A 57,671-nucleotide genomic window follows, 5' to 3' on the forward strand; every position below is an offset into this window, starting at 1 on the left:
ATTCCATCACCGATGCCTATAGATTCAGCCACTTTTGAGACTGGCTCGCCAGCAAAGGTCCTTGAAATTAATTCAAGCTTTTGATCAGCTGACCATTCCTTCTGATGACCACTGGCTCTGAGCATCTCTGGTCCATGTAAATCCTCAAGTCTATGCCATTTACGTATCTTGCTTCTAAAACTTTCAGTAGAAACTCCTTCTGGCGTGTCAGCCCATATACCTTGCCTGTGAAGTTCTACGCATTCTTTTTTAAATTCATAACTATAGCGCATGAAAATACCCCCTTACTGGATTGTCCAGTAAAGGGGGTACATATCAGCCAAGGAAACGGTCGTTTTTAACGATTAAATAAACTGGCCAACCTTCTATCAGGTAGCACTCTTTTTGTATCTTTATAATATCACATTCTAGGTTATTATCAAGCATCATATTGATACACTGAAACCTCCAGAAGATGTGGGTGCGGTGATTCCTCCGCCCATAGCAGCGCCGGGCATTGATATTACTGGAGTAATCTGGCTTGAAGTGTTGCCACCAAATATAGTAGCGGGACTAGGAGATGAACTTCCTGTTGAAATGGCACTTGAGTTTGCTGCCTTGGATTTCTCATGTTCCATAAGACCTTTGAGATATTCCTTGTCTGCTTCGGCGATTTCTTTCATTTCTTTTGCGCGGTGCTTTATCTTTAGCATCTTAAGGTCATCCTCAGACATATTAGGGTCTGGTGCATATAGGGTCTCTGACAACTCTGTAAGATCAAGATCCTCCATCATTTCAGACATGGCTTGATTCATTTGATCCATCATTTCAGTCATGCTCTGTGAGGATGCGTCTGCAACCTGCTCAGTATTTTCTGCTATCGATGCCATCATTTCTTCTAGCTCGTATTGGTTTTCTGCTAATAATTCTTCAAGAGACTGCTGGAGTTCATATTGAAGATCCATCTCTGGAATGTATTGGGAATCAACATCAAGGTCACCTTCATTAGCAGCATCTGCTAATTCTTCGCTGTCCTCAAGTTCTTCTAATTCCTCAGGATTTTCGTTTTCGTCTTCGGCCTTTTTATCTTCTATTTCTTCAAGTGCAGCACCAAAGCCCTTTTGGTGACGCTCTACCATTTCTTCCTGCTCCAGGTGAACGGCTTTTTTCCTTGCTACCTGTTCCATTGATTTGGCGTGATCTATAGCAAGCTGAAGCTCTTCATCATCGTATTCACCAGTGTTTCGAAGCCTTTTAAGGCGCATAACCTCACGCTTTGCAGCCTGAACGGCGCTTCTTGCACTGACCGAGTTTTTACTGCGGATTATTTGTGAAGATATTTTCTTGAAACTATATTGGAGTTTCTTTTTCTCATTAGATATTTCTTTAGATTTATTTCTGGAGGCTTTAAGCTGGTCAGCGTAGCTTACGCTTTGCTCAACGACGCTGGATTTCTTTTCCTGTTTCCAACGGTTGTACTCCAGCTTTCTCAGCATATCAGAGCCAGAACCTTCGGTATTCTCGATATTTGGACCTGAGGAGGATTTTGACGCAGATTCGCCCCATGAAGATTTACCTGTGTACATATTTGAGTATGAAGTTACATTACTCAGAATACCTACCGACATTTGCATCCTCCATGACGCATCTGGCACAAAAATCCATTTTGGCACATTAACCCTTATCACCATTTATATCGGCAGTTTGATTGATATAGTTTATATGATAACTTCATAAATGTACAAAAAGATTTATTTGGTATGCATATCAGTATTTTTATCACAAATCATTTCTTGACATTAATTTGAAATGTGAATAAAATCATCTTTAAATATATTTATAGACGTTGAAGAGGAATAGTAACTGCGTAAGCGTTTCAGAGAGAGGGCTATTGGTGGAAGGCCCTTACGATAAAACAGTGAACCTGCCTTGGAGTTCTGTGTGAGATTACTGATCACAAGCCATATTTAGAAACGTATTCGGAGAGTGACAGGTTATGTAAGCACAGCGTATCCCGCGTTAAGGGTTAATGAAGAGAAATCTGGGATATTTGCCATAGACCAGATTTAAATAGGGTGGTACCGCCGATTACCTTCGGTCCCTGTTGTAGGGATCAGAAGGTTTTTTTATGCCTTTAATCCCGCATTTTGTAAAGCGCTGGTTTAGACCTGCGCAACACAGAAACAATGAAAAGGAGAAGAAAAATGGCAGACAAAAAACTCGTAGCAGAAATCACATCCATGGATGAAGATTTCACACAATGGTACACAGATGTGTGCATCAAGGCTGACCTTGTAAGCTATTCTAACATCAAGGGATGCATGGTTATCAAACCAGCAGGATATGCAATCTGGGAGCTCATCCAGAAGCATCTTGATGCAAGATTTAAGTCAACAGGCGTTCAGAACGCTTACCTTCCAATGTTTATTCCTGAATCACTTCTTCAGAAGGAGAAGGATCATGTAGAAGGCTTTGCTCCAGAGGTTGCATGGGTAACACACGGAGGACTTGAGCCACTTACAGAGAGATACTGCGTACGTCCTACATCAGAGACTCTTTTCTGCGATTACTACAAGAATGAGATTCATTCCTACAAGGATCTTCCACAGGTTCTCAACCAGTGGTGCAGCGTAGTTCGTTGGGAGAAGGAGACAAGACCTTTCCTTAGAAGCCGTGAGTTCCTCTGGCAGGAAGGACACACAGCACACGCTACTTTTGAAGAGGCAGAAGAGCGTACACAGCAGATGCTCAATGTATATGCTGATTTCCTTGAGAACGATATGGCTATTCCAGTTATCAAGGGCCAGAAGACAGATAAAGAAAAATTCGCAGGAGCTGAGGCTACATATACTGTAGAAGCTCTTATGCATGATGGACGTGCTCTTCAGAGCGCAACCAGCCATAACTTTGGCGATGGATTTGCCAAGGCATTTGGAATCCAGTATGCAGGCAAGGATAACCAGCTTCACTATGTAAATCAGACTTCATGGGGACTTACAACACGTACAATCGGAGCTATGATCATGGTACATGGTGATAACTCAGGTCTTGTAGTACCTCCTAAGATCGCTCCAATCCAGGTTGTAGTTATTCCTATCCAGCAGAAGAAGGAAGGAGTACTTGAGGCAGCAAATAAGATTGCTGAGAGTCTTTCAGATTTCAGAGTTAAGGTTGATGATACAGACAGAACACCAGGCTTTAAGTTCGCTGAGCAGGAGATGAGAGGAATTCCGGTTCGTGTAGAGATCGGACCTAAGGATCTCGAGGCTGGCAAGTGCGTACTGTGCCGTCGTGATACAAGAGAAAAGATTGAATGTGCAATTGATGAAGTTCCATCCAAGATGGCAGAGCTTCTTGATCAGATTCAGAACGATATGTTCAATAGAGCTAAGGCACACCTTCAGGCGCACACATTTGCAGCTCACAATAAGGAAGAGTTTGCAGAGGCCTTCAAGGAGACAAAGGGCTTTGTAAAGGCTATGTGGTGCGGATGCCGTGAGTGTGAGGACAAGATCAAGGAAGAATACAATGTAACAAGCCGTTGCATTCCATTCGAGCAGGAGAATCTTTCAGACAAGTGTATCGTATGCGGACAGCCAGCCAAGAAGATGGTTTACTGGGGAAGAGCATACTAATTCTATTAGTGTTATAGGACAAAAGAAAAGCAGGAGCGCCAAGTTTGGTTCTCCTGCTTATTTTTTTCCTAATAATACTTAATCTCTTTTCATCATGTGACTATAGAACTTGCGCTTATATTCATACATTCTTTTATCAGCAAGCATGACTACTGAATGAGTATCTCTATCCTTGGTTTCTGACCTAAAAGCATATCCGTAAGATACGCTGTGGTTAGCTTCCGGATCTGTTTCATCAAGAGCAAGGAGTTTGGAATCAAGAGTCATCAGCATGGAATCCAGCAGCTCTTTTTCTATATTAGTAAAAAGAACTAAAAACTCATCGCCCCCAATTCGGAAATACTCGCCGGTTCCTTCAAATACATCCTTAAGGCATGTGGCAAAGGATTTAAGAAGTTTGTCTCCTGCGGGGTGACCTGAGTTATCATTAACTTCTTTTAGCCCGTTCAGGTCAAGGCTCAGAATACAGAAGTCATCTTCTGATTGATTAAGTTCCAAAAGCCTTTTATCACAGCTTACTCTGTTAGGAATATCCGTTAGATTGTCAACGTAGGCTATCTGAGTCAGTGAGGCATATTCCTGTCTCTGGGCAAAGGTTCTTGTCATAAAGATGAAATGATGTAATAGCTGCGTTATAACAAAGAACAGGCTTCCAGCTGGAACAAGGAAGTTTAGTACATAGCTTTGTCTATAGTCTACTATGACGCTTAACAATCCTGCGATGCCATACACTGTAAACGAAAGAGCCAGAATCGTTAGTCCCAGCATCAGGATTCTGGTGGAGGGATTCTTGGATTTAGCCTTTATATCTCTTATGTCATAAACTATCAAAAGAACTAGTCCCAGAAGGCACATAACATAAAATGGCATTCTGAAGTGATGGATGTGAACCCTGTTAAAAAGATGAAGGGCGATAAAGAGTCCGGCAAATATCAAACTTGAGAATCCCAGAAAGATTGTAACGGAATTGGACTGTCTCTTGTGAAGGATATAAACAAGAAGATACATCAGGGGCAGAATAAGATACATTGCGGAGTATTCCAAAAATGTGGCAAAGGGAGTACTAACATAAAAATCAATCACATCATAGGCATTTATCATCCACAGCCCGGTAACTGAGCTTAGTATAGAGCATACAACCTGAGAGGATACCCCAGTTGTCCTTACATAGAACAAAAGAGATATTATAAGGAATACTAATCCAAACAGGATTAGAAAAATGGATGTAAAGCCAGGGAAAAGAACAGAATTTAAAAGAATCCTGTAAATGTCATCATAATTGCCAAGGAGAGGACTTAAGATATCAGCTCTTGAGTCGTTTTCTGTAATATATAGGATGATCGATAGCTTTTTTCCTGCATAATCCGCTGGAAGCCCTACACTATGGAAACCGATGCCGATAAAGGTTGAACCAGAGGTGTCTTCCGTGTATTCTTTTTTGATAAGAACATCATCAAGATATACCTCATATGCACAGAACTGAGTTTTAAACATTAGATAAGGGAAGGGCGCTTTTACGTCAAGAAGGGGTTTTGGCATGGTAAGTGTGAGGATATCACCCTTTGAAAAGGTAGTATCTATCTGGGACCCAAGGTGTTCTAAGTTTGTGTTTAGATAGTGTTCATTGCGATAAGAAATGGTCCAACCCTTGTCGAGGGTAATAACAGGATATTTGGGGGTAAAAGAGAACATAAGACTAAGGCCGGCAATTATTGCCAGCATGAGAATAATAGCAATGATCAGGAAAGATCTCTTTTTATACATTAGTAGTCACCTCCTGATCTTCTTTTCCGTGATGCTCACGTTTCATCTCATACATCCTGTTGTCTGCAAGCATATAGACCTCATTGGCTGAACTGTTTGGAACCTCAAAGCTGTAGGAATATCCATAGGAAACGCTATACTGAAAAGCCTGTTCCTTATGATTCCAGTCACTTATGATGGAGTAAAGCTCATGAATACGCTTTGTTAGATTAAGAGTTCTATCTTCCATCAGAATAACGATGAATTCGTCACCGCCCATGCGTCCTACCAGATTGGCATCCCAGAAGCAGTCAGATAGAATTGTAGCAAAACCTGTAAGGAGACGGTCTCCCTCGTGGTGTCCAAGGGTGTCATTTACCTGTTTTAGCCTGTTGAGGTCAAGGCTTATGATGGCATAGGTGCTGTGCTCAGAAGAAATCATCTGCATTACCTGCTCACACCGTGCTCTGTTTGAAAGACCTGTAAGTGCATCAGTATAAGCTAAATCCGCGATTTTACTTTGCATAGATGCAATATTTGAGCTAAACAAACTGTAATATAGGTAGCTGATCATGAGGCAAACCACAAATATCAGGGCGCCAAGGGTAAAACCTGTGAGCGAAGCATTGGTTTCACCACCTCCATGACCATATTTCAATAGGTTATATCTGACGATATCTATTACGGAAAACAACATGAAAGCTACAAGGCCAAATACAAATATGTTGTCTGCAGCAAAAACATTTTTTACACTATCGTTTCTATGGGCAGCATAGTCCCGGAATATCAGGACCACAGAAATAACAAATTCTATTCCGGATACAATGTGCAGAACGTGAGTAAAGTCAGAAAATCTGGCAATGTGAGCAAAATGAACAACTATTGATGTGAGGAAAAGGCCGATGTCAATTAAAAAGAGACTGGCAAATATCTTTTTGGCTTTTCCGTTATATACACTCATCAGATAGCCGACTATTACAGTTGGAATGTTATAAAGTGAAGCATATTCAAGAATTGTATTGTTGATACTGTTATCCAAAAGCAGGTCGAAAACCCTGTAATAGGACATGACATATATGCCCAGCATAATGGATATTAACCCGCTAAAGAGAATTCGAAGGTCATTACTGTGATAAATAAAAAGATATGGTGACAGGATTATAAGGATGATTCCCAAGGTGAACAAAAAGGCACCAACAGCGATAGGTATAAAGGATTTATGAAAGTCGAGAATCTGGATGTCATCTCTTTCGCCCATATATACGCTTGACAGCCCGGAAAAAGAGGCATTTCTTCCACCAATTAGCTGAATGGTGAGAGTTTTTCCTGCGTAATCATTGCCGAGACTGATATAGTGGTTCTTTTTAGGAACAGTATTTCTATCCAGATAATAGTCCATTCCAAAGTCATAGATCAGTTTTTCGTCCAGATAGACGTAGACAAGAGCATGAATAGAATAGAAAGAAAGACATGGATCATCAAAGCCCACATTATCAAGAGTTCTCGAAATAATAACTTTTTCGAACTCATTTATTACTCCAATGTCGGCTTCAGAAATATCATCGCAGTGGAAAAGCTGTCCTTTACAACTTACTGTCCAATCATCGTCTAAAGAGATGACCGAATCAGGAGGAGTTACTATCAAATCCATCATCTTAACCGAAAATATAGCGATAAGTAGCAGGATGATAACAGCAAAGGACAACAAGAAAATCTTAATCGCCTTTTGATATTTCATAATAAAATCCTCTTAATTACATATATTTAGTATACTTCCATTAGGAGAAATTGCCTAGCATATTATTCACAAGTAAAGGTGTTTAAGCTATTATTGAGATATGAAGATTAATTTACCAGATAATGCAAAAATAATATTAGATACGATCCACCAAGCTGGATATGAGGCTTATGTAGTTGGAGGATGCGTTCGCGATGCAGTCCTTGGCAGAATACCAGGAGATTGGGATATCACCACAAATGCACTGCCTCAAGATATCAAAAAGCTTTTTAGAAGAACCATTGATACAGGAATAGAACATGGAACAGTTACCGTCATGATGGGAAAAGAGGGATATGAGGTAACTACCTATAGAATTGATGGCAAGTACGAGGATAACAGACATCCAAGCGAGGTTACATTTACCAAAAATCTTACAGAAGATATGAAGAGGCGTGACTTTACTATCAACGCCATGGCCTATAGCGAAGAAGAGGGCCTGATAGACAGATTTGGAGGGATTGAAGATATCAAAAAGGGTCTGATCAGGTGCGTAGGAGAGCCAAGGGAGAGGTTTTCTGAGGATGCACTCAGGATCATGAGAGCGATAAGATTTTCAGCCCAGCTTGATTACTCAATAGAAGAAAAGACTAAAGAGGCAATAAAAGAGCTATCTCCAACTCTTGAGAAGATAAGCGCTGAGAGAATACAGGTAGAACTTGTGAAACTTCTTTTGTCAGATCATCCAGAAAAAATGAGAGATGCATATGAACTTGGCATAACAAAGGTCATATTGCCTGAGTTCGACGCATGTATGGAGACAGATCAGAACAATATCCATCATGCTTACTCCGTTGGTGAGCACATTATAAAAGCCATGGAGGAAATAAGGCCAGACAGAGTATTAAGACTCACTATGCTAATGCATGATATGGCAAAACCTGCTACAATTACAGTAGATGAAGAAGGAATAAGCCACTTCCACGGACATGATGTGGAAGGTGTGAAAATGGCCAAGGATATTTTCAGAAGGCTGAAATTTGACAGAGATACTATGGATAAGGTTTGCAATCTTATCCTGCACCACGATGAAAGATTTGAAGCTACCCCCAGAAACGTCAGAAGAGCCATGAACCGCGTAGGCGTAGATGCTTTTAATGACTGGCTGGAGGTCAGACACGCAGACACTCTTGCCCAGAGCGAGTTTGCAAGAGAAGATAAGCTAAGAGACATTGAAGATATAAGAGCTCTATATGAGGAAATTCTCAGGGAAAAAGAGTGTGTCACCCTAAAGGACCTTGCTGTAAATGGCAAAGACCTTATAGAACTTGGAGTAACGCCTGGAAAGACAATTGGAAATATACTAAGTAATATGCTTTTGGATGTTTTGGACAATCCAGAGCATAACACCAGGGAGTATTTGCTAGAGCCGGAGCGCCTAAGAGATTTTATGAGGGATCATTGAGGGGATAAAAGTGAAAAAGATATTGGCTCTTTTGTTAATTGGAGTAATGATCATGGCCTCGAATTCCGCAGTAGTATCAGAGGCTACAAGCGGTGGGAAGGTTAACGTTTCTCTTATTGGCAGGTATGATTCAGCTGATACTGCAGCCATTAGGTCAATTGATGTGGATAAAAAGGAAATACGACTTAGAAATCACTCCACAGGCAAGACCTACACTCTTAGCTATGACAACACCAGTATGATGTATGACATCTATGGAAGGGCACTTTCGCCTAGGCTTTTGGAAGTTGGACAGATTGTAGATGTTACCTTTTTAAAGAGTACCAAGCATATCACAACGCTGGATGTTTCCAGGAAGGCTTGGACTATTGCAACTACAAGAGATCATGACTTTGTCAGATATGATGGCACAGCAAGAGTAGATGGCAGCATTTATAAGATTGATCCAAGGACTCTTATCATAGCCGAAGATCAGCTGGCTCTTGCAGAGGATATCCTTGAAACAGACACAGTAACAGTTTGCGGTATAGACAATGATATTTATAGCGTTGTTGTTGAAAGCGGGCATGGCTATGTGAGTCTATCATCTGAAATGGTGGAAAACCAGAGCCTTGTCGGAGCCTGGATTGAGCTTGATAATGCAGTAATTCATAAGATTTCGCCTAACATGCTCCTAAGCGCGCCTGAAGGGGATTACACATTGCAAATCCTTGGAAATGGAGCCAATTACCAGACTGAAGTTAATATATCCCGTAATCAGGAAACAGTTGTCGATACAAGTGAGGTTAACATTTCAAGGCCCAAGGAAGGCCTGGTTACCTTTGAGATTGAGCCGGAAACAGCAGAAGTTTTTGTGGATGGTCAGAGAGTCCTGACAAAGGTTCCTCAGACTATTCAGTATGGTTATCATAATCTGAAGATCATAGCTGATGGCTATATTACCCAGACCAAGTACCTCAAAATAGGAACACCCAAGTCTGTTATCAGCTTATCTTTGGAAAAGGATTCTGCAGCAGTTGAAAGTAGTAGTGCGGCTTCAGCATCTACGCTTCCTCATAAGGAATCCTCTGATCTTAGCAACAAAGACGCAAGCAGGGATAAGAGCGCAAGCACAGCAACTACGGCTGAGCAAAAGAAAAAAGAAACAGTAAGCCAGAATTCATCTGATAATCCAGCGCAGAACAAAGTGATCGAGGGCTACAAGATATATGTGGATGAACCAAATGGAGCAGAGCTTTATTTTGATGGTAGTTATATAGGAATGATTCCATGTAGTATAGCCAAGATTTCCGGGAACCATGAAGTTATCCTGAAAAAAGATGGCTACGAGACAAAGAGCTACAGAATTCATATAGATACATCCAAGACAGATCTTGAATATAAGTTCCCGCCAATGGTCAAGATTAAGTCTGATGAAGATTCATCATCAAGTGCTACGACAGCTTCAAGTTCATCAGGTGATTCTTCTTCTGACGCTTCATCAGAGAAATCATCAGATTCATCAGGGGATGCTTCTTCAGAATCCAGTTCTGGCGGACAGGACTCCTCCAAGGATGCAAGTTCAGGAGAAAGCTCTGATGATAGCTCTTCTTCCTCATCATCTGATGGAGGAACACATTCAGGCAGTACAGAAATAAGCGATGCAGCAAGCACAGCCTCTGCATCTTCAGGAGATTAAAATGAGATTAGACAAGTATTTAAAAGTAACAAGACTTATAAAAAGACGCACAGTTGCCAACGAAGCCTGTGATGCAGGGAGAGTACAGATAAATGGCCGACCAGCCAAGGCTTCTGCAGAGGTGAAGGTTGGAGACAAGATTACGATTGGATTTGGTAACAAAGACGTAAATGTAGAAGTATTAGATGTGCAGGAAACCATCCATAAAGAGGACGTAAGTCAGCTTTATCGTTATATTTGACACGAAATAAAAAACTGTATTATTATAAATTTAGGAAAATTTCAATATTTTTTGTATGAGGGAAAGTATTATGGCAAGGCGAGCACGCTACAAAAGGCGTCGCTTCCAAAATACGGCAGGTATGATCTGGGCTAGTATTGTAGTGCTGATCTTAGTCACGGTTGTATCAATATCGAGTGTTTCGCTAGTTAAAAAAGCCAATGAATATCAGGCTAGAGAGGAGGCACTCGTTGCACAGATCGAAGAAGAAAATAAGAGAAGTGCAGAGATTGCCGAATTTGAGAAGTATACGCATACGCGTAAGTACATAGAGGATACAGCCAGAGATAAGCTGGGACTAGTATATCCCGGGGAGATTGTCTTTAGAAATGAAGACAACTGATCATGAACTGAGGCGCAGGCATCAATACGAGGAAACGTATGAAGTCTGCGCTTTGCTTTTTTCCTTAGGTTTATTATGAATAATTTTGAAAATAAAGTTTATGAGTTTATTAAAGTTAATAATATGATCAATCCCGGAAGCACTGTGCTTGCGGGTTTTTCGGGTGGTGGCGATTCAACTGCCATGCTTCTTGTGCTGTGCGCCCTAAAAAAGGTTCTTAACATTAAGATAGTTGCGGTGCATGTAAATCATGGTATCAGGAAAGAGGCAACTGAGGACGAGGCTTTTGTAAGGGCCTTCTGCACTGAACATGATATAGAGTGTGATTTTTATAATAAAGATATTCCTGCCTTATCCAAAAAGTGGAAGATGACTGAGGAGGAGGCTGGAAGACGCGCCCGCTACGAGGCATTTGAGGAAACAGCTAAAAGAAAAGGTGCAGACTGTATAGCTGTTGCCCATCACCAAAATGATGTGGCTGAGACACTTCTTATGAACCTTCTAAGAGGAAGCGGACTTCATGGAGCAGGCGCTATAAGACCGGTAAGAGGAAACATAATAAGGCCTTTTTTATGCGTCACACGAGATGAAATTGAGAAATATTTAAAAGCAAAGAGACAGCTCTTTTGCCATGATAAAACCAATGATGAGAATATCCATACCAGAAACATAGTGAGAAATATTCTCATCCCAAAAATGGAAAAAGATGTAAATAGTAGTGCTGTAGCGCATTTGTGCAGAGCTGCTATTGAGTTTGCCAAGGCAGATGATTATATCCAGAATAGGACTGATGATGCTTTTAAGCAGATAGTCAAGGGGAATAAGAGTAAGCTTTTGATAGACCTGAAGTCCTTTAGGGGCTGTGATGAGGCTATTAAGGCTAACATTATATTAAGAAGTCTTGAGAAACTCACGCCTCACAGAAAAGACATCACGTCAGCCCATGTTGACTCTATACTTGCTCTATCTTGTGATTCATTCGGAAGCGCCTCTGTGGACCTGCCATATGGGCTTATAGCAAATAGAAGCTATGATGAACTTACCATAGGCAAAAAGGACACAAAAAATTCACCTGATAGTGCAAAAGAGGTAGAAATACCACGGACTTTGGATGTGGGCGATAAAATATCGTTTGAAATTCCAAATTTAGGTGTGGCACATATAAGTATATTGCAATATAATGGTGGGAAACTGTTTCCGTCGTCAGCGTATACTAAATGGTTCGATTATGATAGAATACAAGGAGCTGTTTTTAGATGCCGCAGACCAGATGATTACATCCTTCTAGAGCAGGAAGATGGCCTTCACAAGAAGAAAATAAGCAAGCTTATGACTGATGAGAAGGTACCAAAATCTAAACGGGATGAGATTTATCTCTTGACGGATGGTAGTAGCGTTTTATGGGTTCCGGGAGTGCGAATGAGTGGAGCCTATAAGATCAGCGATACAACAGGCAGGATATTAGCTATAAATATTGAATAATGGAGGTTTTTAATAATGGCTGAATCAGTTCGTGTCCTTCTTACAGAAGAGGAAGTGGATAAGAGAATCCAGGAATTGGGAGATATGATTAGCAGGGATTATCAGGGCAAGTCAATTCACCTGGTATGCGTCTTAAAGGGCGGTGTTTTCTTTATGTGTGAGCTTGCTAAGCGTATTACTGTTCCTGTAACTATGGACTTTATGTCTGCTTCCAGTTATGGAAGTGCTACAAAATCAAGTGGAGTAGTTAAGATTGTCAAGGATCTTGATGAACCACTCAAGGACAGAGATGTTCTTATTGTTGAGGATATCGTTGATTCAGGCAGAACTCTTTCATATCTTATAAAGATGCTCGGAGACAGAGGACCATCCAGCATCAAGCTTTGTACACTACTTGATAAGCCAGAGAGAAGAGTTACAGATGTCAAGGTTGATTACACAGGATTTGAAATTCCTGATGAGTTCGTAGTAGGCTATGGTCTTGACTACGACCAGAGATATCGTAATCTTCCTTACATTGGCGTAGTAGAGTTCAACTAATTATCCTTGAAGGGGGTAAGGGGAATTTGAATAAATCCAGAAGTTTTAATTCGCTGTTCATAATCATTCTGATAATGCTTGCTTTTGTAGTTGTTATGGAATACGGCAGCGGACTACTAAATAATAGTAATGATGTGTACAACGTGACAACACTTACAAGAGATATAGAAGCTGGTCAGGTTGGAAAAGTTGTCATTATGCCAAATGCAGAGACTCCCACTGGATCTGTAAGAGTATTGTTTACTGACGGAAGTGACGAGGTTCTTTTTTACTCAACAGACGTCACAAAGGTAGAAGCTCTTTTGACTGGAACAGATGTGATCTTGGAGGTCAAGGACATACCTTCTGAGAATATACTGATAAACGGTATTATTCCAATAGTAGTTGGTCTTGTTATCATGGTATTTTTCTTTACTATGATGACTGGAATGCAGGCTGGAGGCGGAACAAATGCCAAGATGATGAACTTTGGCAAGTCAAGAGCCAAGATGTCCACCAGCGAAGAGAATAAGACCAAGCTCGATGATGTAGCCGGACTTAAAGAAGAGAAGGAGCAGCTTGCAGAGATCATTGAATTTCTAAAGGATCCTGCCAAGTTCACCAAGGTTGGAGCAAGAATACCTAAGGGCGTTCTTCTTGAAGGTGCTCCTGGTACAGGTAAGACGCTTCTTGCCAAGGCTATAGCTGGTGAAGCGGGAGTTCCATTCTTTACAATATCAGGTTCAGACTTTGTTGAGATGTTTGTTGGTGTAGGTGCATCAAGAGTTAGAGATCTTTTTGCAGATGCAAAAAAGAACGCACCATGTATCGTCTTTATCGATGAGATAGATGCCGTTGCCAGAAGACGTGGAACCGGTATGGGCGGCGGACATGATGAGAGAGAGCAGACTCTTAACCAGATGCTGGTTGAGATGGATGGATTTGGAACCAACGAGGGAATCATTGTTATGGCGGCTACAAACCGTGTAGATATCCTTGATCCAGCCATCATGAGACCAGGACGTTTTGATAGAAAGATCACTGTTTCAAGACCTGATGTAGGTGGAAGAGAGGAAATCCTCAAGGTACATGCCCGCAATAAGCCACTTTCCGATGATGTTGATCTTAAGAAGGTAGCACAGACTACAGCTGGATTTACTGGAGCTGATCTTGAGAATCTCCTAAACGAATCTGCTATTAATGCAGCCATGGGTAACAGAGGAGTTATCAAGCAGGAGGATATAGAACGAGCATTTATCCAGGTTGGAATCGGTACTGAGAAGCATAGCCGTATCATTTCCGACAAGGAAAAGAAAATCACTGCTTATCATGAGACTGGTCATGCAATCTTGTTCCATGTTCTTCCAGAAGTTGGACCAGTACATACAATATCTATCATTCCTACAGGACTGGGGGCAGCTGGTTATACAATGCCACTTCCTGAAAAGGATGAAATGTTTATTACCAAAAAGAGAATGCTTGAGGATATCATGGTTTCTCTTGGCGGAAGAATTGCAGAAGAGATCATTTTCGGCGACATTACTACTGGCGCTTCAAGTGATATCAAAAAGGCAACTACTGAGGCCAGAAACATGGTTACCAAATATGGCATGTCGGGGAATATAGGCGTCATAAATTATGATGAGAATGAGGAAGATGTATTTATCGGATACGACATTTCTCATTCCAAAAAGCACAGTGAGTTCATGGCGGGGGAAATCGATAAAGAAGTTAAGATGATCATCGATAAATGCTATGCTAAAGCTAAGGAAATAATACTTCAGTACGAAGATATACTCCATAGCAGTGCGAATCTGCTGATTGAGAAAGAAAAGATTGGCAGAGAAGAATTTGAAGCTCTCTTTGAGGGGAGAGAAATCATTACTGACGTGGATGTAGAAATATAATTTAGTAATAATGCACAAAAACATACAGCTGTTTTTGACAAATTTGTGAAGTATTAGTCTTTACGCGGGTATGGGTGGATGTTAGTATAATATGCGTAACCCCCCAATACATTATATAGTTTTTTGCTATACCCCATAAGAAAGAAATACCTTCTCTAAAAAGACAGCGTCGTAGCTGTCTTTTTTGCATGTATAGGAAAGAGTATGAACACAAAAGCTTTATTTCATGATATGACCCTGGATTATTTAAGACCAGCGGAACCAGATAAGAATAGAAAGACACAGGTAAGACTTAGAACTGCCGCAGGGGATAAGGTAGAACCTACACTTGTTTGGGGTAATGAGAGACGCAAGATGCGCCTTAGTGAAACTGATGGTGAGTTTGCTTATTATGATGTGGAAGTGAAGACAGGAAGTGAACCTGTGATGTACTACTTCGAGATAAGTGCTGATGATGGCAATGCTTTGATATACGATAAGAGAGGCTGCAGCAGGAATATCCTTGATAGCATGAAGTTTAAGATATTTCCAGGCTTTTCTACACCATCATGGGCCAAGGGTGCTGTTATGTATCAGATCTTCGTTGACAGATTCTGCAATGGAGATAAGTCCAATGATGTACTGACTGGAGAATATGTTTATAACGGACACAAGAGCATTCATGTTGATGAATGGAGCCAGTATCCAGATTCAAAATGGGATTTTGGAGAGTTTTACGGCGGAGACCTTAAGGGTGTAATGGACAAGCTTGATTACCTTAAAGACCTTGGAATAGACGTGATCTATTTTAATCCACTGTTTGTTTCTCCATCTTCTCACAAGTATGATACTCAGGACTACGATCATATTGATCCACATTTTGGAGTGATATTGGATGATGAGGGTGAGCTTAATGACGGTTCACAGGATAACTCAAAGTCCACAAGATATATTAGCAGAGTTACCAGTAAAAAGAACCTGGAAGCCAGTGATGCCCTTTTTGCGCAGCTTGTAGAAGAGGCTCACAAGAGAGGCATAAGAGTAATTCTGGACGGAGTATTTAACCACTGTGGTTCCTTTAACAAGTGGCTGGACAAAGAGCGTATATACGAAAAATCCAGCGATTATAAGAAAGGCGCCTATGTGGCTGGCGACAGTCCTTATCATGACTTCTTCTCTTTTAACGGAGGAAACTGGCCATACAATGGAAATTATGATGGCTGGTGGGGCTATGATACCCTTCCTAAACTCAATTATGAAGGCTCTAAGGAGCTTGAAGATTATATAATAAGAATCGGACGCAAATGGGTTTCTCCTCCATACAATGCTGATGGCTGGAGACTTGATGTGGCGGCAGATCTTGGCCACTCCAGGGAGTACAATCACAAGTTCTGGAAGAAATTTAGAGCAGAGGTCAAGAAGGCCAATCCAGAGGCTATAATTTTGGCTGAGCACTATGGACCAGCAGGCGAGTGGATGCAGGGAGATGAATGGGATACTGTAATGAACTACGATGCCTTCATGGAGCCACTTACCTGGTTCCTGACTGGAATGGAGAAACATTCAGACGAATTCCAGCCTGCAAGAGTAGGTAACGCAAGAGAGTTCTTTGACACTATGAACTACTGTGGAGGCGAGAATTTCAGCATGCCTTCCCTTTACACTGCTATGAATGAATTGTCTAACCATGATCATTCAAGATTTCTTACAAGAACATCTCAGAAGGTGGGAAGAGTATCAGATCTTATGCCTTCTTCTGCAGAGACAGGAATCAATAAAGGCGTTATGAGAGAGGCAGTTATTGTTCAAATGACATGGCCTGGTGCTCCTACAATATATTACGGGGATGAAGCAGGATTATGTGGATTTACAGATCCAGATAACAGAAGGACATACCCATGGGGCCATGAGGATAAAGAAATGATAGCCTTCCACAAGGATATGATCGCTATCCACAAGGAATGCCCTGAGCTTATTTCCGGATCTATCAGAGAACTTCTGGCAGATAACAATTTTATCGCCTATGGAAGATTTAATAGAACAGCTGCTGTCATTGTAGCCATTAATAACAATGATTTTGAGGTCACTAAAGAGATAGAGGTATGGCAGACAGGAATTCCAAGGGATGCCAATCTCAGCACTCTCTTATCCTCAGGTTACACAGGCTATATCAAAGACGGATCAACTGTAAGAGTCAAGGATGGAGTTCTTACGCTCACACTTTCAAGAAGATCAGGCATAGTACTTAGATACAACAGCTTTGCTCCTGTATCGGACGATGAATTCTGGGCAGACAACTTCTTTGATTTTGGTTGATTGTGAAATGATTAACTTTATTTTTTCAGACAACGAGTATATAATGTACTTATCTATAAATTCAACGGAATAAGGGAGAAGAACAATGTTAGTATCCGCAAAAGACATGCTTGTAAAAGCAAAAGAAGGCCACTATGCAGTTGGTCAGTTCAACATCAATAACCTGGAATGGACAAAGTCAATCCTTCTCACAGCAGAAGAGCTTAAGTCCCCAGTTATCCTTGGTGTATCTGAGGGTGCTGGTAAATATATGACAGGTTTTGGTACTGTTGCAGCAATGGTAAAGGCTATGGACGAGAGCCTTGGAATCACAGTTCCTGTAGCACTTCATCTTGATCATGGTACATATGACGGATGTTACAAGTGCATCAAGGCTGGATTCACATCTATCATGTTCGATGGTTCACATTATGACATCGAAGAGAACGTTGCTAAGACATCAGAGCTCGTTAACGTTTCTCACCAGCTTGGTATTTCTATCGAGGCTGAGGTTGGTTCAATCGGCGGCGAGGAAGACGGCGTTGTAGGAATGGGCGAGTGTGCTGATCCAGAAGAGTGTAAGAGAATCGCTGATCTCGGCGTAGATATGCTTGCAGCTGGTATCGGTAACATCCATGGTAAGTATCCAGAGGGATGGCCAGGACTTAGATTTGATGTCCTTGATGCTATCCAGCAGAAGACAGGAGCTATGCCTCTCGTACTTCACGGCGGCACAGGAATTCCTGCAGATATGATCAAGAAAGCTATTTCTCTTGGTGTATCCAAGATCAACGTTAATACTGAGTGCCAGCTTTCATTCGCAGAAGCTACACGTAAGTATGTTGAGGCTGGTAAGGACCTTGAGGGTAAGGGATTTGATCCTCGTAAGCTTCTTGCTCCAGGCGCTGAAGCTATCAAGGCTACAGTTAAGGAGAAGATGGAACTCTTCGGATCAGTTGGAAAGGCTTGATTCGATCAGAACTAGATCAAATTGGGGCGAGGCCGAATGGCTTCGCCCTTTAATTTTTAGGGGGCGTATCGCATGAACAACGAATTAACACGTAAAGATATTGAGGATATGGAGGCAGAGATCGAGCACCGCAAGATCGTTGTGAGAAAAGAGCTTTTAGAGCATGTCAAGGAAGCAAGAGCACAGGGAGATTTGTCTGAGAACTTTGAATATTACGCAGCTAAAAAGGCCAAGAATCAGAATGAAAGCCGTATCCGCTTTTTAGAGAGAATGATAAAGACCGCCAAGGTTATTGATGACAACACTACAGAAGATCAGGTCGGAATGAATAAGACAGTCACTGTACATGTTGAGGAAGATGATGTTGATGAAACCTACAAGATTGTTACAACAATGCGTCAGAATTCCCTAAAAGGTCTTATTAGTATAGAATCACCACTTGGAAAACAATTACTTGGACATAAAGTAGGAGACCGTGTTACTATAAAAGTAAGCGATAATTATAGTTATAAAATAACGATAACTAAAATTGAAAACACAGGTCTTACAGAGGACGATAAGATCAGAGATTTCTGATGTTTTCTTTGTTTCTGGAGGTGTATATGCGAGTATTTCAGGACTTTAACCCGGAAGAAGTTGAGCAGGGCGCTTATATCTTTAGCGGCAGAAGATTTCTTGTAACTGCAGGAGACGGAACAAAGGTCAACACTACAGCAACCTCAAACGGTGGAGTTGGCCAGATGTGGGGGAAACGCGTCACTTTTATTTGCGTCAGGAAAGACAGATACACCAAGGAACTCATTGATGCTTCCGGCGAATACTCGCTTAGCTTTTTAGATAATGAGCAATATAGAGGTGCTATGAAGTACCTCGTGGCCGTTTCAGGCAGGGATGAGGACAAAATAAAGGGTGCAAGACTCAATGTGGGATATTATCAGGGGGTTCCACTTATTGAGGAAGCCAGCAATGTTATTATATGTAGAGTGCTCTATAGGAAAGAGATTGGTGTGGATGGATTTGTAAAGAGCATTCTGCCAGAGGTAGAGGAAAAAGAAATAGCGGATTATGTAATTTACGTTGGGGAAATCAAGAAGGTATTGATAAGATAACTAGTTAAAAATGTGCTTATTGAGGGGCATATGATAGCAAAAAAAGTTAGAAATATCTTTTCTGTTTTGACCAGCATTAGCGTGCTTTTAGTTGGTGTACTATCAGGATGTGGAGATCCTTATGTACGCTTTGAGGAAGGTGCGCACATTTTAGAAGACTATGAGAACAGTATATCTGAGGAACTCAAATTCTTTGACCCAGATAAAACTGTGCAGATATCAGGATGGCTCGATGAGTCCTGTGTCAAAAATCTAATGGCTTTTCTAGCCGAAGAATACCCGGATTATACATTTGAATACAAATATATATCTAAAAACAGCTACGAACCAATAATAGATGCTGAACTGGCTTCAAAGACTGCCACAAGCATTGTCATGATGACACCTATCATGGCTAAAAAACATGCAAAGAACAGGTATATAGAAGATCTGTCCGAGTATTGTCAGGATTTTAAGGACGAAGGTCGCAATGCCTTTATGTATGGAAATGAAGTCTACGCAGTTCCCTGTACAAGTGATTTTCAGTGTATTTTTTACAATAAAGAAATACTAGCTCAAAGTGGGCAAAAGCTTCCGGTTTCCTTTAAAAGCTTTGTGGAACTGTGCGACTTTATGAACTATGAAATGGGAATAAAGCCTATGTCGGCAGGGTTAAAGGACACAGAAAAAGTTGCTGATACAGCGCTGGCTCTCCTTGCATCAGGTTATTTTGCGTCAAATGAAGGCAAGAAATTTGGAGGACGTCTGGCTTATGGCAGAGCGTCATTTTATGAAGAAGTAAGACCTTATATGTCAAAGTGGCAGGAACTATGCATACATAATGTTTATACAAGACAGATGTGCATTATGGATGAAGCTGCAGCAATAGAGGAATTTGCAGCTGGAGAAAGCTTCATGTACATGGGCGGATTATATGACTACAACAGGATAGTCGAAGCAAATCCAAATATAAAGTTGGGAACTATGGCTGTTTATAGCGATTTTGTGGGAAGGGCAGCTCTTATTGGGGGATGTAATTGCGGATTTGCAGTAAACAGCTATGCGCCTAATAAGGAAATTGCCAAGGCGGTAGTTGAATCTATTTCTACAGAAAAAGGTCAGAGAGCCTTGTGGCAGGATAGGCAAGGAAGCCAGACATATCTAAAAGGGGTTATATTTGATAATCCGGATGAATTTGATACCATTAGGCCTTTGGAAGATGCAGGGAGAATGATAATGCCATGGTATAGCTGGGGAGATCACAGCAGTGAAATATACGAAACTTTTGGGGAGGAACTTCAGAAAGTAGTGATGGGAGATAAGAGTCTTGATACAGCCTTTAAGTCAATTGATGAAAGGGTTGGCAGTATTCTCAAAGAAAACTAAGAGGTCATTTATGAGTGCAAAAAAGCAAAGTCGATGGAGCTTTAGTATAAAGACGCAGTTTAGAGCAATCATAGCTGTGCTTATTGTGGTGCCTATTGTGATACTGGGCATTTATATGTATGTAGTAGCTACAAATAACCTTATCCAGCAGACTCAGATAGCCATGCAGGGAGATACAGAAGTTATCTCTAATGGTCTGGAGAGTAATTGTAAAAGAAAAAATGACGTCATTAACTTTTTTACTTATGAGGAACAATTTAGAGAAAAGCTTGAGCACGCCAGTAGTAATCCCTATGCCCTATCTGATGAGCTCAATAATAATATCGAACCTCTTATCTGGTACTATCTTAGTAGCGATAGTAGTATCGAGTCTATAAATGTGTATTCAGAGCTTATTCCCACAGATCATCTTGGAGATTTTTTAAAAAAGCCTGCATCAGAGTATGAGGAAAAATGGTATGACCTTTGCAGAAATGACTATAGCATAATGTGGGTAACTGATGGCGCGGGCGGTATTTATGTTATAAAAGCGCTGGTGGATACAGCTACTTCTTCAAAACTTGTTGGAATGGTTGTTTTAAAGATAAGCAATAATGATTTCTTTTCCCTTATAAATCATGCAAGCTATCTTGATAATGGCATTCTTATCATAGACGAAAACAGAAATATCATAATACATAAGGCTATAGACGATAAAAAGCTTGATACAGAAATATGTCAGGTTGCCATGGGATATGGACTTGATTTCATGGATAACCAGTTCATAAATACAAAAGACTATTTTATGGCTTCATCAGGAAAGCTTACAAATGGATGGAAGCTCTTTTACTATGTGGATAGAAATGAAATCACATCAGATGTAGTATCAATTCTAATGTCAGACGTTGTGATAGCAGCGATATTGTTTATGCTGTCATTTGTTGTTGCGTCAATTTATTCTGAAAAGCTAAGTCACAGGATAAAGAATTTAAATGAAATAGCTGGTCAGATCAGAAAAGGCAATTTTACAGTGACGGACAAGGACGGAACTCCTGATGAGATTGGTAAGCTTTCTACTGCGATGGTAGGAATGGCAGGCCAGCTAAGAGAGATGGTTGAGGAAATCAACAGACGTAACGAAGAAGACCTTCAGATGAAGGAAAATGATATTCACTATAGAGAATGGTTGTTTGATTTTGTGGTTGAAAAAAATAATGATATCCTTGCGATCATTGATGAAGACAGCATGAAACCAAGTTTTGTAACAGCAAATGTGGAGGATGTTCTTGGTATACCATTAACTGAAATCCAGCATGATATAAGGAATATAGAGAAGGCACACCTTATAGAAGAGGACAAATACGATACATTTGAAAGCATCATAGAAAATTGCCGTAATAAAGGTGAAGAAATAATACTGGATGAGATTGCGTTTAAAAATGAAAAAACTGGTGACCGCCTGTATTACAGAGGAATCATTGTATGCACAATAGATGATGGTGGAAAGAGAATTGCTCTGGCCCTCTATGACAGAACCCAGGAGTTTAAGCGAAATCACCAGCTTCAGGAAGCACTTAGCGCAGCGGAGACTGCTAATAAGGCCAAGACAAGCTTTTTGGCTAACATGTCCCATGATTTCAGGACACCTATGAATGCTATTACAGGCTTTAACCTCCTTATTGACAAGCATTCAGATGATCCTGATAAGGTAAAAGAATATACCCACAAGATCAGCCTTGCTTCACAGAATCTTTTGTCACTTCTAAATGATGTTCTTGATATGAGTAAGATTGAAAGCGGTAAGACCACTCTTGATATTGCAGAGCTTCCGCTAGGACTGTTGCTGGAGGAGATAAATTCTGTAATAAGTTTCCAGGCAAAGGCCAAGAATCAGGAGTACGTGGTAACTGTAGGAGCCATGCAGCATGAGATATTCATGGGAGATAAGAAGAGGATAAATGAGATCCTAATGAATATCCTTGGAAATGCTATAAAGTACACGCAGGAAGGCGGAAAGATTGAATTTAATATAAGTGAGTCTGCTTCTTCTTCAGAAGGATTCCAGAATGTGACCTTTGTAGTAAAAGATAATGGAATGGGAATGAAGGCAGAATACAAGGACAAGATATTTGATGCATTCTCAAGAGAAGAAAAGGGCGCAACCAAGACTATTCAAGGAACTGGGCTAGGAATGGCTATCACAAAGAGCCTTGTAGAACTTATGGGCGGAACTATCAGAGTTGAATCTGAGGAGGGAAAGGGAAGTACCTTCACAGTAAACTTAAGGCTCAAGGCTGTGGAAAGTAAGGATGTGGATTTCTGGAGCGCTCATGGAATTCACTCTATGCTTGTTATTAACAGTGATATGGAAGAGGATGCTAAGCATAAAAAAGCCTATGAGAAGGAAGCTTTTTCTGCAGATTGTGCATATTCGGGCTTTGATGCTCTAAAGATGATAGACGGTAAGGCAGCGGAGAATAAGAATTATGATCTTATTCTTGTTGATGAGACAATAGAAGATATAGATATTGTTGAGCTAATAAAGAATATACGTGGAAAAGACAAACGAAATAACAGTCTTATCATTGCAGTTGTGGATAACTATGAGAAGCTGGCGGATAAAATTAGAGAAGCTGGCTGCAACGAGGTACTTCAAAAGCCAGTATTTAAAGTCAATGTGAGACAGGCTATAGAAGATATCACAAAGCTCAATGAAGTCAAAGAGGAAGTAAAGAATCCTCTTGAGGGAATGAAATTCCTGGCAGCAGAAGATAATGATATTAATGCGGACATCCTGACAGAGCTTATGGATATGTGTGGAGCCAAGGTCACTAGAGGATGTAATGGTCAGGAAGTTGTGGACATGTTCAAGGCAGCCAATGAGGGAGACTACGACATGATCCTAATGGATATCCAGATGCCTGTAATGAATGGCTATGAAGCGGCAGCAGCTATCAGGGCCCTTGGTACAGACTGGTCACAGAGAATTCCTATTATAGCCATGACAGCCAATGCATATGCAGATGATGTACAGCTAGCTTTTGATGCCGGAATGAATGCACATGTAACAAAGCCTATAGACATAAAGGTTGTGGAAAAAACAATTCTTGAATTTAAGAATAAGTAAGGTTTTATTTAAGCCATAAATGTGAGAAAATATTGATAATGTTGAAAAAATAAATTGGCGGAGGTGGAATTGTGAAGGGCGTAAAAAAGATTACGGACGGAATATTCTGGATTGGTGGAAGCGACAAGAGACTTGAGCGCTTTGAAAATATTTTTCCTATACCAGAGGGAGTATCATACAACAGCTATTTTATTGATGATGAAAAGACAGCTGTTTTTGACACTGCAGATATTACAGTGTCAGATCAGTATCTTGAAAATTTAAAGGACAGTCTTGATGGAAGAAAGCTGGACTATCTGGTGGTTCTTCATATGGAACCTGATCACTGCTCACTTATAAGCCTTGTGGCAGGTCTTTTCCCAGAGGTAACAATCGTTGGTAATGCCAAGACATTTACCTTTATGGAGCAGTTCTTCCCTGAATCAGCTTCTTATAACAAACTAGAAGTAAAAGAGGGAGATACGCTTTCTACTGGTAAACATACCTTCCAGTTTGTAAACGCACCTATGGTGCATTGGCCAGAGGTTATGTTTGCTTATGATACAGCTAGCAAGGCTCTTCTAAGCGCCGATGCTTTTGGAACCTTTGGCGCACTTGATGGCGGAATCTTTAGCGATGAGTATGATTTTGAAAAAGATTTTCTGGATTCAGCAAGAAGATATTATGCAAATATTGTTGGAAAATATGGTATGCAGGTTCAGGCTGTGCTAAAGAAGGCAGCAGGGCTTGATATTCAGATGATCCTGCCTCTTCACGGACCTGTATGGAGAAAGGATATTGCCTGGTTTATCGATAAGTACCAGAAGTGGAGCACCTACGAGCCAGAGACTGACGATATTGCAGTTATATACGGAAGTTTATATGGACACACTGCAAGTGCTGCACAGGCCCTTGCTTCATGCATCAGGGAAAAGACAAATGCTGATATTAAGGTATTTGATGTTTCAGGAACAGATGTATCATACCTTATTGGCGAAGTATGGCGCTGCAAAAAGCTTGTACTGATGTGCCCTACTTATAACAACGGAATTTATCCACCAATGGAGAGCTTTTTATCAGATATGAATGCTCTTGGAGTGCAGAACAGAGTATTTGCACTGGCTCAGAACGGCACATGGGCTCCGGTTACAGTTAAACTCATGACTGAGAAGATTTCTACACTTAAAAACGTGACAATTGTAGATGAGAGTCTTACAATAAAAAGTGCACTTCATAAAAATGATCAGGAGAGCCTTGAACACTTTGCAGATGCAATCATCGGGGCTTGATAACAAATTTATTTTTGGAGGTAGAGTGTGAAAAAGAGTATAAGTATGTTTAAGAAGGTAGTCGCTGTAGTCACTATGGCGGCAGCGATTGCTTGCGGCATAAAGGGAGCTCATGTCGTTTCCGGCGGCGCAGGACTTGTTTCAGAGGCAGCAGGAAGACCTGTTAGCATCACATCCTGCGTGATCCAGGGCGGAAATGTTGTGGTTAACGTATCCTGTTCAAACGTTCCTGCTTCAGATGATGGCAAATTCTATTTGTATTCAGATGAAGTGTATCAGGATGGAACTGTTGGCAAAATCGTGGCTTCTGCAGACAGGGGGAATAATGCCACTTTTTCTTTTCCTCTTGGATATAATTCAGGGGAGTCAAATCTGTCTAAAAAGTTCCTGGTTGCTGTAAAGAGCGGCGGATCAATGATCCAGGTAAGTGATGAACACTACATCACAAACCCTGAGGGAAACGCCTACAAGACAGTTGCCAGAAATGATCATGGCATCAAGGGTATTCTTCCAAACGATGCAAACGCAGCAACATTCAAGGATCTTGGTATTGCGCAGATGGTTTACAACCTCTACATGGGGGATATTGTCTGCCAGGCAACAGATCCAGGAGCAATCTTGTTTAATTACAATGGTGTTGACTATTATTTCAGCAGTGCAGGACTTGCTCAGTATGATGCATTTGTAGGCTTCTGCCGTAGCAACAATTTCCAGCTTACACTTACAATCTTAAATAATAAGACGGCAGCAGGTGCAGACCTTATACATCCTCTTTCAAGGGATTCACATGTATGCCCAGGCTATGCGATGAACACCAAGGAAGATGGCGGAACTCAGCATCTTAAGGCAATTGCAGCTTTTTTGGCTAACAGATATTCAGGTGGTGCTTATGGTACAGTAGATAACTGGGTTATTGGTAATGAGGTTAATGCCAGAACAGAGTGGTACTACATGAACTCAACAAATCTTGAGCTCAATGTCAGCGAGTATGTTAAGGCATTTAGGATTTTCTACAACGAGATCAAGGCAGTTAATGCTAATGCCAGAATATACAACTCAATTGATCAGGAATGGCAGAGAAAATCAAATCCGGGATGTTCACTTTCCAAGGACTTCCTTGATAGATTCAACTACTATATGGTAAGAGAAGGAAATATCGACTGGTCAGTTTCTATTCATCCATACAATGCACCTTTGTTTGACCCATATGCTTGGAAGCAGCAGGCTCAGTACGTTAGCAATAATGTATCAAGTAAGTACATCACAATGGAGAACATTTATGTATTTACTGACTACATAAGCCAGCCAGCGTTCTTAAATCCTGCAGGACAGGTCCGCAACGTTGCTCTTACAGAGATTGGCTATACTTCTGAATTTGGTGAGGACGCTCAGGCCGCTTCTATCGTATATGCATATACAATGGCTGCCAATAATCCTTATATCAAGAGCTTTATCCTCTTTAGGGAAACTGATAATGCTCACGAAATGGAGAGCCATATTGCACAGGGGCTTAAAAACCTTGACGGAACGCCCAAGATGGCTTATAACTACTACAAGGCTATGGGAACTGCACAGCAGGAGACTTACAAGGCTCAGGCTTCAGCTATAATCGGGGCTGACGTTAATTCAATGGTTGCAAATAGAACGTTCCTTACCAGAAACGGCTGGTTTTTAAATGACTAACAAAGATTTAGATAAAGAATTAGAGACACTTAATAAGATTACTAACATGCAGAAAAACCTTCTTGGCAGCGTTTACGATGATTTTTTCAAAGCAGCATCAGAAGTTAATGCTGACAGCATTGATGGATCTGTATTTGACAAGGAATTCGAGCTGAATGCTCCAGAGAAAGAGAAAGAAAAGACACCTGAGAAGATCGAACAGGAGAAAGCAATAGGAGATGCGGCTGATTCCCTTGGAGATGCAATTAAGAACGCTAACAGCGCTCTTGATGAAGCCAAGAATCTTCTTAAGTCTGATCCGGAGATTGCCGGCATAAAGCCCAGGCAGGAAGAAGAGCCCAAGGAGCAGGAGCCAGAGGAAGACCCAATGGAAACTCTGGATAAGCTCATAGGACTTGACAAGATCAAGGATGATGTAAAAGAACTAACGGCATTCGTTAAGGTCCAGAAGGCTAGACAGGACCAGGGCCTTAAGTCAGTTCCAGTATCATTACACCTTGTGTTTACTGGTAATCCTGGTACAGGTAAGACCACAGTTGCTAGAATTATAGCCAAGATTTACAAGCAGATCGGAGTTCTTTCAAAGGGTCAGCTTGTAGAGGTAGACAGATCAGGACTTGTAGCTGGTTACGTAGGACAGACAGCAATCAAGACTCAGGAGCAGATTAAAAAGGCAAAGGGTGGAGTTCTTTTTATTGATGAGGCATATGCTCTTTCACAGAAGGACGACGCTTTCGGCCAGGAAGCAATTGATACTATCCTAAAGGCTATGGAAGACAACAGAGATGACTTTGTTGTGATCGTTGCGGGATACACAGAACCTATGAAGAAGTTCATAGAGTCTAACCCAGGATTAAAGTCCAGATTCAACAAATATATAGACTTCTCAGACTATAGCATCGATGAGCTTGAACAGATATTCTACATGAACTGCGACAAGTATGATTACAAGGTCGATGAGGATGTTAAGCATCAGATCAGAGCTCTTATTTCAGCCAAGAAGATGGAGAACATCGAGAACTTCGCCAATGCCAGAGAAATTCGTAATCTCTTTGAAGAGATCATTACTAATCAGGCCCGCAGGATTTCTGGAATGGAGAACCCTACTGGAGATGATATGATGACAATTCTGAGGGAAGATCTGGAGGATTTGTCTGTAATATCTAAGGACAAGGGTGAGCAGACAGGTGAAGCTGTACAGGATAAGATGGAGGCAGATGCTGAGATTGAGGCTGAGGAAACTACTGATTCCTCCGATAGTATTTGACAATCCTGCGATAAAATAATACAATTTTCAGTGCTGATGCATGTTCAAATGCATCAGCATCTTTATCGAGGCGTGGCTCAGTTTGGTAGAGCGCGGCGTTCGGGACGTTGCGCGATTTTCATCTTTTTCAACTGAATAGTTTTTTCATCGGGGTGTGGCTCAGCTTGGTGGAGCGCGGCGTTCGGGACGCCGAGGTCGCAGGTTCGAATCCTGTCACTCCGATTTTTTTATGCCCAATTCTACTTTTTTTCTACCCATTTGCTTTTATTCTGAAGTTTATCCCCAAAAACATGGAAAATGCAGAAATCAGGCAATCGTCGATATTTTCCAATACATGCATATAGTTGAAGCATGGGGAACCGGTACTCCAAGAGTTATCACATCATGCAAGCAGTATGGCCTGCAAGAGCCCGTTTTTGAAGAATTCGGTGATGGAATAAAGGCTACTGTTTATAGATTGCAAGCGAACAGTCGAACAAGCGAACAGTCGAACAAGCTAGAACGAAGATTTGACAAGATTGTTCCAGTGAGGACGCAGCAAACTTTGATCCTTGTTGGATACTCCCGCGAACTGGGAATAACAGGTAAGTATGCGGAAGCAATTGAATATGCACAGCAAGGAGTTGACATCTGTCTGAAGTATGGCGTTTACCAAAATCTTCCAGCATTACTCATGATTTTGGCTGAATGCTTTTATCAAGTTGGTTATACAGAGAAAAGTAAAGAACTGTTTACAGAATCATTTTACCTTTGCAAAGTCGTCAGGGATGAAGTCAATAAAAATATAGCGGCAGATAGCTTAAAAGAATATTTCCAAATACAGATAAATTAAAGGATATGGAAATATCGTATTGTGAAAAACTTTCATGATACGATATTTTTTTATAAGAACATTTTCTCTATACTTAAGTAGTGCGTAATGTGAATAGAGCAGACTAAATGATTTTTGGGAAGTTCTTCTATGGTAAAAATACAGAAAATGATATCCGAAGCGTGGGCATTGTTTGATGATGAAAAATATGAAGATGCGCGGAAGTTGAGGAAATAATGAAATGATGATTGGATGAGGCGACACAGAATCTGCCATCAAGTACTATAAGAAAAAGAAACAGCTCCTTAAGACCGAATGGGGTGTAAAATATGGCAGAGAACTTGATGAAATCGATAAGACCATCGAGGAACTTAGCAAATAACATACATAAGGAACATTAACTAGCAATGAAGTATTTAAAGCAATACAAGAATTTAAGCAAAGAAATCTACGTCCTATTTTTTGGACGCATAGTAACAAGCATGGGTTCTCTTATCTGGCCCATAATGACACTGATTCTCAAGAATAAGCTTGGTTACAGTGCTACAACCATTGCAACTATAGATATGGTACTGGCTATATTCCAATTCCCAATTGTAATACTGGGTGGAAAGCTTGCCGACAGTGTTAGTAGAAAAAAGATTATAGTTTGTTGTGATATGGTAACTGTAATCTGCTATTTTATCAGCGGTTTGATTCCTCTATCCTTTGTCAGTGTCGCTCTTTTCTATATTGCAGGTCTTTTTGCAGCGGTAGAAGGACCATCTTATGATGCGCTTATCGCTGACCTTAGTGATTCTGACAACAGAGAGCAGGCATATAGTCTTCAGTACCTTGGCATGAATCTGGGACTTGTGCTTGCACCTACGCTTGGCGGGTTATTATTTGAACATTATTTATGGCTTGCCTTTTTGATAACCTCAGTAGCGACATTTTCTTCAACACTTTTAATAATTCTTTTTATCAAGAAGCTAAGTGTGGAAAAGAAAAATGTCAGCGAATATGAGGAAAAACGCGAAGGAGCAAAGCTATTGGAAATCCTGAAGGAGCGTAAAATACTGCTTTTGTACATTGCTGCCTCGGGATTCTGCAATCTGGTTTACTCGCAGTTCAATTATCTTTTGCCGCTTCACATGGAGCACCTTTATGATGCTAAAGGCGCAACGATATTTGGACTACTAACCAGTACAAATGCGATAGTGGTTGTAATTGGAACTCCGCTTATAACAACGCTTCTTGCAAATATTATTGATGTCAGGAAATTCCTGATTGGCGAAGCCTTGATCGTAATTGGTCTTGTCAGCTTTAATTTTTTTGGCAGATGGATTCCTGTTTATTTCGTGCTGATGACAGTGTTTACGATAGGAGAAATCTTCTGTACTATAGCCAGCTCACCTTACATGACAAGGCGTGTGCCTTCAACACATTGGGGAAGGGTAAACTCAACAATCAATATCTTTTGTATGGCCATAACGTCTCTTGGAAATATCCTGATAGGAAAATTGTTTGATACATATGGCTTTAGTAGCGCATGGCTTTTTGTTGCTGTAGTTGGTAGCATGGCGATTATGCTGATTTTACTACTAAATGTGTTTGATCGTGCAAGTTTCCCGCTTTTGTATAAGAAGGCAGACGAATAACGAGGACGGAGGCGTATAAAGATAGTTATTGTGGCATCAAAAGGAAAAGAGGCGTTTTACGAGAAGCTTGGCTTCAAGGCCCGCCCAAATGACAATGATGGCCCAGGAATGGATATGTGGAGAGAATGACAGAGCGAATCATTGATGAAGAATTAAAACTGATTCCATATTACAGGAATGACGAGGCTTCACTTCCTTGGTATCAGGATTTGGATGTATGTAAGCAGGTAGATAACAGAGATGAACCATATGATTTAGATCTTTTACATGCTATGTATGATTATCTAAGCTCTCATGGGGATTGCTACTACATAGAATATAAGGGAACATTGGTAGGGGATGTTTCGTTAAGAGACAATGCAGAAGTCGCTATTGTAGTGTGCAAAGAATACCAGAATCAGCACATTGGAAGACGATGCGTTGAAGATATGCTTAAACTTGCTAAAGAAAAGGGTATGGATACTGTTAAGGCAAATATCTATTCCTTTAATGAGCAGAGTAGGCGAATGTTTGAGGCTGTTGGATTCAAAAAGATAGATGAAGAATGGTACGAATACCAAAGCAGATAATTGGAGTATGTTAGCAAGTATTAAATTCCAGATTATTACTAGACTTCCATGTGACTTCAATGTATTCTGAGGATAAGCTAGTGATACGGAAAATTACACTTCTATTGGAGTAACATTATATATTTTACTATATTGTGTGGGATTTTTCGCATACGGTTCTTCCCAATGCTATGCCTCTTAGGAAATGTGTAGGTGTTACCAGCAAGATGATCATGTAATCATTTATAAGGATTAACTTGAATTGATGGCTGGGTGATAGAACAAGAATCAGAGGTTAAAACGTATGGAAAAAATAGAATTAAAACCATCACAAAATAACGAACTAACGCTCCTACATAGAATGCAGGTGGAAAGTTTCATGCCTCTATATGAGAAGTATCATGATGAGGGCAATCCAGCAATAGAAACATTAGATAGAATAAAAAAGAGAGCACAGCGCCCTAACAGGAAATATTACTTTATTATCCAAGATGGTATTAAGGTTGGGGCAATAAATCTGGGACATAATGATCCGAATGAAAAGCATATTTCTTTTATCAGTCCCTTATTTATACTACCTCAGTTTCAGAATCTGGGCATTGGTTACAAAGCTATTCAGGCGGCATTTGAATTATATCCTGAAGTAAACGAATGGATACTTGAAACAATACTTCAAGAGCCACGGAACTGCCACTTATATGAAAAATGTGGATTTGAAAGATGGGGTAGTGAACAGGTTGTAAATGATAAAATGACGCTTATCACATACAGGCTTATAAAATAATGATATCACGGTGATAAAGAAGATTTGAATGCCCCTATGTCTGCTTCCAAGTATCGAAGCAATTTGATCTGGATCTTGAAAAAGCCTGGACTAATTGAGATGTCTCAACTAACCCAGGCTTTATAATATTCACATGATAATAGCATATTGGCGATTTATAAAGCAATTAAGTGTTATAAATCGCCAGATTGTATTATTGGCACAATATTTTGGCGATTTATACGACAAAAGAGGGAATATTAAGATTATTAGAATTCACGGACTGATACATGTCATGAATTTATGACGATCTAGGAACTGTTCAGCTTTACTTATCAAGGTATCTTTACCTCTTGGAAACTCTCCGGTAGAAATTACAGTAACTTCAATGCCATCATTTTCTTTTATAAACAGAGTAAGACTTTCTGAATAATCAGAACTTGTAAAGAAAAAGTCATATTTGTAAAAACTTAAGACTGCGGCATTTTCATCATTTGTGGACTCATAGAGATTTCTGTACTTTTCATCCGGATCGATGAAGTCTACAAGCCTGTCTGCATACTGAAGCACAGACATATCAGCTTCATATTCAGATTCGGTCTCACTAAAAAAGATGTTTATTCCATTTACATTTAAGTGGTTACTGATATCACTGCCGACAAGGCTACAGCTTTTATTTTTTTCTAATCTATATTTATAAACTTCGTTCATTAGAATTCTCCCCAAAATGTATTTCACATAAATGATACAGCCAGGCTGTTAGCGGGGAAATGGATATAATTGTAAAATAAGAAGTATTATTTTGTTGGAAAGGGCTATAGAGAATAATAATTCAGAGCACTTGATGATGCTGGCGTTTGGTCTTTACGTGCCTTTACGGGGCTTTATTTCTGTCTTGTACATCTAGATTATTATTTTCATCAAAAAAGATGAGTGCAATTTTGGGCAGTACATCTTTAATTTTGCTTAATAATAAACTTGCATACATAGAATAACGCCTGAGGTAATCAGATGTTTCATTACCTTAGGCGTTATAATAGTAGAGTCGCTAGTTCAGCTTCTTGAATACTTCATTTGCCTTCTTTATCTCCATAAAGAAGCTTATGTAATAAACTACAGCGCCAATAACATAGGGGATAGTTACAGAGACAAACATGTCGTGGTAAGCGGATGGGGAGTTTTCTGTAAAATGCCCCAATATCCATATGCCCAAAAAGATAAAGCCAATTAGCGCAAGGTACTGACCGATGACCACTGGGATAAAAGGAAAACGCTGCAAATAATAATGGAGCGATAAAATAAATGTCGCAAGTATAGAAATTCCAAGACATATAAAAATATTCTCTGTGTAATTTTTATCTACAAAGCCTGTAATCTTTTCAAGGATAAGTTTTCCACATACTATAAGTGTGAAGGTCACACAGACGATGGATATAAAATTATTTTTGTTAATTAGCTTCATGTTTTTTCTCCTGAATGTGCTTTAGTGCCTGGTAGAATTCTGCCCTGTAGCCTCTGTTCATAACGATGCACTCGTCGTTTTTGAGATATATAAGAGTCCTCATATTGAGGTCCCCCTGAAGGCGTTTTATCTTGTACAGATTTACTATGCAGGATTTGCTGATACGGACAAAACCTGCATCTTTATGGTCATCAATGATATTTTGAAGTGTCTCTTTTACCTCAAGACAGGTGTTACTGGTGTAGCCAAAGGTCTTGCGGTCCACAGTCTCAAAATAAAAAATGGAAGAAAGAGGAAATGTCACCCTCTTTCCATCTGATATTCCTTCTATGTATTTAAGTGCAGGCCGCAGTCTTTCAAGAACTGCGGCCGTTTCACTGTCTATCTCATCGTAATGTAATTCCAGGTAATTTTCGTCAAGATTTTCCTCTTTGATCTTAAGAAACTTCATTGTAACCTCTTATAAAATAAACATGATGCAGAGGAATAAGTAGGAAAGCTTAATGTTTCTGTTTGTAAGAAGATATGCACCACCGAATACAAAGCCACCAAATGCTGTATAAATCCCTGTCATCAGAGATCCCTTTGTGAGCCAGTGGCCAAGTCCCCATGTAAGTGCAACTACAATTCCTCCATAGGGAATCTTATCATTTTTGAACCATTTTTCAAACGCATACTGGCCAAAAACAATGATAAGAAGCACGAGGAAAACCTCGAAAAGGTAGTAAATATACTGGAATGTAAAAAGAACTATTCCCTTGCTACTAAATTCTTTAAGGACCTTGCTGCCGTCCCAGTCGATCCATGTAGATATCAGTATGAGTACTGTTCCTGTAACGAGAAGAACCCACTGCATGAGAGACATCTCTTTTGCGCCCTGTAACAGACTCTTCTGTTTAAAGTTCTTGATAAGGTCTACATCTGACTTGCGGGCACACTCTTTGACAACATACATTCCGCCAAGGCCCCATACGATGCAGGTCAGTACCCAATGTAGAATGTTCTGCCATGGTGCATAACTCTTCCAGTCACTGTATCCGTATATGTTAAATTCAATTACATAACCAAGTAAAAGTTCAAAGCCGATTACACCAAAAGTCGATAAAGAGTAGCCGAGGAAATCAAGTCCTTGGAAAAATCTGTTTCTTTTCTTTGTAAGTGTCTGTGTATTCATGGTAAAAGCTCCTTTTCAGTAGTGGGTTCGTTTGATGTATATACCTTACTAAGTTAAGAGGCGCGTTACAATATTTTGGGTGCTAAGTTGCAATCAGGAGTGTTTAAGTTGCAATCCCTTACAAAAATGTAAGGTAACTGACAGGAAATGTAAGGCAAATAAAAGGCAGGGCATTTCCTTTTTTGTTACCATTTCATTGTCGGAAAAAGATAAATCAACATAATATGTGCGGGAAAATATTCCTGATGACACGATGAAAAGGAGTATGAAATGAAAGTGTTAAAAAAGATTGGAAAAGTATTATTGATTATTGTATTAGTGATCAGCGCATTGCTGGTTGTAGGACTAAATTATAAGACAGTTCTTGCTATGCATAAGAATAAAACTGTGGTTGAAAGCGCAGTAGCTGTATCGGAAATAGACATACCTGACAGCGTGCAGATTGTAGGTCTTGGAGAGGCAACTCACGGAAGCGTGGAATTTCAGGAGTCCAAGCTTGATATTTTCAAAATGCTAGTGGAAAAAGAGGGATATAGTGCGTTCTGCCTTGAAGCAGACTTCGGAGATTGCCTTAGAGCCAATGAATTTGTTCAGGGCGGAGAAGGTGATGCCAGAGAAATTGCTAATAATTTAAGTTTTAATCTTTACCACACCCAGCAGATGGCAGATCTTCTTGATTGGATGAGAGAGTATAACGCGTCTGTTTCGGCAGATAAGAAGATCAGATTTTACGGCTTTGACATGCAGAATCCGGAAAAGAGCGTAGAGTACCTATATGACTACATGAAGAAAAACAACATTACAGTCAAAGAGACTTCAGAAATTGACTACTTTATTGATGAGAACAGAACTGAGTCTATGACTGAAGATGGTGTTAAAAAGGTTAAAGAAGAGCTTGAAGATATCAAAAAAGAGGTAATTGCTGCGGCTACAAATGATCAGGACTTAGATGTCATTTTCGCTACTAAAGCTGCCGATAATATTGCTACATGTGTTGACTATGTGTGTGCTGATAAGGCTACATTAGCAGCAAGAGATAGGGCAATGGCTGACAACGTATCATGGATTCTTGATCTTGAAAAGAAAATCGGATCAGGCAAGATCATGCTGGCAGCCCATGATGGACATATTTCCAAAAAGCCACATTTTAGTATAGCGCAGGCAGTAAATATGGGAGGCCTACTTAAAGAAAAATATGGTGATGCATACTACAGCCTTGGTACAGACTTTTTCAAAGGGAAAACAAATGCAAGAGTAGAAAGCATGATTTCTGATGAGTATAAGAGAAAGGACTTTTTCTTTACTACTGCTGATCCTATAGCTTACCAGGCCAAATACATGGAAGATAAGAGATTTTACCTGGATTTTGAGACTATCTCAAAAGAGGATAACAAGGAACTTTACGACCTGGTTCATTCTAATGTATCCATGGGAACTCTTGGAGAGGCAGTATCAGATATGTATTATCTGGTGCATTATGCTTACAGAATTGAGATGGCACCAGCTGATCTTTATGATGGAATGATCTTTTACTATAGTGTTTCTGCAACTTCACCACAGTACTAAGTGTGCAAAAAAATGGACCACAAACCCCGTCCCCTAGGACCATTATGCTCGACAACAAACTTTTTTCGAATTAGAATCGAAGGAGACTAGATGATGAAAGGCGTTTATATGAGAAAAGTATTTATTGTTGAGGATGATGAAATAATAGCAGGTCAGGTTGCCAAGCACCTTGAGACCTGGCAGATGAAGCCATTTAAGGCTCATGACTTTCAAAATATCATTGGGGAATTTGAGAAAGCGCAGCCTGATATAGTTCTTATGGATTTAAAGCTTCCTGCCTATAACGGATTTTACTGGTGCAGCGAGATCAGGAAGATATCTCAGGTTCCCATTGTGTTCCTGTCATCAGCGGATGACAATATGAATATAGTAATGGCCATGAATATGGGAGCTGATGACTTTATTGCCAAGCCCTTTGACCTGCAGGTTCTGACAGCCAAGATACAGGCGATCCTCCGCAGGAGCTATGGAGAGAGCATTGCAGTTCATGAGCTTGAGGTAAAAAATGTAAGACTAAACCTCGATGATACTTCTGCAAGCGTAGGGGACAATAGGCTTGATCTTACCAAAAATGAATACCTGATTCTTAAAACCCTGATGGAGCAGCAGGGGAAGGTTGTTTCCAGAGAAACTATTATGGAAAGGCTCTGGGGAGCGGATGAGTTTGTTGACGATAACACGCTAACTGTTAACGTTACCAGAATCCGCAAAAAGCTCGATGCAGCAGGAGCGGAGGATTTCATAGCAACCAAGAGAGGAATGGGATACATTGTTGGGGAAGAATAAATTCTGGGAAAAGAGTAAAGCACTCATAGTCACCAATGCATTACTGGCAGCGGTGCTCATAATTGCAGGCGTTTTATACAACATAGAAAGCGAATTTCTGTTTTATGAAATTAGCTTTCTTTTGCTGATTACAATTGCAGCCTCTGTAATTAGTTATAGAAAAAATAAGGAAGATATTTCTGATACTAATGAGAAAGAAACAGAGGATATAAGGGATACCAGATGGGAACAGATGCGGGAAAAAGAGGACTTTTTTGCCCTGTGGGCCCATCAGATAAAAACTCCTATCGCAGCTCTTAAACTTCTTTTTCAGGACGAAGAGCCTTCTATCGGAGATTGTAAAAGAGAGCTCTTTAAAATAGAAAACTATGTCAGCATGGCTCTTAATTATCTGCGATTTGAGGACATGTCAGGGGATATGGTCCTCGAGAAATGTCAGCTTGAGCCCCTTATCAAACAGGTGGTAAAAAAGTTTTCAACAATCTTTATTTATCAGCATCTGACAGTGGAACTTAAAGATCTTGATAAAGAGATATTAACAGACGAGAAGTGGTTTTCTTTTGTGCTGGAGCAGGTTTTGTCAAATGCGCTTAAATACACAAAGACAGGCGGAATTAAGATCTTTGCAAGAGATAATGCTGGAATCGAAATTGTAATAAGAGATACCGGTGTTGGCATTAAGAGCGAAGACCTTCCAAGAGTATTTGAAAAGGGCTATACCGGCTACAATGGCAGAATTGATAAAAAGGCCAGTGGCCTTGGACTCTACATGTGCAAGGGAGCCTGCGACAAGCTTGGCCACAAGATCCGTATTGAATCTGAGGTAGGCCGCGGAACTGACGTTATCATCACAGTTCTGCGAGAGAAGATATCTGCCAGTGATGTAAAGAGATATTGATAGAATTCGATTTTAAAAGTGCCTTAACCTTACAAAAATGTAAGTCAGCATAGAGGAAATGTAAGCCAAATAAAAGGCAATGCATTTCCTTTTTTGATAACCTTATATTGTCGAGAGACGAGATACAGGAAAAAAATGGGGAAAGAAAAATGGACCGCAAACCCCGTCCCCCAGGTCCAAAATAGTGGAGGAAAAACAATGTCAGTTTTAGAAGTAAATCATGTAAAAAAAGTATATAAAACAAGAATGGGTACAGAGTCAGTTACAGCCCTTAAAGATGTTCATTTTAGTGTTGAAAAAGGCGAGTTTGTTGCAATTATGGGAGAGTCCGGAAGCGGCAAGACAACTCTTTTAAATATCCTTGCAAGCCTTGATGTTCCAACAGCAGGTAAGGTACTGGTAAATGGAAAAGATTTCTCATCACTTAAGGACGGAGAAAGAGCTATCATGAGAAGAAACAACCTTGGATTTATTTTCCAGGATTTCAATCTTCTTGATAACTTTACTATTGAAGATAACATTAAGCTCCCACTGGTTCTTGCTGGTGAAGACTATAAGACAATGGATGCAAAAGTCGAGCCTTTGGTAAAAACACTGGGTATAGAGCAGCTTCTTCATAAGTATCCATACGAGGTTTCAGGTGGACAGAAGCAGAGAACAGCTGTAGCAAGAGCGCTTATCACAAAGCCTCAGATTCTGCTTGCAGATGAGCCTACAGGAGCACTTGATTCCAAGGCAGCAACAAATCTCATGCATCAGTTAAGAGATATCCACAAAAGCGGCCAGACAATCCTAATGGTTACCCACAGTAACGTAGCTGCAAGCTACGCTGACAGAGTTATGTTCATAAGAGATGGCGAAGTTTTCCACCAGATCTACAGAGGTCAGATGTCCAGAAGCGAGATGCTTGATAAGATCTGCGATTCAGTAACAGTTCTCATGAGGGGAGGAGAAAACGATGAACAGTAATCTCCTAGGAAGACTTGCCTTTAATGGCCTTAAGAATAACAAAAAAACAATACTGCCCTACGTTTTAGTAAGTTCAATAACGGTAATGGTTTTCCACATTTTGATGTCACTAGTTTACAGTAGATTCCTTATAAATGATGGACATCCAATGTTCTACGGAGCCGATTACATTGTACTGTTCCTGCACTTGGGAAGCATTGCAGTAGCAGTCTTCTCAGTAATATTTCTCATGTATGGCAACAGGTTTGTCCAGAAGTCCGGTAAAAAAGAAATCGGATTATATGGAGTTTTGGGCCTTAGCAAGAAAAACGTCAGCAGAGTTCTCCTGATTCAAAGCAGTGTCCAGGCCTTAGTAGCTATGGTATTTGGAATTCTTGCCAGCGTTTTTGTGAATAAACTTGTAGTTCTTTTCCTGTATAAGCTGGTTCATCAGCCTGTTGTAAAGGGAATGGAGTTTTCATTAAAGGCAACAATAATAACAGTCCTATTCTTTGGACTTATATTTATCGGCCTCTTTGTATTTAACCTTTTGGAAGTTCGCCTGGGCAATCCAATCGACCTTTTAAAGAGTGAGAATCTGGGAGAAAAAGAGCCAAAGACAAAGTGGGTTCTACTTGTGATCGGCGCAGTAACTCTTTTTGCAGGTTACTTTATAGCGGTCAATATTGAAAACACATTTTCTGCTATCAGTTCACTCTTTACAGCAATCGTTCTTGTAACTATAGGAACTTATGCGCTGTTCATCGCAGGAACTATATTTGTCCTCAAGATGCTCAAGAAGAATAAAAAATATTATTACCAGACAAAGCATTTTATCAGTCTCTCAAACCTCATTTTCAGAATGAAGCACAACGCTGCGGGACTTGCATCTATATGTATATTATCTACAGCTGTAATTCTTCTGATGGTATGCTCAAGTTCACTTGTAATGCTGGGCGAGCAGAATATCAACAGCATGTTTAGGCGAGATATCGTGACCTGGTGTAAAAATGATGGAAGTTATTCTTCCGAAAGCTTAGAAGAAACTTTAGATGAAGCTCTTTTGGCGGGGGAAGTTGATGGAACTGAGAAAATAGTCAGACTCTACCATGAAGACCTGTGCTTTACAGATGGAGAGGGCCTTACACCATTAACCAGAATGACAGCAGATTTCTCTCAGATGAGAGTCATGTATATGATCACAGCAGACCAGTACTTGGCATACACAGGGGAAAATGTAAGCCTTGGCCAGAACGAGATACTCCGCTATAGCTCAGCAGATAAGGTTAAAAAGGGAAGTATTTCAATATTTGGTAAGAACTATCAGGTAAAAGAGAAAATTGGAAACGAATGTCTTGTTGAGACCTTTGATCCATCAATGGGACTATTTTCAAAAGAGATAATCGTAGTATCTGATGAAAATGAGTTAGCCTCTCTGATAGAAGCCAGAAACACATGCCTAAATGGAGAAAAGGCCTTGCTTGAAGAATACGATGGTTGCTATCTTGGATTTAATGTTCCAAAGAATGTCGACCAGAGCAAAGTGGATATTGTCAGAAATGAATTATCCTCAAAGCTTGGAAATGCTAAGGTGGGTTATAAGGTTGAGGAACAGAAAGTATTTTACAGTATTTACGGCGGAACATTCTTTGTTGGAATTTTCCTTGCAGCTCTTTTCCTCATAGCAACTGTGATGATAATCTTCTACAAACAGATGTCAGAAGGAATAGAAGATAAAAAGAGATTCGAAATCCTCTCAAATGCAGGCTTATCCGACAAGGAAGCAAAAGGCGTCATCAGAAATCAGGTAATGATAATGTTCTTCCTGCCTGCGGTATGCGCAATTATCCACATTATTTTCGCAAGCAGGATATTAAGGCTATTCCTTGCCATGATCCTATATGTTGATACATTTACTTTCAATCTGGCAATTGCCATTGTAAGTCTCATATTCCTAGGTACTTACGCACTTGTTTATCATATAACATCAAGGCAGTACTACGAAATTGTGTACGGGAAATGACTTAAGGCTCAGTAGTTTTCTTATAAACAGAATAGCTTTCTGATCCAGCTATTTTCGTCATGCCAGAGTTTACATAATTTGTAAAACCATCGCTGTAGCCATATAAAATGGGCCATTCAGGAGAAGCGTTAGTATTATCCCAAAATTCAGGGCCTGTAATAACAAAATTAGCATCCTCCATTACGTAAACTTCCTGGGGATTTACATCATAATAAAACTTCAGAACATATTTCTGGAAATCATCAGTATAAAAAATGGTATCAATCTGGCTTACATCCTCCATCTGGGAAAGAGCCTTATTGATATCATTTTCTCTTTCTGCAAGAGGACCATTGTAGTAGCCACCAAGGCTGTTAGAGAGGCAAACGGCAATAGACATAATAAACGTCAGTACTCCAAGACCGCAGGAGACAGATCTTTTGTTAAGCCATGTGGAAGTTTCAGACATGGCATTTAGAAGTCCTACAAAAAGAAAAATGGCATAAAAGCTCAGTACTCGAAGATATGGATGAACGCTTTGGATGATCAGCATAACAGGCACAACCAAAAGTCCGCAGCAGGCAAAAAGAGAAAGAAAAGCATTACCACCATTTTTGCAGCTTCTAACGGCGATAACAACATTAAGCACTAGAACCAGCACAGTCAGAACAAGAAGCAAAACGCCGGTATTTGCGTAGAAGTTTCCAAGAAGTGATATGAAGTATTCAGGAAGCTTTTTTATGCACTCTAGCCTGTCGATACTCTGGATATAAGGAGATGCCAGCATATAATCAATTCCGGTTCCAACCGCAGAAAATGGAGCTTTTAGAATGATCTTTACCTGTGACAGGCCATAATAGGCGCTTTCTGAGTTTTTGCTAAGAAGATTAGCGCCAATAGCTAGCCATATCAGGAGGTATAAAAAGAAAGTGGCAATAGCAGCAGCAATACCGCTGGCAATAAGCCTGAATAGATCGCGATATCTCTTTTTCAAGAGAAGAAAAAGACCGCCTGAAATACACACAGGAATAACCCAGTAAATAGAGCTTGGCACCGTATAGAGCCCAAGCGTAAGGGCAGCAGCAAAGATTACGTTGAATCTTAATCTGCAGTCTCCAAGGGATATTTTATAGATAGCACATGCGGATACCAGAAGGCAGCAGGCTGCCAAAGTGTAGCCCCTTCCCTGAAAAGATAGCCTGAAAGGCAGGTAGGAGCCGGCATACAGGGCCATGGCTGAAAAGGCGTAATATTTATTCATGAATTTGCTGCATAAATAATAGATAAGTGAAAGGTTAGTAATGCCGCAGATTACTGAAATGCCGCGAAGTCCCACATAGGGATTACCAAAGAAATCGAGAAATGCGGACAGTACAGAATACCCCACATGATTGTTGGGAACAGGCCAGTGGATTGCAGCATAGATGGGGCCTCTACTGATAAAATAGTAATAGGTATAAAGCTCGTCGTACCAGGGGCCATTTTTAAACATGTTGATAATGTAGATTATAGCTACAATTCCAATGAGTATTGCTGCCGCAAGATGTTCCTTTATGGTGTCTACTAGTCTGTTCTTATTCATTATCCGATCCTTCTAATCTGTAAATATTTATCCAATATCTCTCTATAAGGAAACTACCTGAAAGCGGGCTAGTTATGCCACTTTTGGCCCAGTTATCCACAATTTCATCTCTTGAGTTAAAGCTTCCAAAGAAGTATACCTTCTGCGAGTCTTCAGAAACTTCATCTTTTACAATTGAATTAACTTTCGACTCATCGATGTTATCCGTGATATTTCCCATCATATCCTTTAAAAGTGGGTCAATTTCTGCTTCATACAGATATACCTGACAATCTGGCCTGTAAAAGGAAGTGACAGCGCACACGTGGTCAAAGTTTGTGATAATGATTGACCCTTCTGGAATTTCGCTAAGGGCAGGGGCTGCAAGCTGCATTTGAGCAAGCTTATTGCCTTCCTCGTCTCCAAGGCCCTTCATATTTAGGCCACATACCATAAGCATTGGTATAAATAGAAGTACTAAAAGAGGCTTATTTACAGCTTTTTCTGACATATAGGCTACAAAGAGCCATAATCCGCCAAGGGCTGGAATAAGGTATCTGTATACAAATATGGGAGTGCCCAGGGCAGATAGTATAAATCCACTGATAACTACTATGATTGCAGGCATAAGGCAGCAGAGGGCAAAAGATATATCGCCTTTTCCAGCTCTTTTTATAAAGAGGATAGTAAGTACCAGCAGCGCTAATATCAAAAGACCTGCCGAAATTACAGGCAGATTGCCCATATAAACCACAGGAAGAAGTACGAACTTGGCACAGCCCAGGATACTTCTAAGAGTCAGGGGCTGTATCCAGTACTTGCCGGAAATAGAAGCCATCTGAGCTTTAAGGTGTGGAAGCCAGGGCAGATATAGCAGGATAGAAGCTAGTACACTAACAGAAAAACGCACCCAAAGAGATTTCTTATCATTGAGTTTACTTAGAAGAATTCCTATAAAAAGAGCCCCGTAGCAGCCAATTACTGCTATGCACGCATAATATTGAGTGTAGGCCGTAAGAATACCAACCATGAAAAATAATATCCAGGTCACTTTTTTTCTTTTGCCATCACCGCTAAGGATATTGTGGGTAAGCAGAATCTCTGAGGTGATGAGGAAAAGAGCAAGTGAATACATCCTGATTTCAACATAGTAGGTGGGAATCTGGGGCATCATAGTGATAAGCAGCATGAAAAGGCCGCTGGTCATTAGGCCAAACCTGCGCCTTATATAGGTTACTGACAGGATAAAAATGAAAATCCAGGGAAGGAGTGATGCAATCTTGGATGCGATGATCAGCTTATCGGTGCCGGCAAAGGCACAGATCACTGAAGTTACGGCTTTCAGATAAAAATAATAAAGGGGAGGATGAACGTCCCTTGAAGTCAGAGCTATGATCTCACCATAGCCTTTTTTTACAAAAGCAAGGGAAAAGACCTCGTCGTACCAGATGTCATTTCCCATTGCAAATATACATATATAGGCAAAACAAATAATAGAGATAAGGTAAAATGTGCCCCCTAAAACCTTTTTCATGAACAAGTCCTATTTCTTTCTTCTGTCAATTCCCGCTTTCTTGTAGTGCTGCTCCTTGGCTTCATACATGCGGTTGTCTGCCTCGTGCTCCAGCTCGTCGACTGTATGATCAGGGAATTCGCTGTGGCTTACGCATCCTATTGAAATAGAAAGATTGTCTGAATAGTTTCCACGCCAAATTTTAGCTCGGGCTTCTATTTCGCTGATAAGATCCGTATAGTTCTCAGTATGGAGAATAGCCATAAACTCATCTCCACCAGTACGATATACCTGGCCATATGGTGCGACTGCTGAGTGCAGGCAGTCTGCGGCTCCCTTTATGAGCTCGTCTCCAGCTGCGTGACCTTTTGTGTCATTGGTAATTTTAAGCCCATTTACGTCTGCAGACAATAGTGAAAAGCCTTGATCGAGGCCGTTTTCCCGGTAGATGCAGATTTCTTCATCATATCTTCTACGGTTGTAGAGCCTTGTGAGCTCATCAGTGTGAGCCATTTTGATCAGATTACTTTCCTTGCGTTTATCATTCTCTATATCCTGAACGGTGAAAACAACCATCTGAGGAACACCAGCTTCATTTGTTTCTACTGTGATGTACTGGGCACGGAACCAACCGGTGACAACGTTAATAAATTCTGCATAGATGGATTTTTTTCCTTTAAGACGATTTCTGAGTGTCCTAAGATCAGTAAATTCCATGAAGGAGTCCAATTGATCAGGGCTTATGTTTTTCTTCATTTCATTGACCATGTAAGTATGGTCACAACCCTCGATATTATGGGTGCTGTCTGCAGAATCTGCGCCACGCAGTGCAACTTCAGTCATATTTGAAAAGATAAGCAGATTAACATTATCATAAATGCCAGCCATGGATTTTAAGGTGTTTACTGAATCGTGGACCATGGTTTCCTGATTCTTGATATCACTATAGGTTCCAAGCAGCTCTTTTAGATGCCTCTGCATAGTCTTTAAGATACCAATGCCTGCTATGGCCATAATGATCATTTCTATAGAGCTTCCAGAAAGAACGTTGGCAAAATAGTAATTAAACGAAGATATATCGGCTCGCTGCCCAGCATAGAAGGGAGCTGTATAGTAGAAAGAAAGGCACATAGTAACGTAAGTAATAAAAAGAGATGTAAAGAAAATACCATAGTTGCAGTAGGCAAGGCTTAGAAGTGGTACAAGAAACCAGGTAAGCCTGATCTGGATGTGAGAGTAGGCCATATATACCAGAAGTATATCCAGGACCAAAAAGACATATACACTACCAATTACTGATTCTGAGAAGCGATTGATTATGATCCAATGCACAAGGGCTACTAGAATGATCAGCGCAGAAAGTGTGGCACAAGTTGAATATGTAACATCTTTGAAGGCGTGGAAAAAAATGCCAATAGCAATAGCTGGTCCCGTAAAGGCACAAAGCCAAAGAGCCAGATTAAGATACTTGTTGATCCTGATCCGGTTATTAACAAGAAATGTTTCATATGAATTATTATAGATACTTGTCATAACTTTTTCCTGGAAGAAATACTATGGTGTGCGCATTTGGAGTTACAATCCTTCAGAATAATTTTAGCACTTGTTATTTCAATAAAGAATATATTTATGCGTAAAGTTATAAAAACATAACAATTTTAAAAAATATTTCAAAAATGTTGTTGACAAACTAAAACCACTAGTGTATATTTTATTTTGCTGTCGCGAAAGCGACTTTACATATATGCGATAGTAGCTTAGTTGGTAAAGCGCCACCTTGCCAAGGTGGAGACCGCGGGTTCGAGCCCCGTCTATCGCTCTAAAGTGAGGACATCCGAATGGATGTCCTTTTTTCATTGTCTGAAATAAAAAGCCCAGCATCCTTGGTAATGTGAAATTCATGACTTACCTTTTTCATGATATAATTCTTAAATTCTGCATATCTATTCAGAAGATAGTGGTTCTGATTGCCGTGGCATGAAAAGATATAATCTATTAACGGGCCGGCGTCAGTAATGACTATTTCATCCTGGTATTTCTTCAGCTCCACTTTTTCAAATACGCTGCGCAGGATGTCAGCACCATTTTCCAAACCAAATATTTTATACAAGTCATTGCTGGAAAGCACGATCCTATCATCAAATTCTTTTACCAGCTCTCTGATCTCTTTCATGTGGTTACTACTATATGTGCTGCAGACAAGTCTTCCGCCAGGCTTTAGTACTCTACTTATTTCCTGACAGGCAAGATGGACATCCTCACAATAAAAGAGGACGTGACCCGCAATTACTAAATCAAAGGAATTATCTTCATATGGTATATCATTAAGATCAAATGCTTTGTAAGAAAAAGAGAAATCCCGTAGTTCGTTTGAATATGCTGATACCGCACTTTCTATATTCTGTCTTGCATCATGCAGTATACCTGCAGAGATATCTGAAAGAGTTATTTGTATATCTGTATAATTGCGCTTGGACAATTCGCTTATATTCTCTGCCCATAATGCTCCATTACCGCAACCAAGTTCAAGAATATCCATTCCGGAAGAGATATCACATTCCTGTAATACCCAATTAAACCATCTTTGTTTATTTGTTGAATATTTGTTATGAAGATCTATCCTGGCAGAGATGTTGCTTGCATTTTGATATTGACTCTTCAGGTTGTTCTCCATTGAAGTCATGTGAATCAGATCTAGCATCTGCTTCCAATCGGGATTAGCAGAACTTTCTAATGCTTTGATGGTTGCATTTACACCTTCTTCAACATTTTTCATTTCATAAATTCGTTCTGAAAGCAGTTTTTTCTGCATCTTAAGGGCATTCAGAATGAAATGATTATTAGCCTGACCATTTGGTATTTCTTTTATCTCATCCAGAGAAAATCCCAGGTACTTTAAAAGCAATATCTGCTGCAAAATTGCAAAATCGTAATCTGTGTAAAATCTCGCACCTGATTCGGTTATATAAGATGGCGCAAGCAGACCCTTCTGGTCATAAAATCTTATAGTTCTTACCGATACATGAGCCATTTTGGCAAATTGTCCGGATGAATAGTAGCCTTTTTTATTCATTAAGGTTTTCTCCAATATAATCAAAAAAGTGCTTGAAGGTTACGTAACGTCACCTTTTATAATCTGAGTATAACATAGAATATTGAATTTCCTCAGAAATTCAGAAAGTCATGGTTATAAGTTCAGTGCGCGCCTGAATATATTCAAGGCAAGGAGGTAAAACAGATGTTTCCAAGTGTCAAAGAAGCTCTAGAAGAGCTTGAAATAGCAAGAAACTTAAATCCCGGACCATGGGTTGATCACTCAATTAATGTTGGCTTAGCAGCTCGTAATATTGCAGAAAAGATACCTGATATGGATTCAGAGAAAGCTTATATATTCGGGCTTTTGCATGATATTGGAAGAAGATGTAAATTTGGCTTTGTTGATATTCCTACGCATGTATATGAAGGGTATAAGTACTGCATGGAAAAAGGATGGAACGAGCCATCAAGAATTTGCATGACACATTCCTATCTTCGCATGCAGGAAGAGTTTAGCTACGAACCCGAAACAGAGCACGAAAAGGCTATCAGAGATTACATAATGAATTGTGGTGAGCCGGATGATTATGACAAGCTGATCCAGCTCTGTGATTCGCTTGCCACAGATTATGGTTTTGTAATTCTGGAAAAAAGATTTGTTGATGTTACAAGGCGATACGGAATAATGGAGGGCTACATTAAAGGTTGGGAGATTGCCTTCAAAATAAAAGAAGATTTTGAAGAGAGAATGGGATGTTCTATATATGATGTTCTTCCGAATATAGGCATAACTACACTTCTCTGCCCTAAGCCCTGGAAACCACCGGTAAACAGTAACTGAAATAGAGATTTCGAATGTGATAAATTGTGGAATTTGTGAAAAAAACTAGATAATTCATAGGATAAAGTAAATCGGAAAGGACAATATGGAAAATATAATTATGCCTGAAAGGCTTAATAGAAAAGTAATATATGAAAGTGATTTTGTATGTTTGTACACTGACAAGGTAAAACTTCCAAGTGGCTATATCATTGAAAAGTACCATCAGATACATTATCCAAAGGAAGCTGTTTGTGTGGCGATTTTTAATGAAAAAGATGAGGTGCTGCTTATTCGCCACAGAAGATATACTGTTGGAAGACTTGAATGGGAAATCCCAGCAGGTAAAATCGAAGAAGGCGAAAGCCCTGAAGAAGCTGCGAGAAGAGAATGTATTGAAGAAACAGGCTGTTCTTTGAAGGACGTAAGTTTTCTTTGTTCTCAAAATCCTGCCAATGGTATGTCAGACTGTATGTGCCACTGCTTTGCGGCCAGAGTAGATATGGAAGGCTCGCTATTCGATACTGATGAAGTTGCATATAAAAAGTGGCTTCCGAAAGAACAAGTACTTGAGATGCTAAAAAATAATGAAACCAAGGACGGAGTCTCTATGTTGTGCTTATTGTATGCATTTCAGTTTTATAAATAATATGTATTGACACCGTTTTGTCTGTAAATTATACTAACAACTAATAATTTTCAGAAAGCAAAGGAACACCATGCAAAATATCAGACTCATCAATTCAACTACATCATCAAATAATCAGCCCGTGAATAATAATCAGGGGTCTATTGGTGTTATGATTGATGAGGATAAAGGCAGCTTCTAGCATAGAGCCATATAAATATGATTCACAAGATTAAGAGCCTCATCAGACAGATAAATGTTTGATGAGGCTCTTTTTATATTAAAACTAAGGAGGAGAAAAAATGGAGCTTACCAGGATAGATCAGATAACAGAGGGTGCTTCAAGAGAAGAAATTGTAAGCAAATTCTATTCCCAGTATGAAGAAGATGGGCGCCTTGAAAGGTCAGTTCATGGAAGGCTTGAATATGCGACAACCATGAATTACATCCATAGATTTGCTGATAATAATTCTAAGGTGCTTGAAATTGGTGCTGGAACAGGAAGATATTCCATAGCCCTTGCCAAGGAGGGAATGGATGTAACAGCAGTTGAACTGGTTGAGAAGAACCTTGAGGTGCTAAGGGCTCATAGTAAAGAGCTTTCTAACCTTCATTCTATCCAGGGAGATGCCACAAATCTTCAATCTTTGGCTAGCAATACCTTTGATGTGACGCTTGTCTTTGGACCACTATATCATTTGTATGAATCAAATGAAGTGAACAGAGCAATAGATGAGGCCATTAGGGTAACAAAACCTGGTGGTGTTATTATGTTTGCGTTCATATCAGTTTACGCAATCATGTATTCTAACTACTTCTATGGAAACTGGGCTAAAGGCCAGGAGGAGAATTTTACAAAAGATTATCGAATCAGGCACTTTAAGGAACAGCTCTTTACAGGTTATGACATTACTGAGTTTGAGCGGCTCTTTAAAGAAAAAAATATTTCCTGGGTAACCACAACGGGTGTGGACGGACTTTTGGAACCAATAGAACAAAGAGTTGATTTTGAAGTTTCTGATGAAGATTTCAACAAGTTATTCGAGTGGTACCTGCAATTTTCTGAAAAGAGGGAACTCTTGGGCAACACAAACCATCTTCTATATATTTGCAAAAAAAGAAACTAAGGGACGGAGTCATAGGATCATTCCAGCAATAATAGAGTAGACCTGCTCTTATCTGAAGATATATGATAGAAGTCACTACCATACATGGAGGGAAAAGAGAATGTATATTGATTGTGACGGTATAAAATTAAATGCCTATCTAGATATGCCAAAGAATAATCCAGAGAAATGCCCATTGTGCATCATAATTCATGGTTTTACAGGACACAGTGAAGAAAGACATATTGTCGCGGTTCAGGAAACACTCAATGAAATCGGGGTAGCAACACTTCGCGCAGACATGTACGGACATGGAAAGAGCGACGGAAAGTTTGAGGATCACACGCTTTTCAAGTGGCTTACAAATATTCTTGCAGTAGTTGACTATGCCAAGAAACTTGACTTTGTTACAGATATCTACATGGCAGGACACTCTCAGGGCGGACTCTCTGTAATGCTCGCTGCAGCAATGGAAAGAGATATTATCAAGGCGCTTATTCCATTATCACCTGCTGCAATGATTCCTGAAATAGCCAGAACCGGAGAACTTCTCGGAATTAAATTTGATCCGGAGAATATTCCCGATGAACTTGATGCCTGGGATGGAAGAAAGCTTAAAGGCAATTACGTTAGGGTTGCTCAGACTATAAAGGTTGAGGATTATGTGGATAAGTATACAAAGCCAGTGCTTATAGTTCACGGCGATCAGGATGAAGCTGTTCCTTATGAGTCTTCCGTGATTTTTTCTAAGCAGTATAAGAACTGTAAATTGGTAACTATTCCCGGAGATACCCACTGCTACGATCACCATCTTGAACTTGTCACCGAAGCGGTAAAAGAATTCATGCTTGAGCAGATTGCTAAATAATTATATGTATGCTACTATTCAAATTAGAAAAAGAAAGGGCGATTTTTCGCGAAGGTGACTGAATGATTATTAGATAATTTGGTTTAGGTGAACATGTTGATATGGCTGCTGCTCATGCGGCGGCTTAATGTGTATGCTTAAATTGGATTATCATGCATCCAGAGCCTATTTCATTCATATATAGGTCTATTTGTGTGAGTCTATTTTGCGTACGCAGGGTAGACTCATTTTATTGGAAAAAATGGATTTTCTTTCAATAAATATTTCTGACTGATAGACAAGGGGGCTTATATATGACTAGAAGATTACTAATACAAGCAGAGAATATAGTTCATTCCTATGGAGAACAGACAGTACTTGATTTTGACAGATTCTATTTGTACGAAGGTGAGAAAGTTGGACTCGTTGGAATGAATGGCGCAGGCAAGAGCACACTGCTAAGAATTTTGGCAGGAGAGTTGGAACCTACAGCCGGGACTATTTCAAGTAAATGCATTCCATTTTATTTTGAACAATTTGGATCGGATACCGCATATGTTGAAACTGACTATACAGAAGCTGGGAAAATGGGAGTAGCCGACCGTATCTGGCAGGAAAAGGTCAGTGGCGGAGAGGATACCAGGATAAGGCTTGCTCAGCTCTTTTCAAGCCCGCATGCAGTGGCATTTCTGGACGAACCCACTTCAAATCTGGATTTCGAAGGCGTGGAAATGCTCAAAAAGAGACTAAAAGAAATAGATACACTTGTCATGATCAGCCATGACAGATCTGTCCTAAACGATTTATGTGACAGGATCGTTGAAATATCTTTTGGGGAACTGCATAGTTACAGCGGCAATTATGATGAATATGTAGTTCAGAAAGAAGAACTAATTAAAACACAGCAGGCTGAATATGAAAATTATCAGGCTGAGAAAAAGAGGCTTCAAAGAGTTTATATAGAGAAAAAAGCCAAGGCAAAAACGGTCGATAAGAAGCCAAAGAATGTTACAGCAAGCGAGGCAAAAGCAATTTCGCTTTGTGGCAATAGAAAGCCCGAGGACAAGGCACGGGGAATAGAAAGAAGTGCTGCAAATGTCCTTAAGCGAATTGAACACATGGAGGTAAAAGAAAAGCCCAAAGATGAGCCGACTTTAAGACCGGATTTCAGGCTTACAAATCCGCCCAGGAATCCTATTGTTATTCGCGGAGAGCATATTTCTTTTGCCTATGACGATCATATTGTCTTTGATGATGCGGACTTTATGATAAAGAACGGAAGTAAGGTGGCATTACTTGGCAGCAATGGGGCAGGTAAGACTACTTTGCTTGAACTTATAAGCAAACGGGAAAGTGTATATGTGGTTCCGGGAGTCAAGATAGGATATGCCAAGCAGAATATGTCACAGATTGAACTTGAAAAAACTGTTCTTGAAAATGTTCGCAGAGTCAGCATTCAGAGTGAGAGCCTTTCCAGAATAATACTGGCACGTCTTTTGCTATCTGAAAGAGATATGCACAAAAAGGCATCAGAGCTTTCCGGAGGCGAGCGAATGAAACTGTCTTTTGCCATGCTCTTTGTATCTGATGTAAATCTGCTTATATTGGATGAACCAACGAACTATCTTGATATCCCATCTGTTGAGGCTTTAGAAAAAATGCTGAAAGAGTATGAAGGAACACTTGTGTTTACTTCTCATGATAAAGTTTTTGTGGACAGGATCGCAACAGAGAGGCTTTATCTAGGTAACGGGAAGATTAGAGAATGGGTGGATAGATAGCAATTTAAGTAAAGTAGATATGAAAATGTGATTAGCGTGTCAGTTTCTTATGAAATACAATATATGGACAACAAAAAACAATGGAGATTAGACATGGTAAGCAAAAAAGTTATTGGGAAGTATTGGACCAAAAAAGTGGCGTTATTACTGAGTGCATCAGTACTGGTAATGAATACTGGATGTGGGGAAGCAGGCACGCCTGAAATAAATTCAGAAGTAAAGGCAGAAACAGATCAGGAAAATACAGAGACAAATTCAGGAAAAAATGAAGATAATAAAGATGTTCAAAGCAGTGATGATGAGGCGAAGTCATTTATCACAGCCCAAATATATGATAATGGCAAATCAATAGCAGACTTTGACGAATTTGTTAATGGTGAATGGAAAGAACAGAAAAGCCAAAATAGCGATGACAGTGGTACTTTTTTGTGGGATGAACAGGAGGAATTCGATAAGGCAATCAGAGATATTCTTGATAATACTGATTTAGATGAAATTAGTGAGGATAGTGGCCTTTACAAAGCTTTATCTATTTATCGTCACATATTAGACACTCAGGAGTACGATCAGAGAATAGATTCAGCAAAAAGACATCTACAGCCAATTGAAAATGTTAAAAGCCTCGAAGATATTTACAAACTCTATCAAACTGAAGAATATATGATGTTTAGCAAAGCTTTCAGATTTACAATTTCTGCAGATTATAACGGCTATCATGCCACATGGTTTGAGCCAGACAGTATGATGAGTGATATAGATTTTTACAAGAATCTTTTTTCAGAGGACAATGCAGATGATTCTGTCAAAAAAGAGTTTCTAACATTGATGGATAAACTTGGGTATTCAGAAGACAGAACAATTGAAATGTTTGATAATGCCTCTGTTGTAGGAGAGATGATTGAAGATTATTGGAAAGAGCCGGTCAATAACATCGTCTATTTTGATTCTGCGTCACTAGAAAAAGAAAATGTTTCTGTACCGGTGATAGAAATCCTCGGAAGTTTAGAGGCACTTGGTAAGCATAAGGATTTCGTAGCAAAAGAAAACTTATCTGACCTTCTTAATAACCTTTATCAGGAAAAAAATGTAGAAGCCATAAGGGATCACTTGCTATTGGGGGCAATTACAAGGCTATTTACAATCTATGGCGAAGATGTGCTGAAAGCTTCATATGGCGTAGATTATAGTGACCAGGCATGCAGGGCTATAAAGGCATATGCATCGGATGTTATAAATGAAGCTTACAACGAGCAATATCTTGGGGACTTTGATGAGCAGCGAGCGCTTGAAATTGTGGAGGATATCAAGAATAGCTATAGAGATATTATAAATGGTACAGAATGGCTCAGTACTCATGGAAAAGAGCTGGCTAAACATAAGATTCTTACTATGAGAGTAAGCCTTGGGAAAAACGAAATAGAAAATGACCTTTCTGACATAAATCTAACCGGTGATCTGGTGGACGATTATATATCGCTTCTTGTCAGCAAGGAACGCTTTGAAAGAGGTCAGATCAAGAAAGAAGACGAGAAAAGACAGATCTTTAATGCTAATTTGTTTGAGGTAAATGCCTATTTTTTGAATAGGTATAATGCACTTTATGTAAGTAGTGGAATACTCGCTAATCCTTATTGTTCCAAAACGGCATCATTCGAGGAAATGCTAGGTTACTATGGTACATTAATAGCACATGAATATGCTCATTCATATGATCCTTACGGTATTAACTATGATTGGAATGGATGGTGGGAGACTTGGATGAAAGAGGATGAGGAAGCTGCATATACCGAGAATCAGCAGAAAATCGCAGACTTTTTTGATGGCCTCGAAGTTGAATATGGTCGTAAGATAGACGGTGATCTTATTATGAATGAAACCTTTGCTGACCTTATGGCCATGAGGTGCTGCCTTAAAATCCTGGAACAAAAAGAAAATCCTGACTACGATTTATTCTTTAGGACTTATGCCAGAATAAATGCTCACTATATTACAGAGCAGGGCATTGATAGCGCTGTTGCAGACAGCCATCTTATCGGCAAAGAAAGAGTGAATCACATCCTTGGGCAATTTGATAAGTTTTATGAAGTGTATGATATTGATGAAAACAGTCCCTACTACGTTCCAGAAGACAAGCGGTTATCGGTGTTCTGAAATATCAAACAAATGAGAATAATAAGATAAAATTATCTATTGATTTGCTATAGAATGTGACAAAACTGTAAGTTATAACTGCACCTTCTGCATTTCATAGTAGAAGCCTTTCTTATCAAGGAGCTCCTGATGAGTTCCCTGTTCAACAATACGCCCTTCATGGATTACCAGAATAAGGTCTGCGTTTATGATGGTGGAAAGTCTGTGGGCGATAGCGATAATTGTCCGCTTTCCTGCCATCTGACTTATCGCAGCCTGAATCTGTTTTTCAGTCTGAACATCTACGGAAGCAGTAGCTTCGTCCAGAATTATAATAGGAGAATTCCTGAGTATAGCTCTGGCGATAGCTACTCGCTGCTTCTGTCCACCGGACAATCTCAATCCTCTTTCACCGACCTGAGTGTCGTATAGCTTTGGCATATTGAGAATGTCGTCGTGAATATTCGCCGCTTTGGCAGCAGCTATAATTTCCTGCCTTGTGGCATCAGGCCTTGCATAGCCTATGTTCTCAGCGATAGTGCCATTAAATAAAAAGGTATCCTGCAGAACAGGAGAAATGTTATGCCTGAGGCTTTCAAGTGTGACGTGTTTAATATCTTTTCCATCAATAAGAACGCGGCCCTGCTGAGGATCATAGAATCTGGAAATCAGCTGAGTTGCAGTTGTCTTACCAACTCCAGTAGGCCCTACAAGTGCCACCATCATGCCTGGTTTGCAGGAAAAAGAAACATCTTTTAAAACCGGAACTTCGTTGCTGTAGTGAAAACTTACATTTTCAAAGGCAACAGCCCCCTTTACATCGGTGAGTTCTTCTGCGTCCTCTGAATCAGAGATAGCTGATGGGGTATCAAGGATGAGAGCAACTCGTTCTGCACCTGCAAGGGACTGCTGAAGATCCTCGATGAGTCTTGCAAGCCCGGAAACTGGCTGGTAAAAGAGTGAAAGATAGAGCATAAAAGCTACGATATCTGCCACACCGAGCTGACCTCTGTAAGCAAGGTAACCACCAAAAAATACTACAAGAATTGTTCCGATAGATGAGAGAAACTCTACGCTTGGATGGAAGATTCCACTGGCTCTGAGAGCTCTTAGCATTGCTTTTACCTGATCAAAGCTCTTTGTCTTAATGCGCTGACTTTCATATTTTTCCTGGCCAAAGGCCTGTATTTCGTGAAGACCAGATAAAGAATCCTGAAGCTGGGCGTTTAGTTCGCCCATACTCTTTTGGGAAACTCTGAAAAATGGTCTTACAACCTTGGCAAAAATAACTCCTGAAATAAGTATAAGTGGTATTGGGAAACAGGTGATAAGCGCAAGCTTCACGTTTACAGTAAGGAGAATCACAAGGACTCCAACAAAGGTCACAACGTTAGTGATCATATCAGGGATCATGTGGGCATAAAGAAGTTCAAAGTCTCTTGTGTCATTGACGATCCTGCTCATAAGATCGCCTGTCTGCTTATCATGGAAAAAGCCAAGATCAAGGCTCTGAAGTTTGTCATAGAGCCTGCTTCTAAGGTCGCCCACAAGATACCAGGCGGCTCTGTGAGCAAGATAGTTACTAAGGAATCTAAAGAGAACTCTTAGAAGATACAGTATTAGAAGCGCCAGAGCAAGTCCTTTTACCTGTGAAAGCGCGGCTTCATCTACACCTTTCCCTACAATTCCTACCATATTTGATAGTACCTTGGGTGCAGTAAGATTTACTGCTGTAAGCCCAAACGTTGCCAAGATTGCTATAACATATAACCCCTTGTAGCGCGCTGCCTCTTTGGTCAGCTTCCACAATACCTTCCATACTCCCATACTTCCAGGCCCCTTCCTAATACGATGCTATTACTATTGAGTATTAATATAAATATATCGCATCTCCCAGCGCTTTACGAGGATTTTGTAATTTAACGTTTTTCGTTAAAAAATTGTTGACAAATATAAAATGACCTCTTACAATGAATTTAACGATAAACATTAAAAACAAAACGAAATTCGTAGGAGGCAAAAAAATGAGAACATCAAAACTTAGAAACTTTACAGCAGTGTTTGCCAAGGTTATGGAAGTAATCGCATGGGTTGGCACAGGAGCAATCGTATTATCTGGAATAGCTATAGCAGCGCTCAAGGATCAGATCCTCAAGGCTTACACAGAGGCAAGCAGTTTTCAGTTCACAACTACAGGCATCAACCCTGGAACAATTGACGAGAGCACCTTTTTCCCAGTAATGATAGCGCTTCTTATTTATGGTTTGGTGGTTGGAGTTCTTTTGATTATTATGTTCAGAAACGTAAATCTTATCTTTAAGACAACTAATACAGCTTCTCCTTTTGATATTTCAAATGTTAGTCGCATCAAGAATATTGGCTATATCGCGCTGGCACTTCCAGTATGCAAGATAATAGCTAATATCGCTCTTGGTTTTATCAGCAAGGATTTCACAATTGGTGTCGAGGCAAGTGAAGTTCTCTTTGGACTGATCATCCTCTGCCTTGCTCAGTATTTTGCATATGGTGCATCTCTTGAAAAAGATGTAGAAGGATTGTTATAAAGGAGATCATTATGGGAAAAATTGTTCTAGAACTAGATGTAATGATGGCCAGACGCCATATGTCACTTAATGACCTTTCAGAGAAGGTAGGAATTGCAAACGTAAACTTATCCAAGATAAAAAACAATAAGGTAAATGCAATTAGATTCAGCACACTTGCAGGAATTTGTGAATCATTAGAGTGTGAACCAGGAGACATTTTAAAATACGACCCGAATGGAGATAGCAGCGATGACACAGACAGTTAATGAATTAATAGGTTCAGTAGTACAGATACTTCTTTTTACTCTCATTCCATTTATCTGGTGGCTTATAACCGCCAGGAAAAAAGAAAATTTCTTTTCCTGGATCGGTCTTAAAAAGCCAGTAGGAGATAAGAAAAAAATATTACTATTCATGCTTGGTGCATTTGTTATATGCGAAGTAATTGGAACAATCCTTAATCTCACCGTGTTTAGAACTGACTGGAATGTATCATCATTTGCAGGGCAGGGAAACAGCGGACTTGTGGCAGCTATTTCCTTTTCTTATTTGCATACAGCCTTTTCTGAGGAGATACTCTACCGAGGTTTCCTTCAGAAAAGACTTCAAAAGAGCCTTGGGTTTGTGGCAGGAACAATTGTACAGGCTGCTATCTTCGGAGCATCACACGTTATTCTGTCACTTAGCATGATCACATTTGCAGAGGGAGTTGCACTTTTTCTTTATCCTATGATTCCAGGAGTTCTCATTGCAATTGTCAATGAAAAGAAATGCGAAGGATCAATACTTCCAGGCTGGCTCATTCATGGAACATTAAACGTGATCACACATTTATCTCAGTTATGGTGAGACTCTTTGTCCCTAATCAGCTTGCAAGATCTCTTTTGCCAAAGATTACGTAGGCACAGATAGTGGCGCAAACAGATACGCAAATAGCCAATATCAGCGCAGAGGCGGAAACTTCAATTCCGGAAAAGATTTCTGAGGCGTTAGCATAGGAGTAGGGACCGATAAAGAGATAATCCTTAAGGTCAGGAACAACTCGCCCCATTAGGTCATAAACATAGAAGAAAAGGGTGATTCCAAGGCCCATACCCATCTTGCTCTTTCCTGAAAATGCGGATATTGCAAAGCAGATGGCAGCAATTTCAATGTTCATAAGGAGCTGCCTTAACATAAAGGTTACAAATTCAGAGGTGGGCAGCTCTTCGCCAAGATACCAGAAGCCTGATACGTAGAATATTGCGCAGATCACAGTGAAAAGAACTAGCATGATAGCTACGCAGATTCCCTTGGCGGTCAGGACTTTGGACCT

At 40.1% G+C, this 57,671-nt stretch carries 48 protein-coding genes, 2 tRNA genes, 1 pseudogene and 1 other annotated feature (1 of these 52 running past the window's edge); of the genes and pseudogenes, 37 read left to right on the top strand and 14 right to left on the bottom strand.

Annotation, left to right across the window (positions count from 1 at the left end; all coding sequences use genetic code 11):
- Both G631_RS0110940 and G631_RS0110950 read right to left on the bottom strand, forming a co-directional pair.
- Positions 1–272, bottom strand: a pseudogene (locus G631_RS0110940) (hypothetical protein); the annotation flags it as partial.
- Between the two features lie 153 nt (positions 273–425).
- Positions 426–1,607 carry a hypothetical protein gene (locus G631_RS0110950; RefSeq protein WP_026489486.1) on the bottom strand — a complete coding sequence of 394 codons (1,182 nt, stop codon included), beginning with the start codon at positions 1,605–1,607 and terminating at the stop codon, positions 426–428.
- 209 nt (positions 1,608–1,816) lie between these two features.
- Positions 1,817–2,085: a binding site (T-box leader), on the top strand.
- 98 nt (positions 2,086–2,183) lie between these two features.
- On the opposite strand from G631_RS0110950, the gene proS reads away from it, so the two are divergent.
- A complete protein-coding gene (gene proS, locus G631_RS0110955) occupies positions 2,184–3,614 on the top strand; it encodes a proline--tRNA ligase (RefSeq protein WP_026489487.1) in 1,431 nt (476 codons plus the stop codon).
- A gap of 78 nt (positions 3,615–3,692) precedes the next feature.
- Here proS and G631_RS0110960 read toward each other — a convergent pair whose 3' ends face one another.
- Together G631_RS0110960 and G631_RS0110965 are read right to left on the bottom strand one after the other, a co-directional pair.
- On the bottom strand, positions 3,693–5,378 hold the full coding sequence (locus tag G631_RS0110960; RefSeq protein ID WP_026489488.1) for a GGDEF domain-containing protein: 1,686 nt from the start codon (positions 5,376–5,378) through the stop codon (positions 3,693–3,695).
- Positions 5,371–7,095 (bottom strand): GGDEF domain-containing protein, encoded by a 1,725-nt coding sequence (locus G631_RS0110965; protein WP_026489489.1) that lies wholly within the window; start codon positions 7,093–7,095, stop codon positions 5,371–5,373. Before G631_RS0110965 ends, G631_RS0110960 begins: the two co-directional genes overlap by 8 nt.
- Positions 7,096–7,195: 100 nt before the next feature.
- On the opposite strand from G631_RS0110965, the gene G631_RS18905 reads away from it, so the two are divergent.
- The 21 genes from G631_RS18905 to G631_RS0111080 all read left to right on the top strand — a co-directional run bounded on the left by G631_RS18905 (position 7,196) and on the right by G631_RS0111080 (position 31,573).
- Positions 7,196–8,539, top strand: a complete 1,344-nt coding sequence (locus G631_RS18905; protein WP_035789730.1) for a CCA tRNA nucleotidyltransferase — start codon at positions 7,196–7,198, stop codon at positions 8,537–8,539.
- 10 nt (positions 8,540–8,549) lie between these two features.
- Positions 8,550–10,217, top strand: coding sequence for a PEGA domain-containing protein (locus G631_RS0110975; RefSeq protein ID WP_026489490.1), 1,668 nt, complete (start codon positions 8,550–8,552; stop codon positions 10,215–10,217).
- A 1-nt stretch (position 10,218) separates the two neighbouring features.
- Positions 10,219–10,458, top strand: coding sequence for an RNA-binding S4 domain-containing protein (locus G631_RS0110980; protein WP_026489491.1), 240 nt, complete (start codon positions 10,219–10,221; stop codon positions 10,456–10,458).
- 70 nt (positions 10,459–10,528) lie between these two features.
- Positions 10,529–10,840 carry an FtsB family cell division protein gene (locus tag G631_RS0110985; RefSeq protein ID WP_026489492.1) on the top strand — a complete coding sequence of 104 codons (312 nt, stop codon included), beginning with the start codon at positions 10,529–10,531 and terminating at the stop codon, positions 10,838–10,840.
- Positions 10,841–10,915: 75 nt separating this feature from the next.
- The gene (tilS, locus tag G631_RS0110990; protein WP_026489493.1) at positions 10,916–12,322 is read left to right on the top strand and encodes a tRNA lysidine(34) synthetase TilS; all 1,407 of its coding nucleotides are present in this window, start codon (positions 10,916–10,918) and stop codon (positions 12,320–12,322) included.
- A gap of 15 nt (positions 12,323–12,337) precedes the next feature.
- Positions 12,338–12,862, top strand: coding sequence for a hypoxanthine phosphoribosyltransferase (gene hpt / locus G631_RS0110995; RefSeq protein ID WP_026489494.1), 525 nt, complete (start codon positions 12,338–12,340; stop codon positions 12,860–12,862).
- A gap of 26 nt (positions 12,863–12,888) precedes the next feature.
- Positions 12,889–14,748 (top strand): ATP-dependent zinc metalloprotease FtsH, encoded by a 1,860-nt coding sequence (gene ftsH, locus G631_RS18910; RefSeq protein ID WP_035789732.1) that lies wholly within the window; start codon positions 12,889–12,891, stop codon positions 14,746–14,748.
- A 204-nt stretch (positions 14,749–14,952) separates the two neighbouring features.
- Positions 14,953–17,043, top strand: a complete 2,091-nt coding sequence (locus tag G631_RS0111005) for an alpha-glycosidase (RefSeq protein WP_026489495.1) — start codon at positions 14,953–14,955, stop codon at positions 17,041–17,043.
- 85 nt (positions 17,044–17,128) lie between these two features.
- Positions 17,129–17,992 (top strand): class II fructose-1,6-bisphosphate aldolase, encoded by an 864-nt coding sequence (fba, locus tag G631_RS0111010; protein WP_026489496.1) that lies wholly within the window; start codon positions 17,129–17,131, stop codon positions 17,990–17,992.
- Positions 17,993–18,064: 72 nt separating this feature from the next.
- Positions 18,065–18,568, top strand: coding sequence for a GreA/GreB family elongation factor (locus G631_RS0111015; RefSeq protein WP_026489497.1), 504 nt, complete (start codon positions 18,065–18,067; stop codon positions 18,566–18,568).
- 26 nt (positions 18,569–18,594) lie between these two features.
- Positions 18,595–19,101 carry a flavin reductase family protein gene (locus G631_RS0111020; protein WP_026489498.1) on the top strand — a complete coding sequence of 169 codons (507 nt, stop codon included), beginning with the start codon at positions 18,595–18,597 and terminating at the stop codon, positions 19,099–19,101.
- A 30-nt stretch (positions 19,102–19,131) separates the two neighbouring features.
- The gene (locus G631_RS0111025) at positions 19,132–20,466 is read left to right on the top strand and encodes an ABC transporter substrate-binding protein (protein ID WP_026489499.1); all 1,335 of its coding nucleotides are present in this window, start codon (positions 19,132–19,134) and stop codon (positions 20,464–20,466) included.
- Between the two features lie 10 nt (positions 20,467–20,476).
- A complete protein-coding gene (locus tag G631_RS18915; protein WP_051197156.1) occupies positions 20,477–23,572 on the top strand; it encodes an ATP-binding protein in 3,096 nt (1,031 codons plus the stop codon).
- Between the two features lie 71 nt (positions 23,573–23,643).
- Positions 23,644–24,840: an FprA family A-type flavoprotein gene (locus G631_RS0111035; RefSeq protein ID WP_026489500.1), complete on the top strand. Its 1,197-nt coding sequence runs from the start codon at positions 23,644–23,646 to the stop codon at positions 24,838–24,840.
- 27 nt (positions 24,841–24,867) lie between these two features.
- The gene (locus G631_RS0111040; RefSeq protein ID WP_026489501.1) at positions 24,868–26,523 is read left to right on the top strand and encodes a DUF5722 domain-containing protein; all 1,656 of its coding nucleotides are present in this window, start codon (positions 24,868–24,870) and stop codon (positions 26,521–26,523) included.
- A complete protein-coding gene (locus G631_RS18920) occupies positions 26,516–27,790 on the top strand; it encodes an AAA family ATPase (protein ID WP_081671327.1) in 1,275 nt (424 codons plus the stop codon). Before G631_RS0111040 ends, G631_RS18920 begins: the two co-directional genes overlap by 8 nt.
- Positions 27,791–27,938: 148 nt before the next feature.
- Positions 27,939–28,012: transfer RNA gene (locus G631_RS0111050), tRNA-Pro, on the top strand.
- Positions 28,013–28,019: 7 nt separating this feature from the next.
- Entirely contained in the window at positions 28,020–28,622 is a 603-nt protein-coding gene (locus G631_RS0111055) for an ATP-binding protein (RefSeq protein ID WP_026489502.1), read from the top strand.
- Positions 28,623–29,008: 386 nt separating this feature from the next.
- Positions 29,009–30,241 carry an MFS transporter gene (locus G631_RS0111065; RefSeq protein ID WP_026489503.1) on the top strand — a complete coding sequence of 411 codons (1,233 nt, stop codon included), beginning with the start codon at positions 29,009–29,011 and terminating at the stop codon, positions 30,239–30,241.
- A 125-nt stretch (positions 30,242–30,366) separates the two neighbouring features.
- A complete protein-coding gene (locus G631_RS0111075) occupies positions 30,367–30,810 on the top strand; it encodes a GNAT family N-acetyltransferase (protein WP_022763577.1) in 444 nt (147 codons plus the stop codon).
- Between the two features lie 283 nt (positions 30,811–31,093).
- Entirely contained in the window at positions 31,094–31,573 is a 480-nt protein-coding gene (locus G631_RS0111080; protein ID WP_026489504.1) for a GNAT family N-acetyltransferase, read from the top strand.
- Positions 31,574–31,828: 255 nt separating this feature from the next.
- Here the strand turns inward: G631_RS0111080 and G631_RS0111085 are convergent, their stop codons facing one another.
- From G631_RS0111085 to G631_RS21150, 4 genes are all read right to left on the bottom strand, one after another.
- Positions 31,829–32,263: a hypothetical protein gene (locus G631_RS0111085; protein WP_026489505.1), complete on the bottom strand. Its 435-nt coding sequence runs from the start codon at positions 32,261–32,263 to the stop codon at positions 31,829–31,831.
- Between the two features lie 337 nt (positions 32,264–32,600).
- The gene (locus tag G631_RS0111090; protein WP_026489506.1) at positions 32,601–33,014 is read right to left on the bottom strand and encodes a DUF6608 family protein; all 414 of its coding nucleotides are present in this window, start codon (positions 33,012–33,014) and stop codon (positions 32,601–32,603) included.
- Entirely contained in the window at positions 33,001–33,465 is a 465-nt protein-coding gene (locus G631_RS0111095; protein ID WP_026489507.1) for a LytTR family DNA-binding domain-containing protein, read from the bottom strand. Before G631_RS0111095 ends, G631_RS0111090 begins: the two co-directional genes overlap by 14 nt.
- 9 nt (positions 33,466–33,474) lie before the next feature.
- On the bottom strand, positions 33,475–34,188 hold the full coding sequence (locus G631_RS21150) for a hypothetical protein (protein WP_196803856.1): 714 nt from the start codon (positions 34,186–34,188) through the stop codon (positions 33,475–33,477).
- 270 nt (positions 34,189–34,458) lie between these two features.
- On the opposite strand from G631_RS21150, the gene G631_RS0111105 reads away from it, so the two are divergent.
- The 5 genes from G631_RS0111105 (at position 34,459) to G631_RS0111125 (ending at position 40,409) form a co-directional block, all read left to right on the top strand.
- A complete protein-coding gene (locus G631_RS0111105; protein ID WP_026489509.1) occupies positions 34,459–35,754 on the top strand; it encodes an erythromycin esterase family protein in 1,296 nt (431 codons plus the stop codon).
- A gap of 108 nt (positions 35,755–35,862) precedes the next feature.
- On the top strand, positions 35,863–36,540 hold the full coding sequence (locus G631_RS0111110) for a response regulator transcription factor (protein ID WP_026489510.1): 678 nt from the start codon (positions 35,863–35,865) through the stop codon (positions 36,538–36,540).
- Entirely contained in the window at positions 36,527–37,438 is a 912-nt protein-coding gene (locus tag G631_RS18925) for a sensor histidine kinase (RefSeq protein ID WP_242829097.1), read from the top strand. The genes G631_RS0111110 and G631_RS18925 overlap by 14 nt, the downstream gene beginning before the upstream one ends.
- Before the next feature lie 198 nt (positions 37,439–37,636).
- The gene (locus G631_RS0111120; protein WP_026489511.1) at positions 37,637–38,407 is read left to right on the top strand and encodes an ABC transporter ATP-binding protein; all 771 of its coding nucleotides are present in this window, start codon (positions 37,637–37,639) and stop codon (positions 38,405–38,407) included.
- Positions 38,397–40,409, top strand: coding sequence for an ABC transporter permease (locus G631_RS0111125; RefSeq protein WP_026489512.1), 2,013 nt, complete (start codon positions 38,397–38,399; stop codon positions 40,407–40,409). The genes G631_RS0111120 and G631_RS0111125 overlap by 11 nt, the downstream gene beginning before the upstream one ends.
- A gap of 1 nt (position 40,410) precedes the next feature.
- Here the strand turns inward: G631_RS0111125 and G631_RS0111130 are convergent, their stop codons facing one another.
- Genes G631_RS0111130 through G631_RS20270 form a run of 3 tightly spaced genes read right to left on the bottom strand, consistent with a single transcriptional unit; the run spans position 40,411 to position 44,995 of the window.
- Positions 40,411–41,970 (bottom strand): glycosyltransferase family 39 protein, encoded by a 1,560-nt coding sequence (locus G631_RS0111130; protein WP_026489513.1) that lies wholly within the window; start codon positions 41,968–41,970, stop codon positions 40,411–40,413.
- Positions 41,963–43,483 carry a glycosyltransferase family 39 protein gene (locus G631_RS0111135; RefSeq protein WP_026489514.1) on the bottom strand — a complete coding sequence of 507 codons (1,521 nt, stop codon included), beginning with the start codon at positions 43,481–43,483 and terminating at the stop codon, positions 41,963–41,965. Before G631_RS0111135 ends, G631_RS0111130 begins: the two co-directional genes overlap by 8 nt.
- 9 nt (positions 43,484–43,492) lie before the next feature.
- The gene (locus tag G631_RS20270; protein ID WP_026489515.1) at positions 43,493–44,995 is read right to left on the bottom strand and encodes a GGDEF domain-containing protein; all 1,503 of its coding nucleotides are present in this window, start codon (positions 44,993–44,995) and stop codon (positions 43,493–43,495) included.
- A gap of 213 nt (positions 44,996–45,208) precedes the next feature.
- On the opposite strand from G631_RS20270, the gene G631_RS0111145 reads away from it, so the two are divergent.
- Positions 45,209–45,281: transfer RNA gene (locus G631_RS0111145), tRNA-Gly, on the top strand.
- Here the strand turns inward: G631_RS0111145 and G631_RS0111150 are convergent.
- Positions 45,282–46,535 carry a MerR family transcriptional regulator gene (locus tag G631_RS0111150; RefSeq protein WP_026489516.1) on the bottom strand — a complete coding sequence of 418 codons (1,254 nt, stop codon included), beginning with the start codon at positions 46,533–46,535 and terminating at the stop codon, positions 45,282–45,284.
- Positions 46,536–46,700: 165 nt separating this feature from the next.
- Between G631_RS0111150 and G631_RS0111155 the strand changes: the two genes are divergently transcribed.
- From G631_RS0111155 to G631_RS0111180, 6 genes are all read left to right on the top strand, one after another.
- Entirely contained in the window at positions 46,701–47,339 is a 639-nt protein-coding gene (locus G631_RS0111155) for an HD domain-containing protein (protein WP_026489517.1), read from the top strand.
- An 85-nt stretch (positions 47,340–47,424) separates the two neighbouring features.
- Positions 47,425–47,967, top strand: a complete 543-nt coding sequence (locus tag G631_RS0111160) for an NUDIX hydrolase (protein ID WP_026489518.1) — start codon at positions 47,425–47,427, stop codon at positions 47,965–47,967.
- Between the two features lie 281 nt (positions 47,968–48,248).
- On the top strand, positions 48,249–49,073 hold the full coding sequence (locus tag G631_RS0111165; protein ID WP_051197158.1) for a class I SAM-dependent methyltransferase: 825 nt from the start codon (positions 48,249–48,251) through the stop codon (positions 49,071–49,073).
- 100 nt (positions 49,074–49,173) lie between these two features.
- Positions 49,174–49,920, top strand: coding sequence for an alpha/beta hydrolase family protein (locus G631_RS0111170; protein ID WP_026489520.1), 747 nt, complete (start codon positions 49,174–49,176; stop codon positions 49,918–49,920).
- A gap of 293 nt (positions 49,921–50,213) precedes the next feature.
- Positions 50,214–51,680 carry a ribosomal protection-like ABC-F family protein gene (abc-f, locus tag G631_RS18935; protein WP_051197159.1) on the top strand — a complete coding sequence of 489 codons (1,467 nt, stop codon included), beginning with the start codon at positions 50,214–50,216 and terminating at the stop codon, positions 51,678–51,680.
- A 93-nt stretch (positions 51,681–51,773) separates the two neighbouring features.
- Positions 51,774–53,831 (top strand): M13-type metalloendopeptidase, encoded by a 2,058-nt coding sequence (locus G631_RS0111180; protein WP_026489521.1) that lies wholly within the window; start codon positions 51,774–51,776, stop codon positions 53,829–53,831.
- A 72-nt stretch (positions 53,832–53,903) separates the two neighbouring features.
- Here the strand turns inward: G631_RS0111180 and G631_RS0111185 are convergent, their stop codons facing one another.
- The gene (locus G631_RS0111185) at positions 53,904–55,637 is read right to left on the bottom strand and encodes an ABC transporter ATP-binding protein (protein ID WP_026489522.1); all 1,734 of its coding nucleotides are present in this window, start codon (positions 55,635–55,637) and stop codon (positions 53,904–53,906) included.
- Positions 55,638–55,834: 197 nt separating this feature from the next.
- Between G631_RS0111185 and G631_RS0111190 the strand changes: the two genes are divergently transcribed.
- The 3 genes from G631_RS0111190 to G631_RS0111200 are packed head-to-tail and all read left to right on the top strand — an operon-like array spanning position 55,835 to position 57,205.
- Positions 55,835–56,374: a DUF2975 domain-containing protein gene (locus tag G631_RS0111190; RefSeq protein ID WP_026489523.1), complete on the top strand. Its 540-nt coding sequence runs from the start codon at positions 55,835–55,837 to the stop codon at positions 56,372–56,374.
- 11 nt (positions 56,375–56,385) lie between these two features.
- A complete protein-coding gene (locus G631_RS0111195; RefSeq protein WP_026489524.1) occupies positions 56,386–56,622 on the top strand; it encodes a helix-turn-helix domain-containing protein in 237 nt (78 codons plus the stop codon).
- A complete protein-coding gene (locus tag G631_RS0111200; protein ID WP_026489525.1) occupies positions 56,606–57,205 on the top strand; it encodes a CPBP family intramembrane glutamic endopeptidase in 600 nt (199 codons plus the stop codon). Before G631_RS0111195 ends, G631_RS0111200 begins: the two co-directional genes overlap by 17 nt.
- 16 nt (positions 57,206–57,221) lie before the next feature.
- Here G631_RS0111200 and G631_RS0111205 read toward each other — a convergent pair whose 3' ends face one another.
- Positions 57,222–57,671, bottom strand: the 3' portion of a protein-coding gene (locus tag G631_RS0111205) for an ABC transporter permease subunit (RefSeq protein WP_026489526.1). Its footprint extends 342 nt past the window's final position; 450 of the gene's 792 nt are visible here — the last part of the coding sequence; its start codon lies off the right edge, out of view — the gene reads right to left on this strand; its stop codon occupies positions 57,222–57,224.

The organism is Butyrivibrio sp. XBB1001, from assembly GCF_000424505.1.
Lineage (GTDB): Bacteria > Bacillota > Clostridia > Lachnospirales > Lachnospiraceae > Butyrivibrio.

What these genes read in the sequence shown, in the direction of transcription:
- G631_RS0111150 (WP_026489516.1), bottom strand. Translation starts at nt 46,535, where the DNA reads ATGAATAAAAAAGGCTACTATTCATCCGGACAATTTGCCAAAATGGCT.
- G631_RS0111025 (WP_026489499.1), top strand. Translation starts at nt 19,132, where the DNA reads ATGATAGCAAAAAAAGTTAGAAATATCTTTTCTGTTTTGACCAGCATT.
- G631_RS0111015 (WP_026489497.1), top strand. Translation starts at nt 18,065, where the DNA reads ATGAACAACGAATTAACACGTAAAGATATTGAGGATATGGAGGCAGAG.
- G631_RS20270 (WP_026489515.1), bottom strand. Translation starts at nt 44,995, where the DNA reads ATGACAAGTATCTATAATAATTCATATGAAACATTTCTTGTTAATAAC.
- G631_RS0111085 (WP_026489505.1), bottom strand. Translation starts at nt 32,263, where the DNA reads ATGAACGAAGTTTATAAATATAGATTAGAAAAAAATAAAAGCTGTAGC.
- G631_RS0111160 (WP_026489518.1), top strand. Translation starts at nt 47,425, where the DNA reads ATGGAAAATATAATTATGCCTGAAAGGCTTAATAGAAAAGTAATATAT.
- G631_RS0111105 (WP_026489509.1), top strand. Translation starts at nt 34,459, where the DNA reads ATGAAAGTGTTAAAAAAGATTGGAAAAGTATTATTGATTATTGTATTA.
- G631_RS0111130 (WP_026489513.1), bottom strand. Translation starts at nt 41,970, where the DNA reads ATGAATAAGAACAGACTAGTAGACACCATAAAGGAACATCTTGCGGCA.
- G631_RS0110950 (WP_026489486.1), bottom strand. Translation starts at nt 1,607, where the DNA reads ATGTCGGTAGGTATTCTGAGTAATGTAACTTCATACTCAAATATGTAC.
- hpt (WP_026489494.1), top strand. Translation starts at nt 12,338, where the DNA reads ATGGCTGAATCAGTTCGTGTCCTTCTTACAGAAGAGGAAGTGGATAAG.
- fba (WP_026489496.1), top strand. Translation starts at nt 17,129, where the DNA reads ATGTTAGTATCCGCAAAAGACATGCTTGTAAAAGCAAAAGAAGGCCAC.
- G631_RS0111075 (WP_022763577.1), top strand. Translation starts at nt 30,367, where the DNA reads ATGACAGAGCGAATCATTGATGAAGAATTAAAACTGATTCCATATTAC.
- G631_RS0111185 (WP_026489522.1), bottom strand. Translation starts at nt 55,637, where the DNA reads ATGGGAGTATGGAAGGTATTGTGGAAGCTGACCAAAGAGGCAGCGCGC.
- G631_RS21150 (WP_196803856.1), bottom strand. Translation starts at nt 34,188, where the DNA reads ATGAATACACAGACACTTACAAAGAAAAGAAACAGATTTTTCCAAGGA.
- G631_RS0111170 (WP_026489520.1), top strand. Translation starts at nt 49,174, where the DNA reads ATGTATATTGATTGTGACGGTATAAAATTAAATGCCTATCTAGATATG.
- G631_RS0111065 (WP_026489503.1), top strand. Translation starts at nt 29,009, where the DNA reads ATGAAGTATTTAAAGCAATACAAGAATTTAAGCAAAGAAATCTACGTC.
- G631_RS0111155 (WP_026489517.1), top strand. Translation starts at nt 46,701, where the DNA reads ATGTTTCCAAGTGTCAAAGAAGCTCTAGAAGAGCTTGAAATAGCAAGA.
- G631_RS0111005 (WP_026489495.1), top strand. Translation starts at nt 14,953, where the DNA reads ATGAACACAAAAGCTTTATTTCATGATATGACCCTGGATTATTTAAGA.
- G631_RS0111120 (WP_026489511.1), top strand. Translation starts at nt 37,637, where the DNA reads ATGTCAGTTTTAGAAGTAAATCATGTAAAAAAAGTATATAAAACAAGA.
- G631_RS18915 (WP_051197156.1), top strand. Translation starts at nt 20,477, where the DNA reads ATGAGTGCAAAAAAGCAAAGTCGATGGAGCTTTAGTATAAAGACGCAG.
- G631_RS0111080 (WP_026489504.1), top strand. Translation starts at nt 31,094, where the DNA reads ATGGAAAAAATAGAATTAAAACCATCACAAAATAACGAACTAACGCTC.
- G631_RS0111190 (WP_026489523.1), top strand. Translation starts at nt 55,835, where the DNA reads ATGAGAACATCAAAACTTAGAAACTTTACAGCAGTGTTTGCCAAGGTT.
- G631_RS0110960 (WP_026489488.1), bottom strand. Translation starts at nt 5,378, where the DNA reads ATGTATAAAAAGAGATCTTTCCTGATCATTGCTATTATTCTCATGCTG.
- G631_RS0110985 (WP_026489492.1), top strand. Translation starts at nt 10,529, where the DNA reads ATGGCAAGGCGAGCACGCTACAAAAGGCGTCGCTTCCAAAATACGGCA.
- G631_RS0111165 (WP_051197158.1), top strand. Translation starts at nt 48,249, where the DNA reads ATGGAGCTTACCAGGATAGATCAGATAACAGAGGGTGCTTCAAGAGAA.
- G631_RS0111135 (WP_026489514.1), bottom strand. Translation starts at nt 43,483, where the DNA reads ATGAAAAAGGTTTTAGGGGGCACATTTTACCTTATCTCTATTATTTGT.
- G631_RS18920 (WP_081671327.1), top strand. Translation starts at nt 26,516, where the DNA reads ATGACTAACAAAGATTTAGATAAAGAATTAGAGACACTTAATAAGATT.
- abc-f (WP_051197159.1), top strand. Translation starts at nt 50,214, where the DNA reads ATGACTAGAAGATTACTAATACAAGCAGAGAATATAGTTCATTCCTAT.
- G631_RS0111195 (WP_026489524.1), top strand. Translation starts at nt 56,386, where the DNA reads ATGGGAAAAATTGTTCTAGAACTAGATGTAATGATGGCCAGACGCCAT.
- G631_RS0111200 (WP_026489525.1), top strand. Translation starts at nt 56,606, where the DNA reads ATGACACAGACAGTTAATGAATTAATAGGTTCAGTAGTACAGATACTT.
- G631_RS0111095 (WP_026489507.1), bottom strand. Translation starts at nt 33,465, where the DNA reads ATGAAGTTTCTTAAGATCAAAGAGGAAAATCTTGACGAAAATTACCTG.
- tilS (WP_026489493.1), top strand. Translation starts at nt 10,916, where the DNA reads ATGAATAATTTTGAAAATAAAGTTTATGAGTTTATTAAAGTTAATAAT.
- G631_RS18905 (WP_035789730.1), top strand. Translation starts at nt 7,196, where the DNA reads ATGAAGATTAATTTACCAGATAATGCAAAAATAATATTAGATACGATC.
- G631_RS0111125 (WP_026489512.1), top strand. Translation starts at nt 38,397, where the DNA reads ATGAACAGTAATCTCCTAGGAAGACTTGCCTTTAATGGCCTTAAGAAT.
- G631_RS0110980 (WP_026489491.1), top strand. Translation starts at nt 10,219, where the DNA reads ATGAGATTAGACAAGTATTTAAAAGTAACAAGACTTATAAAAAGACGC.
- G631_RS0111020 (WP_026489498.1), top strand. Translation starts at nt 18,595, where the DNA reads ATGCGAGTATTTCAGGACTTTAACCCGGAAGAAGTTGAGCAGGGCGCT.
- G631_RS0111090 (WP_026489506.1), bottom strand. Translation starts at nt 33,014, where the DNA reads ATGAAGCTAATTAACAAAAATAATTTTATATCCATCGTCTGTGTGACC.
- G631_RS0110965 (WP_026489489.1), bottom strand. Translation starts at nt 7,095, where the DNA reads ATGAAATATCAAAAGGCGATTAAGATTTTCTTGTTGTCCTTTGCTGTT.
- G631_RS0111055 (WP_026489502.1), top strand. Translation starts at nt 28,020, where the DNA reads ATGCCCAATTCTACTTTTTTTCTACCCATTTGCTTTTATTCTGAAGTT.
- G631_RS0111180 (WP_026489521.1), top strand. Translation starts at nt 51,774, where the DNA reads ATGGTAAGCAAAAAAGTTATTGGGAAGTATTGGACCAAAAAAGTGGCG.
- proS (WP_026489487.1), top strand. Translation starts at nt 2,184, where the DNA reads ATGGCAGACAAAAAACTCGTAGCAGAAATCACATCCATGGATGAAGAT.
- G631_RS0111110 (WP_026489510.1), top strand. Translation starts at nt 35,863, where the DNA reads ATGAGAAAAGTATTTATTGTTGAGGATGATGAAATAATAGCAGGTCAG.